45 protein-coding genes (1 of these 45 running past the window's edge) are annotated in these 57,671 nt (G+C 74.5%); 19 read left to right on the forward strand and 26 right to left on the reverse strand.

Annotated elements, in window-relative coordinates:
• Positions 1–62: 62 nt before the first annotated feature.
• The 10 genes from ACFUK0_RS12430 to ACFUK0_RS12475 form a co-directional block, all read right to left on the reverse strand.
• Positions 63–1,301 (reverse strand): MFS transporter, encoded by a 1,239-nt coding sequence (locus ACFUK0_RS12430; RefSeq protein WP_380249045.1) that lies wholly within the window; start codon positions 1,299–1,301, stop codon positions 63–65.
• A gap of 196 nt (positions 1,302–1,497) precedes the next feature.
• A complete protein-coding gene (locus ACFUK0_RS12435) occupies positions 1,498–3,777 on the reverse strand; it encodes a family 2 encapsulin nanocompartment cargo protein terpene cyclase (protein ID WP_380249047.1) in 2,280 nt (759 codons plus the stop codon).
• A gap of 147 nt (positions 3,778–3,924) precedes the next feature.
• Positions 3,925–5,073: an FAD-dependent monooxygenase gene (locus tag ACFUK0_RS12440; RefSeq protein WP_380249049.1), complete on the reverse strand. Its 1,149-nt coding sequence runs from the start codon at positions 5,071–5,073 to the stop codon at positions 3,925–3,927.
• Positions 5,074–5,098: 25 nt separating this feature from the next.
• Positions 5,099–5,689 (reverse strand): ATP/GTP-binding protein, encoded by a 591-nt coding sequence (locus ACFUK0_RS12445; protein ID WP_380249051.1) that lies wholly within the window; start codon positions 5,687–5,689, stop codon positions 5,099–5,101.
• A gap of 5 nt (positions 5,690–5,694) precedes the next feature.
• On the reverse strand, positions 5,695–6,126 hold the full coding sequence (locus ACFUK0_RS12450; protein WP_380249053.1) for a DUF742 domain-containing protein: 432 nt from the start codon (positions 6,124–6,126) through the stop codon (positions 5,695–5,697).
• Positions 6,123–6,560 carry a roadblock/LC7 domain-containing protein gene (locus ACFUK0_RS12455; protein ID WP_380249055.1) on the reverse strand — a complete coding sequence of 146 codons (438 nt, stop codon included), beginning with the start codon at positions 6,558–6,560 and terminating at the stop codon, positions 6,123–6,125. Before ACFUK0_RS12455 ends, ACFUK0_RS12450 begins: the two co-directional genes overlap by 4 nt.
• Positions 6,557–9,235, reverse strand: coding sequence for a nitrate- and nitrite sensing domain-containing protein (locus ACFUK0_RS12460; protein WP_380249057.1), 2,679 nt, complete (start codon positions 9,233–9,235; stop codon positions 6,557–6,559). The genes ACFUK0_RS12455 and ACFUK0_RS12460 overlap by 4 nt, the downstream gene beginning before the upstream one ends.
• 442 nt (positions 9,236–9,677) lie before the next feature.
• The gene (locus ACFUK0_RS12465; RefSeq protein WP_380249059.1) at positions 9,678–10,796 is read right to left on the reverse strand and encodes a PP2C family protein-serine/threonine phosphatase; all 1,119 of its coding nucleotides are present in this window, start codon (positions 10,794–10,796) and stop codon (positions 9,678–9,680) included.
• Positions 10,797–10,847: 51 nt separating this feature from the next.
• Positions 10,848–11,270: a MarR family winged helix-turn-helix transcriptional regulator gene (locus tag ACFUK0_RS12470; protein ID WP_380249061.1), complete on the reverse strand. Its 423-nt coding sequence runs from the start codon at positions 11,268–11,270 to the stop codon at positions 10,848–10,850.
• 93 nt (positions 11,271–11,363) lie between these two features.
• Positions 11,364–12,500, reverse strand: a complete 1,137-nt coding sequence (locus ACFUK0_RS12475; protein ID WP_380249063.1) for a M48 family metalloprotease — start codon at positions 12,498–12,500, stop codon at positions 11,364–11,366.
• A gap of 169 nt (positions 12,501–12,669) precedes the next feature.
• Here ACFUK0_RS12475 and ACFUK0_RS12480 point away from each other — a divergent pair, with 169 nt between their 5' ends.
• Entirely contained in the window at positions 12,670–13,830 is a 1,161-nt protein-coding gene (locus tag ACFUK0_RS12480) for a CapA family protein (protein WP_380249065.1), read from the forward strand.
• Positions 13,831–13,861: 31 nt separating this feature from the next.
• Here the strand turns inward: ACFUK0_RS12480 and ACFUK0_RS12485 are convergent, their stop codons facing one another.
• Entirely contained in the window at positions 13,862–14,533 is a 672-nt protein-coding gene (locus tag ACFUK0_RS12485) for a TetR/AcrR family transcriptional regulator (protein ID WP_380249161.1), read from the reverse strand.
• A gap of 122 nt (positions 14,534–14,655) precedes the next feature.
• Positions 14,656–15,879, reverse strand: a complete 1,224-nt coding sequence (locus ACFUK0_RS12490) for an MFS transporter (RefSeq protein WP_380249067.1) — start codon at positions 15,877–15,879, stop codon at positions 14,656–14,658.
• Positions 15,880–16,032: 153 nt separating this feature from the next.
• On the opposite strand from ACFUK0_RS12490, the gene ACFUK0_RS12495 reads away from it, so the two are divergent.
• From ACFUK0_RS12495 to ACFUK0_RS12520, 6 genes are all read left to right on the forward strand, one after another.
• Complete coding sequence (locus ACFUK0_RS12495; RefSeq protein WP_380249069.1) at positions 16,033–17,160, forward strand: PQQ-dependent sugar dehydrogenase; 1,128 nt, start codon at positions 16,033–16,035, stop codon at positions 17,158–17,160.
• 87 nt (positions 17,161–17,247) lie between these two features.
• Positions 17,248–18,108, forward strand: a complete 861-nt coding sequence (locus tag ACFUK0_RS12500) for a DUF4132 domain-containing protein (protein WP_380249071.1) — start codon at positions 17,248–17,250, stop codon at positions 18,106–18,108.
• On the forward strand, positions 18,105–23,138 hold the full coding sequence (locus ACFUK0_RS12505; protein ID WP_380249073.1) for a hypothetical protein: 5,034 nt from the start codon (positions 18,105–18,107) through the stop codon (positions 23,136–23,138). The genes ACFUK0_RS12500 and ACFUK0_RS12505 overlap by 4 nt, the downstream gene beginning before the upstream one ends.
• A complete protein-coding gene (locus ACFUK0_RS12510) occupies positions 23,135–24,274 on the forward strand; it encodes an AAA family ATPase (RefSeq protein WP_380249075.1) in 1,140 nt (379 codons plus the stop codon). Before ACFUK0_RS12505 ends, ACFUK0_RS12510 begins: the two co-directional genes overlap by 4 nt.
• A gap of 4 nt (positions 24,275–24,278) precedes the next feature.
• Positions 24,279–27,932, forward strand: a complete 3,654-nt coding sequence (locus tag ACFUK0_RS12515; protein ID WP_380249077.1) for a DUF5682 family protein — start codon at positions 24,279–24,281, stop codon at positions 27,930–27,932.
• Positions 27,929–29,812 carry a hypothetical protein gene (locus ACFUK0_RS12520; RefSeq protein WP_380249079.1) on the forward strand — a complete coding sequence of 628 codons (1,884 nt, stop codon included), beginning with the start codon at positions 27,929–27,931 and terminating at the stop codon, positions 29,810–29,812. The genes ACFUK0_RS12515 and ACFUK0_RS12520 overlap by 4 nt, the downstream gene beginning before the upstream one ends.
• Before the next feature lie 41 nt (positions 29,813–29,853).
• Here the strand turns inward: ACFUK0_RS12520 and ACFUK0_RS12525 are convergent, their stop codons facing one another.
• The gene (locus ACFUK0_RS12525) at positions 29,854–30,831 is read right to left on the reverse strand and encodes an NADP-dependent oxidoreductase (protein WP_380249081.1); all 978 of its coding nucleotides are present in this window, start codon (positions 30,829–30,831) and stop codon (positions 29,854–29,856) included.
• Positions 30,832–30,934: 103 nt separating this feature from the next.
• Here ACFUK0_RS12525 and ACFUK0_RS12530 point away from each other — a divergent pair, with 103 nt between their 5' ends.
• From ACFUK0_RS12530 to ACFUK0_RS12540, 3 genes are all read left to right on the forward strand, one after another.
• Positions 30,935–31,348: a winged helix-turn-helix transcriptional regulator gene (locus tag ACFUK0_RS12530; protein ID WP_380249083.1), complete on the forward strand. Its 414-nt coding sequence runs from the start codon at positions 30,935–30,937 to the stop codon at positions 31,346–31,348.
• Between the two features lie 173 nt (positions 31,349–31,521).
• On the forward strand, positions 31,522–33,072 hold the full coding sequence (locus ACFUK0_RS12535) for a lipase maturation factor family protein (RefSeq protein WP_380249085.1): 1,551 nt from the start codon (positions 31,522–31,524) through the stop codon (positions 33,070–33,072).
• A 219-nt stretch (positions 33,073–33,291) separates the two neighbouring features.
• Positions 33,292–35,034 carry a hypothetical protein gene (locus ACFUK0_RS12540; protein ID WP_380249087.1) on the forward strand — a complete coding sequence of 581 codons (1,743 nt, stop codon included), beginning with the start codon at positions 33,292–33,294 and terminating at the stop codon, positions 35,032–35,034.
• 93 nt (positions 35,035–35,127) lie between these two features.
• Here ACFUK0_RS12540 and ACFUK0_RS12545 read toward each other — a convergent pair whose 3' ends face one another.
• Together ACFUK0_RS12545 and ACFUK0_RS12550 are read right to left on the reverse strand one after the other, a co-directional pair.
• On the reverse strand, positions 35,128–36,147 hold the full coding sequence (locus tag ACFUK0_RS12545; RefSeq protein WP_380249089.1) for a transglycosylase SLT domain-containing protein: 1,020 nt from the start codon (positions 36,145–36,147) through the stop codon (positions 35,128–35,130).
• 75 nt (positions 36,148–36,222) lie between these two features.
• Positions 36,223–37,038, reverse strand: a complete 816-nt coding sequence (locus tag ACFUK0_RS12550) for a helical backbone metal receptor (RefSeq protein WP_380249091.1) — start codon at positions 37,036–37,038, stop codon at positions 36,223–36,225.
• Between the two features lie 157 nt (positions 37,039–37,195).
• On the opposite strand from ACFUK0_RS12550, the gene ACFUK0_RS12555 reads away from it, so the two are divergent.
• A complete protein-coding gene (locus tag ACFUK0_RS12555; RefSeq protein ID WP_380249093.1) occupies positions 37,196–38,491 on the forward strand; it encodes a cytochrome P450 in 1,296 nt (431 codons plus the stop codon).
• A gap of 6 nt (positions 38,492–38,497) precedes the next feature.
• Here ACFUK0_RS12555 and ACFUK0_RS12560 read toward each other — a convergent pair whose 3' ends face one another.
• On the reverse strand, positions 38,498–38,971 hold the full coding sequence (locus ACFUK0_RS12560; protein WP_380249095.1) for an Lrp/AsnC family transcriptional regulator: 474 nt from the start codon (positions 38,969–38,971) through the stop codon (positions 38,498–38,500).
• Between the two features lie 135 nt (positions 38,972–39,106).
• Between ACFUK0_RS12560 and ACFUK0_RS12565 the strand changes: the two genes are divergently transcribed.
• Positions 39,107–39,733 (forward strand): LysE family translocator, encoded by a 627-nt coding sequence (locus tag ACFUK0_RS12565; RefSeq protein ID WP_380249097.1) that lies wholly within the window; start codon positions 39,107–39,109, stop codon positions 39,731–39,733.
• A gap of 48 nt (positions 39,734–39,781) precedes the next feature.
• Here the strand turns inward: ACFUK0_RS12565 and ACFUK0_RS12570 are convergent, their stop codons facing one another.
• Positions 39,782–40,459, reverse strand: a complete 678-nt coding sequence (locus ACFUK0_RS12570) for an alpha-ketoglutarate-dependent dioxygenase AlkB family protein (RefSeq protein ID WP_380249099.1) — start codon at positions 40,457–40,459, stop codon at positions 39,782–39,784.
• 252 nt (positions 40,460–40,711) lie between these two features.
• Here ACFUK0_RS12570 and ACFUK0_RS12575 point away from each other — a divergent pair, with 252 nt between their 5' ends.
• Positions 40,712–42,562 (forward strand): NAD-binding protein, encoded by a 1,851-nt coding sequence (locus ACFUK0_RS12575; protein WP_380249101.1) that lies wholly within the window; start codon positions 40,712–40,714, stop codon positions 42,560–42,562.
• Positions 42,563–42,611: 49 nt separating this feature from the next.
• On the opposite strand, the gene ACFUK0_RS12580 is transcribed toward ACFUK0_RS12575, so the two are convergent.
• A complete protein-coding gene (locus tag ACFUK0_RS12580) occupies positions 42,612–43,415 on the reverse strand; it encodes an enoyl-CoA hydratase (protein WP_380249103.1) in 804 nt (267 codons plus the stop codon).
• Positions 43,416–43,542: 127 nt separating this feature from the next.
• Between ACFUK0_RS12580 and ACFUK0_RS12585 the strand changes: the two genes are divergently transcribed.
• Complete coding sequence (locus tag ACFUK0_RS12585) at positions 43,543–43,983, forward strand: hypothetical protein (protein ID WP_380249105.1); 441 nt, start codon at positions 43,543–43,545, stop codon at positions 43,981–43,983.
• A complete protein-coding gene (locus ACFUK0_RS12590; protein WP_380249107.1) occupies positions 43,923–44,201 on the forward strand; it encodes a zinc-binding dehydrogenase in 279 nt (92 codons plus the stop codon). Before ACFUK0_RS12585 ends, ACFUK0_RS12590 begins: the two co-directional genes overlap by 61 nt.
• Before the next feature lie 28 nt (positions 44,202–44,229).
• Here the strand turns inward: ACFUK0_RS12590 and ACFUK0_RS12595 are convergent, their stop codons facing one another.
• From ACFUK0_RS12595 to ACFUK0_RS12620, 6 genes are all read right to left on the reverse strand, one after another.
• Positions 44,230–45,264 carry an enoyl-CoA hydratase/isomerase family protein gene (locus ACFUK0_RS12595; RefSeq protein WP_380249109.1) on the reverse strand — a complete coding sequence of 345 codons (1,035 nt, stop codon included), beginning with the start codon at positions 45,262–45,264 and terminating at the stop codon, positions 44,230–44,232.
• 91 nt (positions 45,265–45,355) lie between these two features.
• A complete protein-coding gene (gene fahA / locus ACFUK0_RS12600; protein ID WP_380249111.1) occupies positions 45,356–46,570 on the reverse strand; it encodes a fumarylacetoacetase in 1,215 nt (404 codons plus the stop codon).
• Positions 46,567–47,478: a hypothetical protein gene (locus ACFUK0_RS12605; RefSeq protein ID WP_380249113.1), complete on the reverse strand. Its 912-nt coding sequence runs from the start codon at positions 47,476–47,478 to the stop codon at positions 46,567–46,569. Before ACFUK0_RS12605 ends, fahA begins: the two co-directional genes overlap by 4 nt.
• A complete protein-coding gene (locus tag ACFUK0_RS12610) occupies positions 47,475–48,674 on the reverse strand; it encodes a homogentisate 1,2-dioxygenase (RefSeq protein ID WP_380249115.1) in 1,200 nt (399 codons plus the stop codon). The genes ACFUK0_RS12605 and ACFUK0_RS12610 overlap by 4 nt, the downstream gene beginning before the upstream one ends.
• A gap of 71 nt (positions 48,675–48,745) precedes the next feature.
• A complete protein-coding gene (hppD, locus tag ACFUK0_RS12615) occupies positions 48,746–49,960 on the reverse strand; it encodes a 4-hydroxyphenylpyruvate dioxygenase (protein ID WP_380249117.1) in 1,215 nt (404 codons plus the stop codon).
• A gap of 175 nt (positions 49,961–50,135) precedes the next feature.
• Positions 50,136–51,491, reverse strand: coding sequence for a phosphoribosyltransferase family protein (locus tag ACFUK0_RS12620; RefSeq protein WP_380249119.1), 1,356 nt, complete (start codon positions 51,489–51,491; stop codon positions 50,136–50,138).
• Positions 51,492–51,871: 380 nt separating this feature from the next.
• Between ACFUK0_RS12620 and ACFUK0_RS12625 the strand changes: the two genes are divergently transcribed.
• Entirely contained in the window at positions 51,872–53,203 is a 1,332-nt protein-coding gene (locus ACFUK0_RS12625) for a M28 family metallopeptidase (protein ID WP_380249163.1), read from the forward strand.
• A 65-nt stretch (positions 53,204–53,268) separates the two neighbouring features.
• On the opposite strand, the gene ACFUK0_RS12630 is transcribed toward ACFUK0_RS12625, so the two are convergent.
• Positions 53,269–54,978 (reverse strand): acyl-CoA dehydrogenase, encoded by a 1,710-nt coding sequence (locus ACFUK0_RS12630; RefSeq protein ID WP_380249121.1) that lies wholly within the window; start codon positions 54,976–54,978, stop codon positions 53,269–53,271.
• A gap of 31 nt (positions 54,979–55,009) precedes the next feature.
• A complete protein-coding gene (locus tag ACFUK0_RS12635; RefSeq protein WP_380249123.1) occupies positions 55,010–55,552 on the reverse strand; it encodes a PadR family transcriptional regulator in 543 nt (180 codons plus the stop codon).
• Between the two features lie 113 nt (positions 55,553–55,665).
• Between ACFUK0_RS12635 and ACFUK0_RS12640 the strand changes: the two genes are divergently transcribed.
• From ACFUK0_RS12640 to ACFUK0_RS12650, 3 genes are all read left to right on the forward strand, one after another.
• Positions 55,666–56,037, forward strand: coding sequence for a VOC family protein (locus ACFUK0_RS12640; RefSeq protein ID WP_380249125.1), 372 nt, complete (start codon positions 55,666–55,668; stop codon positions 56,035–56,037).
• 44 nt (positions 56,038–56,081) lie between these two features.
• Positions 56,082–57,143, forward strand: a complete 1,062-nt coding sequence (locus ACFUK0_RS12645; protein ID WP_380249127.1) for a winged helix DNA-binding domain-containing protein — start codon at positions 56,082–56,084, stop codon at positions 57,141–57,143.
• 126 nt (positions 57,144–57,269) lie between these two features.
• A protein-coding gene (locus ACFUK0_RS12650; RefSeq protein WP_380249129.1) for an SPW repeat protein crosses the window boundary here: on the forward strand, positions 57,270–57,671 show its 5' portion. It continues 93 nt past the right edge of the window; 402 of the gene's 495 nt are visible here — the first part of the coding sequence; its start codon is at positions 57,270–57,272; its stop codon lies beyond the right edge, outside the window.

Raw genomic sequence — 57,671 nt, forward strand, 5'->3', positions numbered from 1 at the left:
CGTTGGGGGAGCCCGGCCGGCCCGCTGGGCGGTGCGGTGCGGTGCGGTGCGGTGCGGTGCGGTCAGGCTACGGGCGCCGCCGGGGCCGGACGGCGGCCGAACTGCAGGCCGGCCGCGACCAGCACGGTGGCCGCGCCGAGCAGGCCGACCGCGCCCGCCAGGCCGCCCACCGAGTGCGAGACCCCGAGCAGGACGAGCGGGCAGACGAACTCGCCGAGGAAGAAGGCGGTGTTCCACAGACCGGTGCCGCGGCCCCGGTCGGCGAAGTCCAGCAGGGCCATCGCGCGGGTCAGCAGGGTGGGCAGCAGCATGCCGCCGCCCAGGCAGTTGACGACGGCGCCGACGACGAGCAGCGGCGTGCTGTCCGCCAGCCACATCACCCCGAATCCGGCCGCGCAGAGCGCCAGGACGGCCGGCAGCAGCTGCTCGGCCCGGTCGGCGAGCCGGGTGAAGGCGATCGCGCCGACCACCGTGGCGGCGCTGGCGATCGCGGTGGACAGGCCGATGGTGGGGGTGTCGGTGACGCCGAGCGCGTCCAGCAGCTTCGACATCAGCACGGGCACGGTGTAGAAGACCACGGCGCCGAAGAAGGTGAGCGTGCAGGGCGCGGCCATCCGGCGCCAGGGGAAGGCGCTCTTCGCGGCCGCGGCCGGGGCGTGCTGCGGCGCGGTCTGCCGGGGGGCGGTCAGGACGGCCGCCATCAGCGGGGCGAGCAGCAGGCTCACCGCGTACGCCCAGAAGGGCGCGCGCCAGCCGGCCGAGCCGATGGCCCCGCCGATCGCGAAGAAGGCGGTGGCGGAGAGCGCGCTGCAGATGGCCTGCAGGGCGAGGTAGCGCTCGCGCTGCTTGCCGGAGTAGTAGTCGCCGATCAGGGTGGTGCAGCAGGTCATGATGACGGCTTCGACGACGCCGAGCACCGCCCGGCTGGCGACGATGGCGCCGAGGGAGTCCAGCCAGAGCGGGGCGGTGCCGATCGGCGCGTAGAGCACCGAGGCGCCGACCAGCAGGCGCTTGCGGCCGAACCGGTCGACCAGCGCGCCGGCGAAGGGCGCGAGCAGGGCGAGGGCCAGTGCGGGGATGCTGAGGGCGAGCAGGGCCAGCGCCTCGGCGCCGGCGGTGCTCCCGAAGTGGTCCTGCATCTTCGGGACGACGGGGGCGATCAGCACGGCCCCCAGGATCGGCAGACAGCTGCCGGCCATCAGGAGGGTGGCCTGGAAGCGGGGCGCGGGGGAAGTCGCCGAGGGGGCCGCGGGGGTGGGCGGGGCCGCGCGGTCGACCGGCGCGGTCGTGGGTGAGGACACGGTGTGAGTCTCCGTCAATGGGCGGTGATCGTAGCGAGATGTATACACATAACCCACTGGTCATACCAATGTGGTGTCAGGTGGTGAACAACCGGGACACGTTGGCCGGACTCCTGCCGGGCCTCACCGGACACCCACGGCGGCCGGTCGGAGCATCCGACCGGCCGCCGCACTCGCCACACCTCCCGGGAAGGGGCTACCGAAGTCGGCCCGCCAGGGCGGCGAACCGCGCCGCCGAGGTGCCCAGCCCCGTCGGGCCGCCGAACGACAGCTCCCCGGGCTCCGGCAGGCCCTGGTGGCCGAGCGCCGCCTCCTGGTAGCGGAAGCACTCCCGGTGCCAGTTGAGGATGCCGGCCAGCCAGTCCCGCAGCTCCTGCACGTACCCGTCCAGGATCGCCCTGGCCTCCGCACCGAGCTCGAAGTCGTCGTACAGCACCGGCAGTTCATGGGCGATGACATGCTGGAACTGCCGCATCCGGGAGTTCATCAGGTCGTCGACGATGCTCAGCGCGGTCGGGTAGTCGCAGTCGAAGAAGTTCTGCACCACGAGGACGGCGTTGTGCACCTCGCCCTCGTACTCGACCTCCTTCTGGTACGAGAAGACGTCGTTGATCAGGCAGGCGTAGTCCGCCGCGGAGTTCTCCAGCGAGCGCATCGGGCCGCTGCGGTAGATCTCCGGCGGCACCTGCCGGCCGTGTGCGAGCCGGCACAGACTCATCGTCAGGTCCGAGCCGAAGGTCATCCGCCGCATCTCGATGTAGTCCACCGGGTCCGGGATCCGGTTCTGCGCCTGGTTGGCCAGCTCCCAGAGCCAACTGGCCGTCATGTCCTCGACGGCGGTGCGGAAGCTCGCCCGCGCTTCGGGGGCCATCGGGCCGGCCGTCCTGGTCCACAGGTCCGCCAGGCCGCGTTCCAGCCCGGTCGCCGGTGCGGGGGCGGTGGCGCCGTCCAGCGGCATGAACAGCGAGAGCCGCTCGTTGCAGGCCCTGGCGCCCGCGAGGTCCCGGGTGCGGCCGTACACCACCGGGTAGTAGTCGTCGCCGTAGGTGCCCCAGGCCAGCCAGGCCGAGGTGAGGTCGAGCTCCTCCAGCGAGGCCTCCGGGTGGATGCCCGCCGAGCAGAGCGGCAGGTCGATGTCGGCGCACCGCTTCGCGTCCCAGACGTGCGAGCCGGGGATGCCGGGCTGCGGCTGGAGCATGCCCATCTCGCGGCACCAGTCGACGGTGTTGCGGCGCGAGGCGTCCAGGTGCGGGCTGAGCCGCAGCGGGAACGGCATCCGGAAATCGGGCAGCACGGACGGCCCGACCGGCTGGAACGGTACGTGCGAGAAGCTGCGCGCCCGGCCGGGGCCGATCATCGCGCCGAGCCTGCCGAGGTCCAGCGCGGACGTCCCGAGCGAGCCGGCGCCCCACGGCGACCAGGGGGCGGCCGCCGGGCCGGCGCCGCCGCCGTTCATGTACCGGCTGGAGCGCATGTGCCACTCGTGTCCGCCGGACTGCCAGTCCTGCAGCCCCTTGACGTAGGCCAGCACCTGGGCGCAGGCCTGCGGGTCCAGGCCGTGCTCGGCGAACAGCGGGGCCAGTTCGGTCAGCGTGGTGTTCTCGAACTGGTGCAGCCGCGAGGTCAGCAGGTCGTTGACGGCGTCGGCGGCCTCCTGGGTGGTGCAGCCGAGGAACCGCTCCAGGACGAGCACGCCGTTGCTCAGCTCGCCCTCCTCCTCGGTCTCCCGCTGGTAGGAGAACAGGTCGTTGCGCAGGTGGACGCCGTCCGAGAAGGTGTCCTTGAGGACCCGCATCGGCCGCGAGGCGGCGATCACGGCGGGGATCTCCGCGCCCACGGCGTGCTCGATCAGGCCGGCCGACCAGGGCGCGCCGCCGACCTTGCGGCGCATCTCGATGTACTCGACCGGGTTGGGCGTCCGGCCGGCGTTGATGTTGGAGAGCTCCCAGAGCGACTCGTTGAGCAGGTGCTCGGTGCTGACGGCGAAGCGGGCCCGCCAGTCGGCGGACATGCTCGGCACGGTGCGGGCCCAGAGGTCCGCCAGGCCGGCCTCGACCGGGTTGACCGGCTCGGGGATCTCGGCGTCGAGGTCCAGCGGCATGAAGGCCGGCAGCCGGTCCAGGTAGGCCTTGCCGCCCTCACGGTCCTGGGTTCGTTTGAAGATCTCCAGGAAGTGGTCGTCGAAGAAGAACACCCACACGTACCAGTCGGTCACCAGGGCGAGTTCGGCGGCCGAGGCGTCGGGGTGGGTGTAGGCGCAGAGCAGCGCGTAGTCGTGCGAGTCGAGGTCGTGCTCCTCCCAGATCCCGGAGCCCTCCACCATGCCCATCGAGCGGGCCCAGGCCTTGGTGTGCGTCCGGGCCTGTTCGAGGTGGGGGTTGAGCCGGGCTGGGTGCGGCAGGTAGAAGTCGGGCAGCTGGAAGGGCTGCGCCTTCTCGGAGGGGCTGGTGCCGGAGGGACTCGTGGCCTGGTTCATGGGGTGCCGTTTCTGATGCCGTGTCATCCGTTCGGCTCAGCATTACCCGGGCTCCCGGAGCCGTATCCGGTAACCAAAACAGTCATATGAGCGGATAACAGTGGGGCCCCGTCGGCAACGGGGCCCCACCAGGAACAACGGCTCCGATCAGTACGGGCGCACCAGGAAGTGGGCCGCGCCGGGGATGCCGACCTTCAGCAGCTCGTCCTCCTCGGGCGTGGTCGCGGTCCCGGTCTCCTGCTTCAGGATGGCCCGCGACAGGCTCTGCACCCACATCGCGCGCGGGCGCCGTCGGGCCTCCCAGGCGGCGAGGGCCCCGGCCGGGCCGCCGTCCGCGTCCAGGTCCGCCGCGTCCAGGCTCTCGGCCAGCACCAGCGCGTCCTCGACGGCCATCGCCGCGCCCTGGGCCAGGTGCGGCGTGCTCGCGTGCGCGGCGTCACCGGCCAGCACCACCCGGCCGACGTGCCAGGCGTCCTCGACGGTGACCTGGGAGATCCGCGAGTAGACCACCGCGGCCGGGTCGGTGACGTGGGTCAGCGCCTCGGCCACCGGGCCGGAGAAGGAGGCAAGCCGCTCGGCGAGCTGCTCGTGGGCCCGCGCCGGGTCCGGCCGGAAGTCCTCGGCCTCGGCGAACACCGCGCCCAGGTACATCAGTTCGTCGGTGATCGGGGTCAGCAGCGCCTTGGCGTTCTGGTTGCCCGCGCTCATCACCACACTCTGCACCGCGGGGTCGCGCGGCACGGTGACCCGCCAGTTCGCGAAGCCGGTGTACTCGGGCTCGAAGCGGTCCCCGTACAGGTGCTTGCGCAGCGGCGAGCCGATGCCGTCGAAGCCGACCACCAGGTCCCAGCGGCCGGTGCTGCCGTCGGAGAGGGTGACGTCCACGCCCTCGCCGTCGTCGGCCAGGGCGGTGATGGTGGTGGCGAAGCGGATCCGGGCGCCCGCCTCGGTCGCGGCCCGGCCGAGCACCTTGGCCAGCGCCGGCCGCGGGATGCCGTTGTTCGACGGCGCGTCGGCCATCCGGGGCTGCGGGATCTTGGCCAGGGTGGCGCCGGTGGGGTCGCAGATGGTGAGCACCTCCCACTCGAAGCCCGCCTCCAGGCACTGCTCCAGCACGCCGATCTCGCGCATCACGTGCAGTGCGTTCGAGGGCTGGATGATGCCGACGCCGAGGGCGTCCAGCTCGTCGCGCAGCTCGGCGACGTCGACCTGGTGGCCGCGCCGGGCCAGCGCGGTGGCCAGGGTCAGGCCGCCGATGCCGCCGCCGTGGATCAGGACGCGCAGGGGTGAGGACATGACGAGCTCTCCAAAAGGGGTTGGTTCAGCCGACCGGGGCGGCCAGCGGTGCGGGCATGGTCATCAGGTGGTCGACCAGGGCGAGCAGCAGGTCGCGGCAGAAGGCGCGCTCGCGCACGTCCCCCAGCAGCATCGGCACCTGCGGGTCGAGGTCGAGGGCGCCCCTGATCTCCTCCGCCGTACGGCTGTTGCGGCCGTGGAAACAGTTGATCGCGACCACGAAGGGGATGCCGCGGCTCTCGAAGAAGTCGATCGACGCGAAGCTGCTCTCGACCCGGCGGGTGTCGACGATGACGACGCCGCCGAGCGCGCCGTTGACCAGGTCGTTCCACATGAACCAGAAGCGTTCCTGGCCGGGCGTGCCGAAGAGGTACACCACCAGTTCGGGGCTGACCGTGATCCGGCCGAAGTCCAGGGCGACGGTGGTGGTGGTCTTGTTGTCGACGCCGCTCAGGTCGTCGACGCCGATGCTGGCCTTGGTCAGGTACTCCTCGGTGCGCAGCGGCGCGACCTCGCTGACGGACCCGACCAGGGTGGTCTTGCCGACGCCGAAGCCGCCCGCGATGAGGATCTTGACGGCGGCGGGGGCCGTCTGGCCGGTCGTTCCGAATGTCATGGTGTTCACAGTCTCCGGAGTCCTTCGCGAACGGCCCGCAGCAGGCCGAGGTCCACCCCGCCGCCGGCGACGGCCACCGAGAGCGGTGCCCGGGCCAGCAGCAGGCCCTGGGCGATCAGGTCGCCCAGCAGGATCTTGGTCACCGAGACCGGCAGGTTGAGGTCGGCGGCCACCTCGGCCACGGCGGCCGGGCGCCGGCAGCGGTCCAGGATGATCCGGTGTTCGGGCTGGAGCCCGCGCGGGGCCCGCGCGGTCCGGTCGGGACCGGCCCGGCCGAACTCGGCGCGCCGGCCGTCCTGGACGGTCGTCAGCACGGTGATGAGGGTGAGGTCGTCGCGCTCCGGGGCCGTCCGGCCCCGGGTGATCGTGTACGGGCGCACCATCGTGCCCGACATGTCGTCGTCGTCCTCCTCCTCGTCACTCCAGTGCGGCCTCACCCTCGTCCACCCCTGGCGCCGAACGCGTCGAAGTCACTGGAGCGGGTGGGGGTGGCGAGCTTCTGGCCGACCTGCTGGACGAGGGTGTGCATGGCCATCGACATCACCTCGGCGTCGACGTCCTGGGAGGCCAGCACCGCGAGGTGGGTGCCCTGTCCGGCCGCGATGATGAACAGCCAGAGGTCGGCGAGTTCGACGATCACCTGGTGCACCTGGCCGCCGTTGAACAACTGCCCGACGCCGCGGGCGAGGCTCTGCTGCCCGGTCGCGACGGCGGCCAGGCGCTCGGCGTCGGACCGGTCGATGCTCCGGGAGTGGCTGACGACCAGGCCGTCGTCGGAGAGCAGAACGGCGTGCCTGGTGCCGGCCACCGAGTCGACGAGTCCGTCCAGCAGCCAGTCCAGGTCCTGGTGGGTGGCGATGGTGCGCGTCATGTCCGGTCTTCCGTCCTAGGGGAGTGGGGATCCGCATGGGGCCCGTCCCAGGGGGAGGGGTCCTGCGCGGGCAGAGTGGGGTTCTGCAGGTGGCCGGTGTCCGGCTCACCGTGGCCGCGGGCGGCCCGGGACTGTCGCTGGAAGGCGCCGATGGCGGCTCCGGAGCGGCGCGGGGCCGGCCGGCGGAACAGGGCCTCGGTCTGCTGCTGGTCCTGCGCGGGCTGCTCCTGGCCGGGCGGCGGCAGTCGCAGTTCGGCGGCCAGGTTGGCCTGGCGGACGCGGCGCGGCAGCGGCTGGCCGTCGTCCACCAGGGCGTCGCCCGCCGGTGCGGCGCCGGGGCGGCCCTGGCCGTACGGGCCCTGGGCGGGGGACGCTCCCCAGGGCGGGCCGGAGGACGGCCGCTCGGACCGGACGGGGGCCTGCTCGGCGTAGGGCCCGGCCGACGGGTGCCGGCCGCCGCCCTGGTGGTCGAACGCCGGGCTTTCATGCCGCTCGTAGCCGCCGCCCTGGTAGCCGCCGGAGGCCTGCGGGGCCCCGGCGAACTGCGCGGCGGTGAACTCGGCGTCGGCGAACTCCGCCTCGGCGTAGGTGGGTTCGGCGAACCCGGGGGCCCGGTGGTCCGGTTCGGGGAACTCGGCGACCGGGTAGTCGGTGCCCGCGAAGGGGGCGCCGGCGTACTCGGGCAGTGCCACCACGTTCGCCACCGGCTCGGGCAGCGCGGCCGGCACGCCGGTCAGGGCGCGGCCCCGCGAGCGGGTGGGCAGCGGGATCGGCTCGACCGGTGCCACGGCGTCGTAGCCCGGATCCCCGTCGGCGACCAGCTCGGCGGGGACGAGCACGACGGCCCTGGTCCCGCCGAACGCGGACGGGCGGAACTCCACCTTCAGGCCGGCGTTGGCCGCCAGCCGGGCGATCACGTAGAAGCCCAGGCGGATGTCGTCGGCCTTGGCCAGCACGTCCATCCGGGGCGGGCGGCTCATCAGCTCGTTGGCCGCGGCGAACTGCTCCGGGTCCATGCCGAGGCCGCGGTCCTCGATCTCGATGGCCAGGCCCCGGCCGACGATGGCGGCCCGCACCTCGACCGGCGTGGGCGGCCGGGAGAAGGTGGCCGCGTTCTCCATCAGCTCGGCGAGCACGTGCGCGACCGGGCCGACCGCGCGCTCGGAGAGCCACGGGCTCCCCTCGACGTCCAGCATGATGCGCCGGTAGTCCTGCACCTCGCCCTGCGCGGAGCGCAGCACGTCGAGCAGCGGGACGGGCTTGCGCCAGCGGCGCTGCGGCTGGCCGCCGGCGAGGATCACCAGGTTCTCCTCGTACCGGCGCAGGCGGGCCGTGAGGTGGTCGAGGTCGAACAGCCCCTCCAGCACCTCCGGGTCCTCGTGGCGGCGCTCCAGCTCGTCCAGCTTCTTGAGCTGGAGGCCGATCAGCAGCTGGGTGCGGCGGGCGATGCGCTGCAGCAGCCGCTCGAAGCCCCGGTACTGGTCGGCCTGCCGGACGGCGGTCTCCAGCGCGCTGGTGCGGGCGAGGTTGAGCGCGTGGCCGAGCTGGCCCAGCTCGTCGCCGGAGCCGCCCTGCGGGTCACCGCCGATGGCCGCGGTCTCGGCCTCGACGTCGACCTGCTCGCCGCGGCCGAGGCGCTCCACCACCTCGGGCAGGGTGCGCTCCAACTCCTCGGCCTGGCCCTGCAGTGCGAGGATCCGCCGGCGCAGCGAGCGGGTGAGGCGCCAGGTGGTCAGGATGACCGCGACGACCGCGAAGAGGCCGATGGCGCTGGTCAGGGCGACCTTGATGAGCAGCGCGATGATGGTCGACTTGCCGACCTCCACCACGCCCGCCGTCCGGGTCTCCATCAGCCGCATGAGCTGCGGGTTGACCTGGTCGACGGCCTGGCGCCACTGGTCCTGGAGCTGCGGCAGCCTGACGTTGCCGGCGCCGTCGCTCGCGGTGGGGCGGGTCAGGGCCTGCTCGACGGTGGCCTTGGACTGCCAGGCGTCGCTGTTGATCACGGCCTGGTAGGCCGGTGCCTCGGCCGCCGGCAGGTAGGGGCCGACCTTGGTGCCGTAGAGGAACGCCTGGTTGCCGATGGACTGTTGGACCAGCTGGAGGTCCTGCATGCTCAGCTTGCCGCTGGGCCAGCCGCGGGCGAGCACGGCGTCCTCGCGGGCGAGCATCTCCTTCGCCCAGAACGCGTCGACCAGGACGCGGGAGATGTACGTCATCTCGCCGTTGTCCACGTGGCTGAGCGCGGTGAACAGCGTGAGGTCCACCGAGATGAGGTCGGTGTAGTAGGTGTACACGGCCTGCTGGTCGGCCGCACCGCGGTCCACGGCGGAGCGCTGCTCGGGCAGCTGCGTCATCGCCTGGCGGGCCTGGAAGACCGCGGTGCGCACCTCGGCGGGAGCGTCGGCGGCGACGTCCTCGGACAGGACCTGGAAGGTCCGCACGGCTTCGTCGGTCTTCTGCCGCTGGGCGCGCAGGGCGGTGGCCGCGGCGGCCGGGTTGGCGAGCGCCTCGGCGCTGAGCCGGCGCTCCTCCTGCAGGTTGTAGTAGACGATGTTGGACGGCTGGCCGGCCTTCTGGGCCAGCAACCCCTGGCCCGCCTGCTTCTGGAAGTCGAAGACGGTCTGGCCGCTGGTCACCGCCCAGAGTGCGGCGAGCGCGATGCCCGGTACCACTGCGAGGACGAGGAGCGCCGTTCGCAGGGACAGGCGTGGGGCCTTCTGACTGGATCTGCCGCTTCTGGGACGCGGCGGCTTGGCGGCCGCCCCCTGACCAGGTGAAGCGGTCCGCCGGTACGCACGCGCGCGCAGAGCATTCTCCTCGGGGGTGCCGGCGGCCCGTCGGGGCCGGCCGTCTGGAGTATGACTTTTGACGGGTCGATACTAGTCATACTGTGTTACAGGAGTGAAAGCGCGCCCGCCCTATGGACGCTGAGGGAAGAACGTTCCTGGTGGTGTCCACGGTTCGTGCACGCCTTCCGGCCGGTCCGCCGCGGCTTGTCACGGCCCGTGGACACGGCCGTGACGCCGCACGAGGTGTGGAGGCGTCAGTTTTCAGCCGGTGAACGGAATTGGACCCCTGGGTGGACGTCGGGTGCCGCGCCCGGCCGGGCGGACCTCACCCCGCCGACGGGCCGGCCAGGCGTTCCACCGCCACCATCGCCGCGTCGTCGTCCAGCCGGCCGCCGGCATGGGCGAGCAGGTCACGGCGCAGGTGCTGGAGCAGCGCGGCCGGCGGCTCGCCCGTCCACGCGGTGATCCGCTCGGCGAGCGGATAGAACTCGCGGCGCCCGTCCCGGGCCTCGATCACGCCGTCGGTGTAGACCAGCAGCCGGTCGCCCGGCAGGAACGGAAAGGTCTCCACCCGGTACTCGGCCGGCACCAGGTCGCCGAGGCCCAGCGGCGGCGCCGGCTGCCGGGCGGCCAGCGCGGTCACGGTGCCCTCGTGCAGCAGCAGGGGCGGCGGATGGCCGCAGTCGACCATGCTGACGACCGCGCCCTCGTCCGGGACGTCGAGGATGACCGCGGTGATGAAGGACTCGCCCGGGTCGTCCCCCTCGGTGGGCTGGGCGAGGTCCCAGCAGACGCTGCCGTCCAGGTAACGGGCCAGCTCGGGCAGGGTGGCGTGCAGATGGGCCGCCGCCCGGAACGCACCGAGCAGCAGCGCGGCGTCGCCCAGCGAGGCCAGCCCCTTGCCCCGGACGTCGCCGACCAGCAGCCGCGTCCCGGTGGCCGTCCGGGCGAGTGCGTAGAGGTCGCCGCCGACCTGGGCCTCCGCCTCGGCCGCCAGGTAGCTGGAGGCGAGCCGCAGCGGTCCGCTCCGGGCGGGCAGCGGGCGCAGCAGTACACGCTGGGCGGCCTCGGACACCGAGCGGACCTGCTCCAGCTCCTGCTCGTGCCGGTCGCGCAGCGCGCGCAGGCCGACCACGAGGGCCGAGACCAGGGTGAGGGCGGCGATCTGCGCGAGATGGTTGGGCGTGGTGAGCCCGTCGCGGAGCAGGCCGATCACCACCTGCGCGCCGATGGCGAGCAGTCCGACGACGGCGGTCGCCCGGGCGTGCGCGAAGGAGGCCGTGACGGCCGGCGCCACGATCAGCAGCGGCCCGAGGTGGATCTGCGGCGGAGCGAGGACGTCGACGACGGTGATGGCCACGATCAGCAGCAGCGGGACCAGGTGCAGTGCGCGGCCGGGCCGCCACCACCCGCGTAGGCCCGGAGGGCTCTGCTGAAGGGGCACCCCTCCTCTGTACACCGCGTCCGGGCGCCGCGCCACGCAGGTGCGCCCGGGTCAGTCCGCCGCGCCGTACCGGGCCAGGTAGCCGGCGAACCGCTCTACGTCCTGGTCGTCCCAATCGGTGAAGCGGTCGGCGAAGGACCGGCGCCGCTGTTCGGCGGCCTCGTGCAGCAGGGCCAGGCCGGCGTCGGTCGGGCGCAGGATCTGGCCGCGCTGGTCCTCGGGGTCGGTCTCGCGGACGAGCAGGCCGAGCTTCTCCAGCGCGCCGACCTGACGGCTCACCGTGGACTTGTCGAGCATGAAGTAGGAGGCGACGTCGGCGGCCCGGCAGCCGCCCCGCTCGTTCATCAGGTCCAGGATGCTGTACGTGACGAGGGAGAGGTCGGGGTGCAGCTGGGAGGCCTTGTGCCGGGCCCGGCGGGCGAAAGCGGTCAGCTCGCGCTGGATCGTGTCGATCGACGTCTCTCGGCCGGACATGGCCACCTCCTCGGGGAATCCGTTGCACAGTACAACGTGGGTGGGGGTTCTGCCTGCTCACAGGCCTGTGGCGGCGGGTGCGCGGCCGGTTCCTCAGGTCGCCGGCCGCCAGGCGCGGGCCGCGGCGATCCGGCGGACGGCGCTCGGGTGGGTGGCGAACAGCAGCTCCAGCACCCTCGGCGGGTCGACGTCCGACACGTTCGCCACCGCCAGCCTGCGCTGCATGGCGATGAACTGCTCCGCGTCCCCGGTGAGCTCCAGCGCATGGCGGTCCGCCCGCGCCTCGACCCGGCGGCTGACCGCACACTGCGGCGGGCCCGCCAGCGCACCGGTCAGCGCCGCGCAGGCCGCCAGCAGCGGCAGCGAGCGCGGATCCGCCATGGACTGCGCACCGGCCGCCGACAGCAGCGGGCCCCAGCCGGTGAGCAGGCCCAGCAGGCCCACCGCCCCGGCCGCGCCCACCGCCCCGAGCGCCGTCCCGGTCGCCACGTCCCGGTTCCTGACGTGGCCGAGCTCGTGCGCCACCACCAGCTCCACCTCGCGCGGCTCGGCCGTGCTCAGCAGCGTGTCGTACGCGACGATCCGGCGGGTGGCGCCCAGGCCCGAGACGTAGGCGTTGAGCGCGGTCGTCCGCCGGGAGGCGTCCGCCACCAGGACGTCCCGCACGGCCACGCCGTCCCGCTCCGCGAGCGCCAGCAGCGCCGAGCGCAGCGGCCCCGCCGGCATCGGCGTGAACCGGTTGAAGACCGGCTCCACCACCAGCGGGTACAGGAAGGACAGCGCGACGGTCAGCACCGCGGCCCCGGCCGCCGCCGGCAGCCACCAGCCGTCCGGCGACCGGTCGGTCAACGCGTACAGCCCCAGCACCACCGGCAGGGCCAGGGCCAGGGTGAGCGCCAGCGAGCGCAGCGCGTCCGCCACCCAGCCGCCCCAGCCCTGGGTGACCAGCCCGTACCCGTGGCGCAGCACCCTGATCCGCGCCGAGAACGGCAGCCTGACGGCCTCGCCGAGCAGCACCAAGGCGGCCGTGCCGGCCAGTACCTCGGCCGTCCGCCCGCCGCCGAACAGCCCGCCCGCCGCCGTCACCAGCCCCGCGCCGGCGGGGGTGAACCCGAGCAGCAGGGACAGTCCGAGCCCCGCCAGCCGCCCGCCCAGTGCCCACGGGGACTGCGCCCGGCGCAGCGCCCGGCCCCTGGCCCGCTCGGCCGGGGTGAAGTCCTCCGCGCTCATCGCGCTCCCCTGTCCCCTTGGTCGTGGCGGCACCCGCCGGTCACCAGGATCCCACCGGGCCGCCCCCGGCCGTATCCCGCCGACCGGCGGGTGTGGAGACGGTGAGGAGGGCGGACGGCCGGGTGGCGTATTCTGTGCGCGCTCTTGTCAATCTCGGGGGGACTCCCACATGCGCCGCGTCGCGCCCGTGCTCGCTCTGCTGCTCACCGTCGCCCCGGTGGCGGCCTGCGGCCCCGACGACCCGCCCCGGGGCAGGAACACCGGCCGGGGTGCGCAGCCGGCCCCGACCGCGGCCTCCAGCGCGGCGGCCTCCCCGACGGCCGCGCCGCGCCCCGACGGCGCCGTCACGGTGGCCTTCGCCGGCGACGTCCACTTCGAGGGCCGGACCGAGGGCAGGCTCGCCGTCACCCCGCCCGAGCAGGCGCTCGGCCCGATCTCCGCGGCGCTCTCCGACGCCGACCTCGCCGTGCTCAACCTGGAGACCGCGATCACCGGCCGCGGCGCCCCCGAGCCGAAGACCTACACCTTCCGCACCTCGCCCAAGGCCCTGGACGTCCTCAAGGACTCCGGCGTGGACGTCGTCTCGCTGGCCAACAACCACGCGGTGGACTTCGGTGCGGACGGCCTGACGGACACCCTCGCCGCGAAGGCCGCCTCTCCCGTCCCGGTGGTCGGCCTCGGCCGCAACGCCAAGGAGGCGTACGCCCCGTTCGTGACGACCGTGCGCGGTGTGAAGCTCGCGGTGCTGGCGGCAAGCCAGGTCGAGGACCTCACCAACCAGAAGTGGCGGGCCGGCGCCACCAAGCCGGGCATCGCCTCGGCGCTGGATGTCCCGGCGCTGCTGAAAGCCGTCCAGGACGCCAAGAAGCAGGCGCCGGTAGTGATCGTCTACCTGCACTGGGGCGACGAGGGCAAGGCCTGCCCGACGGCGGCGCAGACCACCCTGGCGAAGAAGCTGGCCACCGCCGGCGTGACCGCCGTTGTCGGCACCCACGCCCACACCATGGTCGGCTCCGGCATGCTCGGCAAGACCTACGTCGGCTACGGCTTCGGCAACTTCCTCTGGTACGGGACGTCCAACTACCCGTTCTCCAACGAGACCGGCGTCACCACGCTCACCCTGACCGCCGGCGGCAAGGTCACCGGCGAGGAGTTCACCCCGGCGCTGGTCGACGACCAGGGAGTGCCGCAGCCGCAGACCGGCGCCGCCGCCGAGGCCGCCCTCAAGCGCCGCGACGGCCTGCGGGGCTGCGCCGGCCTCGCGCCCGCGCCGGCCGCCGCCTCGTCCGCCGCCGTCCCGTCCGCCGCGGCGTCCACGACGGCGGGCTGAGCAGCCGGACCGCCGGGCCCGCGCGGGCCGGTCAGACGCCGGGCGTCGAACGGGCCAGGGCCAGGGCGAGTTGCTCGTCGAGCGCGGCGTCGACCAGGGCGGGGTCGATCGGCCCGCGCGCCAGCAGGGCGCGGTAGTAGAGCGGGGCGAGCAGGGCGTCGAGCAGGGCCGACGCCTCGGCGGCCCCGGCCCCGGCCCCGTCCTGACCCCCGGCCCCGGGCACCAGGCCGGCCAGGCACTGGCGGACCCGCTCGGTGTCGCGCGCGGTCAGCTCGCCGAGGAAGCCGGTGTGCAGCAGGTCGAAGGTGCGCCGGTCGAGCTGGGCGTGGCCGAGCAGGGCCTGCAGCACCCGGCCGGCCGGCGCCGTGCCGAGGAAGAGGGCGAAGCGGTGCAGGTAACCGCGCAGCTCCGCGACCGTGTACGAGGCGCCCGGTGCGGGCTCCGGCCAGGCGAGCGCGTCCTCCGCGTCCAGGACGAGGTTGTCGTACAGGATGTCGACCTTGGACTTCCACCAGCGGTAGATCGTCTGCTTGGCGACCCCGGCCCGCGCGGCGATCCCCTCGATGGTGAGGCCGTCGAAACCGCGTTCCACCAGCAGGTCGTCGGCGGCGTTCAGGACCGCCAGGCGAGCGTTCTCGTTGCGGCGCTTCGCCGGAGCGGGCTGCTCTGCGACTGTCGGGCCGACCGGCCGGGTGGCGGCGATGGCGCTGGCGTCCTTCCGTGCTGCTGCGGGCTGGTGGTGCTGCGGCCGGTCTCGGCCGGATCTTCATCCTCTCACGGCGGGTCGGACCGGCCCCGGGCCGGGCGGGGCCCCACCGGGCGCGCTCATCGACCGCCCGGCGTGCCGCGGCGCAGGGTGAGCGCGACGGCCAGGGCGAGTGCGGCGACCAGGGCGCTGAACGTCACCCCGGCCGTCCGCAGGCCGCTGAGCTGGATCAGCACACCGACCCCGATCACCGGGACGGAGAGCATCGCGTAGAGGATCGCGAAGAAGGTGGAGACCACCTCGCCCCGGCGCTGCGGAGGCGTACCCGCGTTGATCACGCCGAGACCGTTGCCGACGGCGATGCCGGTGGCCAGGCCGTTCGCGGCGGCGCCCGCGAGCAGCGCGGCCAGGCTCTCGCCGAGCAGGGCGACGGCGACGAGCGTCGCCGCCAGCACCAGGCCCGCGCAGGCGACGGGCAGCGCCCTGGCCGAGGGCAGCGTCCGGGCGGCGAACTGGCCGAGAGCGGTACAGGCGAAGGCGAGGAAGACCACCAGGCCGGTCAGCGCCGGATCCTCGAAGTGCAGCACCCGGGCCAGGAAGAGGCCGGTGACGGCGGTCAGGACACCGAGGACCGCGAAGCCGGACCCGGCCGTCAGGGCGGCCCGCAGAAAGGCCGGCCGGATCGCCGACGGCACCCGCAGCGCCTGCGGCCGCAGCCGGAACCCGGCCGGCGCCGGGCCGGTCTCCGGCAGCAGGGTCAGCCCCGCCGCCGCGATGGCCACCAGGCCCAGGGTGACCAGCCAGGGCAGCCGCAGCGGAGCGCCCGCCCACTGGGCGAGCAGGCCGGACATCAGGGTGCCGCAGGCCAGCCCGCCCATGTTCGCCGCGATGGCGAGGCTCTGGGCGCGCGCCTTCCGCTCGGGGGCCGCCAGGTCGAGCAGGGCGGCGGTGGCACTGCCGGTGATCAGGGCGGCGGACAGGCCGGACAGTACCCGGGCGGTGAGCATCCAGGCCAGCCCGTCGGCGGCCAGGAACAGGCCGGCGCCCCCGGCGGCGAGCAGCAGGGCGAGCGCGATCACCGGCCGGCGGCCGATCTCGTCGGAGAGCCGGCCGAGGACCAGCAGGCCGGCGACCACCCCGAGGGCGTAGACCGCGAAGACCACCGTGACCATCAGTGCCGAGAAGCCGAAGTCGTGCTGGTAGAGGGGGTACAGCGGGGTGGGGACGGTGGTGCCCACCATGGTCGCCCAGAAGGCGTAGGCGACCAGGGCCGAGGCGGTGCCCGGCGAGCGGGCCGGGCGTGATGATGTCCCCGGCGTGCGGGCGGGGGCGGGCGTGGTCATACGTGGCACTCCTCGGACTGGACGCGACGTTGCGTCCCGAACGTAACAGTGGACGCAACGTTGCGTCCAGCTTCACCCGTCCGCCTTCCGGTGCCGCCGGTCTGTGGTGTGCTGGAAGCCGGAAGGCCCGCCGCACACCATCGGAGGCACGCCGTGCACCGCCGTCCCGTCGCCGCCGCCCTGCTGGTTCTCGCCCTCGGCCCGGTGGCGGCCGGCTGTTCCTCCTCCACCACCACCGCCTCCACCCCTTCGACCTCCGCCCCGGGTGCGGTCGCGGTGCGCGCCACCGTCGCCGACGGCCTCGACACCCCCTGGGGAGTCGCCGTCCTGCCCGGCGGCGACCTGCTCGCCGGCTCGCGCGACACCGGCCGGATCACCCGGATCGCCGCCGACGGCGGGGCGAAGACCGACCTCGGCGCCGTACCCGGCGTGGCCCCCGCCGGAGAGGGCGGACTGCTCGGCCTCGCCCTCTCGCCGGGATTCGCCACCGACCACCTCGTGTACGCCTACCTCACGGCCGCCGACGACAACCGGATCGTCCGCCTGCCGTACGACCCGCAAGCGCCGGCCGGGGGCCAACTCGGAACTCCGCAAACGGTTCTGACGGGCATTCCGAAGGGCTCCAACCACAACGGCGGGCGGATCGCCTTCGGCCCCGACGGCATGCTCTACGCGGGCACCGGCGAGAGCGGGCGCACCGCCCTCGCCCAGGACCTCGGCTCGCTCGGCGGCAAGATCCTGCGGATGACCCCGGACGGCGCGCCGGCCCCCGGCAACCCCTTCCCCGGATCGGTCGTCCTCTCCTACGGCCACCGCAACGTCCAGGGGCTCGCCTGGGACGCCCAAGGGCGGCTCTGGGCTTCGGAGTTCGGCCAGAACACCTGGGACGAACTCAACCTCGTCCAACCCGGCGGCAACTACGGCTGGCCCGCCGTCGAGGGCATCGCCCACCGGGTCGGCTACCTCGACCCCGCCGCGACCTGGCACACCGCCGAGGCCTCCCCGAGCGGCATCGCCTTCGCCGACGGCTCCATCTGGATGGCCGCCCTGCGCGGCACCCGGCTCTGGCAGATCCCGGTCGGCGCGACCGGCGCCGCCGGCCCGCCGCAGGCCCACCTCGACGGCACCTACGGGCGGCTGCGCACCGTCGTCACCGACCACGACGGCACCCTGCTGCTCAGCACCAGCAACACCGACGGCCGGGGCGAGCCCCGCCCCGGCGACGACCGGATCCTGCGGCTCGCCGTCGGCGGCGCTGAGAGCCCGTCACCCTCCGGCTGACCAGGCAGGGGCCCGCCCGCCCGGGTTGTCAGTGCGGCCCGTTACGTTCCTCCCATCGCAGACCGATCAGCTGGGAGGAGCGCGGCCGTGGCATGGGTTCAAGCGGGGGTGGGCGGCTATGAAGTCGCGCTGGACGACGACGGGAAGGTGATCTGCCGCAACGCGGCGGGGCGCCTGCTGAAGACCGTCCCGGCGAAACTGGCCGACGACCCGGCGGTCGCCGGGCTCCACCGGCTCACCGAGTGGCTGAGCGCGCACCGCCGACGCTGCCTGGAGGACGTCGAGCGGTGGATGGTCCGCTCGCTGCCGGTGCCCGCCGCCGTCATCACCGCGGTCTGGGCCGACGAGGCCTGGCAGGACGTCCTGCGCGACCTGGTGGTCACGGGGGAGGACGGCGCCGTCGCCGGGTTCCTGCGCGGCGCCGACGCCGAGCGCGGCCTCGGCCTGGTCGACCTGGACGGCGACACCGTCCGCCTCACCGCCGCGGCGGTCCGCATCCCGCACCCGGTCCTCCTCGAAGACCTCGACGAGCTGCGGGAGTTCGCCGTCGAGCTCGGCGTCTCCCAGCAGGTCCAGCAGCTCTACCGCGAGGTGTGGCACCGCCCGGCCGGCCAGGACGCCACCGCCACCGACGTCGACACCTACGCCGGCGGACGCTACAAGGCGCTGCGCGAGCTGCTCGGCCGCTGCGCCCGGCTCGGCTACCGGGTGCGCGGCGGCTACGCCGTCGTCCCGGTCGTCGAGGCCGGCGTCACGGTGGAGGCCAGGCTCTGGGTCGGCGACTACTACGAGTACGACGAGTGCGAGACCGGCTCACTCAGCTGGACCGGCCCCGACGGCAAGGTGCTTGCCGTCGGCGAGGTCGGGCCGGTGGCGTGGTCCGAGGGCATGCGGATGGCAGCCGGGCTGTACGCCGGGCGCACGACCGAAGAGGAGGAGTCGGCATGAGCACCGACCACAACGAGAAGCTGCTCGACGCCGGAGCGGTGCTCCCGGCCGGCACCCTGGCCGGCGCGGGCCGGCCCGACAGCGCGGCGGACGTCCTCACCGCCCGCAGCTACGCGCACGCCGCCCTCGGCGAGCGGCGCGTCGTCCGGCTCGTCCCCGGCGCGCTCGGCCCCGCCGAGGACCTCGCCGCCGAGTTCCTGGGCCTCGCCCCCGCGGCCGATCCCGTCGAGGTCGGCCAGGTCCGCCAGGAGGCCCTGGGCTTCCCCGCCTGGGCCCTGGTGCACGACCCGGCCAACGGCCACCACGCGCTCGCCCTGGTCAAGGAGATGGAGCGGCTCGCCCGGCAGGTCAAGTCCAAGCCCGGCAACGCCAAGGACGGCTTCGAGGCGCTGGCCGTCCGGCTCGGCCGCGCCGTCCCGCAGTTCCTGCCGACGTACTGCGAGGAGGTCGGCCGGATCTTCCTGGAGCACGGCAACCAGACCTACGCCGGCACCTTCTTCGGCAAGGCCCGCGAGGCCGAGCGCACCCACGGCCTGGAGATCGACGAGGAGCGGCTGCGCGCCGTCTTCCTGGAGTTCGCGCTGGCCGGCGCCCTCACCGTCAAGGCCCTGCGCCAGTACGTCAAGGAACTGGCCGCCCGGCTCGACCCGCTGACCGCCTGGCAGCGCTTCCGCCAGCTCTGCGCGGAGCGCTCGGCCGCCGGCATGGCCCCGTACGCCGGCGTCGCCGAGGACGCCCGCGCGCTGATCAGGGCGGCCGGCCTGGACCGCGCCGAGCACGAGCAGGCGCTGCTCGCCGAACTGCTCGCCTCACCGGCCGTCGGCCGCGCCCCCGGCGCGTTCTGGAAGTCCTGGCACGGTGCGCTGATCGAGCTCGCCCGGCGCGACGAAGCCGTCCGCGCCCGGCTGCTGGAGATCCTGCCCACCTCCGACGACAAGGGCGACGGCGACCGCGCCTGGCTCGCCGTCCTCGCCGAGAGCGGCGCCGAGCTGCTGCTCACCGGCCCCCGGCCCGACGGCGCCGAGCCGGCCGCCGCCTGGCTGCGCCGCTGGTCCGCCCACCTCGGGCGCGGCTGGCGCAGCCGCCCCGCCTGCGACGCCACCACCGCCCTCGCCGGCCGGATGGCCGAGCGGCTGCGCGCCGACGACGTGCCCGTCGACATCCTCTCCGACAACCGCCGCCGCAGTGCGACCGAACTCAACCTGCTGGACCTCCTGCTGGCCGAACGGGTGCCCGTCGCCGACCCGCCCGAGAGCCTCACCCTCGACCTGCCCACCTGGATGAAGAGCGGCGGCCCCGGCCGCCGCGACCTCGCCGCCGTCGCCGCCGACCCCCGGCTGCGCCCGCTGCTCAAGGCCGCCACCCCGCGCGTGTGGACACCGGCCGAGGACACCGAGGCCGGCCGGATCCTCGCCGGCGCGCCCGTCCTGCGCGAGCTGTTCACCGAATGGGCCGACGACCGCGCCGACGAACTCCTCGCCGCCCGCGGCCTGGCCGGCGCCCACAACCTGCTCCAGGCCCTGCGCCCGCACCGCACCGCCGTGATGGCCGCCAACCCGCGCGCCGCCGAGCGGATCGCCGGGCTCGACGTCGCCGCCCTGCTCGGCCGCGCCCTGCGGGCCGGCATCGCCGACGAACTCGGCTGGCCCGCGCTCGACGAGGGCCTGCGCCGGCTCGGCGTCGAGGAGAGCGCCACCCCCGGCGTGCCCAGGGGCAAGGCCGCCCCCGACGACCTGCTGATCGAGGACGCCTGGCCCGGCCTGATCCTGCACCGCGGGAACAAGGCCGTCGTCGTCGGCCCGCAGGGCATCCTGCTGGAGCACGACCTGCGCGTCCCCGACAAGCTCGACCACTGGCAGCGGGTGCGGCTGCGCCACGTCGACGGCGAACTGCTGGTCGTCTGGTACCACGACGGCAAGCAGCGCGCCTACTGGTCAAGCCGGCCCGCCGAGGTCTTCCACCTCGAAGGCGAATGGATCTCCGGCTACTACAGCAGCAACGGCGACGTCGCCCCCGCCTCCGTCCCGCTGCCCGGCGGCGGCCGGGCCACCGGCGCCCGCGCCCTGCACCCGGGCGACACCCGACTCCCGGTCGAGCGACGGGTGTTCAGCGACGGCACCGGGTACTGGACGGTCCGGCACAGCGCGGGACGCGCCGTCCTCACCGAGTACGACCCGGCTGGCGGCGCCACCGGCCGGGACTCCGTCCCGCCGCTGTTCGCGGCCTCCGAGGCCGCCGGCGAACTCCAGCCCGGCCGCTCCCGGCTGCTGCCGCTCCAGCCCGGACTGGAGGCCACCCCGCTCGGCACCGACGGCCGCGTCCTCGGCGGCTGGGTCCGCAGCACGGCCGGCACGGTCACCACCACCGGCCCCGACGGCCGCACCGCCGGCCTGGCCCGCCCGGGCCAGGAGATCAGCAGGCACCCCGTCGGCCGGCTGGAACTGCCCGCCGACGGCACGCCGCTGCTCGTCCAGGAGCCGAACGGCGACCTCTCACTCAGCCTTCCCGCCGCCGCCGGCACCCCGGCGGACATGCTCGGCGAACTCAAGCCGTGCCGCCCCGGTGGCCCGGCCGCCGCCGGCACCGCCCTCGTCCCGCCGCAGGACCACTGGCACGCGCTGCGCCCCCGGGACGAACAGGCCTCCAAGGTGCTGCGCACCGTCACCGACGCCCAGGCCGCCGAACTCATCGACGCCGCCTGGCCGGTGGACGCCGAGCCGCCCGTCGAGGCCGACCGGCGCTGGCTCACCGCGCAGGGCGTGCGACGCCTGCTCGCCACCAGCAAGGAGGCCAAGGCGCCCATACCCGTCCCGGCCGTCACCACCGCGGTGCTGCCCGAGATCGGCCACCCGCTGATCGCGGCCGGCGTGGCCGGCCTCGCCCGGACGGCCGCCGACCTCCTCGACCGGGCCGCCCGCTTCGTCCCGCAGCCCGAGGCCGACCCGGCCACCCGGCCCGGGCGCGCGCCCGCCACCGCCCCGTACCGCCCGCAGCACGGCCGCGACCACGAACTGCGCGACGCCGTCGGCGCCGTCCTGCCCGGCGCCGCGGGTCTCGGCAACTCCTGGGAGAGCACGGACTCCTGGCACCTGCTGGCCAACCTGCGGACGGTCGCCGCCCTGCTCGCCGCCCCGCCGGCGGCCGGCCCGGGCGACACCTGGACCACCGACCCCGAGCCGCTGCCCCTGCACGGCGACACCCACTACGGCTGGGTCCACCTCCTCGGCCGCCTCGGCCCGCTCGCCCTCGGCGCGGCCGGCCCCCTCGCCGCACCGCAGACCCGCGCCACCCTCGCCCTGCTGCTCGACGAGCTGAACGGCCTCGCCGCCCTGGCGGGCACCGTACGCGAGGTCGTCCTCACCGAGGCCCTCGACCCCGCCCGTAAGCGGGACGAGCACGCCAAGCGGGCCGGGCAGGTGCTGCGGCTCGGCGGCCGCAGCGTGGTCGTCCTGACCCGCACCCGGATCGTCGACGAACAGGTGCACTGGCTCGCCCTGGACCACGACCCGGCCGCCGCCTTCGGGCCGGTCGCCGGCTTCGGCATCCACCACGAACGGCGGATCGAGGAGCGGCTGCCGGCCGGCTGGACGAGCCGGTACACCCCGCTGCTGCGCGAACACGGCGCCTACCCCTGGCAGCCCGAGGCGGCCGCCGCCCTCGGCGAGGCCACCGGCATCGGCTCGACCCGCGCCGCCCTGCTGCTCAGCGCGCCGCCCGGGCTCTTCCGCTACGGCTCCTTCCTGGACGCCGCCGGGCTCAAGGAGTTCGGCCTGAAGCCGGCCGAGGCCGGTGCGGCCCGGGACTGGCTGCGGTCCATCGCCAACGAGGACGTGCTCGCGCTCTGGCGGGCACTGCTGCCGGCCGACCCCGCGGACCTCTGGGCCCACGGCCCGGCGGCCGGCGCCGGCGCCGAACTGTGGCTGGCCAGGATCGGACGGATCGTCACCCTGCCGGAGGCCGCGCAGGCCACCGTCAACGGCGTCGGCATCCAGCACGTCGAGGCGGTGCTCAACCCGGCCCGCACCGGCTGGCTCACCCGCACCACCCGGCAGCGGGTGCGCACCGTCGAGGGCAGCACCGAGAAGCAGCTCACCGCCGACGACCCGAGCGCCGTCCCCGGTGCCTACGACCTCCCCGGCGCGGTCAACGCGCTGCGCTGGCTCGCCTACCACCTGCCGTACGGGGACGCGCTCCGCCCGCTGCTCCCGCCCGCCCTGGCGGCGCTCCGCACCCGCCTCGCCGACCCCGGCCTGCTGCTGTACCACGGCTCCTACACCGTCAGGAGCGAGCCGCTCGGCCCGATCCTGCGCGCCCGCGCCGGCCTGCCCGAGCAGGGCGGCGCCGACGGCGACGGCCTGGTGCCCTGCGGGGACGCGCTGGTCCTCGCCCCCGAACGCGAGCAGGAGGCCGCGTTCCTCCGCCCGGCCGAGCTGACCGGCGCGGACGACCCGCTGCTCGACCTGCTCGCCGACCTCTCCAACGGCCCCTGGTCGCGCGGTGGCGTGCCCGCCCTGCGGGCCGTCCTCGGCGACGATCTGCGGCGACTGGCCACCGACGAAGGCCCCGGGGGGCCCGGCTGGGCCCAGGACCCGCAGCTCAGCGTGCCCGCCCTGGTCACCGAGGTCGCCCGGGCCCACGACCTCGGCGAGGACGCCGCCGCGCTCTACCTGCAACTCCTCGCCCTGCCGGACCCGACCGACCGCAACGTCGCCCGCTGGACGGGCTGGAAGCCCGCCCGGCTGAAGCAGGCCCGCACCGAACTCGCCGCCACCGCCCTGGTGCTGGAGGCCAAGCGGGCCAGGGCCGGCCGCAGCCTGTTCCTGCCCGGCGGCTGGCAGGAGGCGAAGTCCCCCGGCCTGCCCGTGGAGACCTGGAAGGCCGGCCTGTACGAGCTTGCCACCCACCACGCGATCCTGCCGCACCTGCCCGCGCCCGAACTCTTCGCCCGTGCCTGGCAGCGCGTCGGCGAGGGCGACGGCCCCGGCTACGAAGAACTCCGCACCGGCAAGACCAGGAAGGCCCGTCGATGAGCACCGCCACCCACACTTCCCCGCGCCAGATCACCCTGCCCGAGGAGAAGTACGCCGCCGAGCTGGAGTTCCTCGCCGCCCACGACGGCGGCCCCCGCCCGCCCGGCTGGCGGCTCACCCCGCGCGCCGTCGTCACCTTCGTGATGGGCAGCGACGGCGAGAAGCTCAAGGCCGGGCGCCGCAGCCTGGCGATCGAGCAGAAGTTCGTCGGCGACCGCTCGCTCGTCGAGCGCTGCGTCGTCACCCTCGCCGGGGAGCGCGGCCTGCTGCTCGTCGGCGAGCCCGGCACCGCCAAGTCGATGCTCTCCGAACTGCTCGCCGCCGCCGTCTGCGGCACCAGCGCGCTGACCGTCCAGGGCACCGCGGGCACCACCGAGGACCAGCTCAAGTACGGCTGGAACTACGCCCTGCTGCTCGCCAAGGGCCCCAGCCGCGAGGCCCTGGTGCCGTCGCCCGTGCTCACCGCCATGACCGGCGGCGCGGTCGCCCGGGTGGAGGAGGTCACCCGCTGCCTGCCCGAGGTGCAGGACGCCCTGGTCTCGCTGCTCTCCGAGCGCCGGATCGCCGTCCCCGAGCTGGCCGGCACCCCGGACGGGCAACTGCACGCCGCCCCCGGCTTCACCCTGATCGCCACCGCCAACCTGCGGGACAAGGGCGTCTCCGAGATGTCCGCCGCGCTCAAGCGCCGGTTCAACTTCGAGACGGTCGGCCCGATCGGCAGCCTTGCGGCGGAGGTCGACCTGGTGCGCCGCCAGTCCACCGCCGCCGTGGCCCGGGCCGGTGCCGCCTACGCGGTGGACGACGCCGTGCTGGAGGCCCTGGTCACCGCCTTCCGCGACCTGCGCACCGGCCGCTCCACCGAGGGCTGGGACGTCGAGCGCCCGTCCACCGTGATGAGCACCGCCGAGGCCGTCTCGGTGGCCACCGCGCTGGGCGTCGCCGCCGCCTACCTGCCCGGCGACGGCGACCTGCTCGCCGGGCTGCCCGGCCAGCTGATCGGCGTGGTCCGCAAGGACGACCCCGCGGACGCCGCCCGCCTGCTCGGCTACTGGGACGGCCCCGTCCGACGCCGGGCCGAGCAGGGCGCCGCCACCTGGCGCACCCTGTGGGACCTGCGCCCCGCACTGGAGGGCTGACCGGATGGGCACCGCAGCAATCACCACCGAGGAAGTGACCGGCTCGCGGCACGGCGTCGCCGCCGAGGCCGACCGGCTGGCCGCCGCCGGCACCGACCGCCCCGGCCCCTACCTGATCGGCGTCCGGCACCACGCGCCGTCGATCGCCGCCGCGGTGCCCGCCCTGCTCGACGCGGTGAAACCGGAGGTGCTGCTCGTCGAGCTGCCCGCCGAGTTCCAGCCCTGGCTGGCCTGGCTCGCCGACGAGGGCACCCGTGCGCCCGTCGCCCTGGCCGCCGCACCGGCGGCGGCCGGTGACGGCGGCGGCGCGGGCCCCGCGTTCTACCCGTTCGCCGACTTCTCGCCCGAGCTGGCCGCCCTGCGCTGGGCGGCCCGCAACGGCGTCGAGGCCGTCGCCTGCGACCTCCCGCTCGCCCGGCGCGGCGAGCACGGCCGGGCCGGCGCCGCCACCGGGCGGCCCGGCGTGGCCGACACGCTGCGCGCCCGGCTCACCGGCCGCGAGGACGAGGACCTCTGGGACCGGCTGGTCGAGACCGCCGCACCCGGATCAACCCCCGAAGCCGTCCGGCGCGCCGCCCTGCTGGTCGGCTGGGCCCTGCGCCGCGACGCCGCCGAAGGCTCCGGCGTGGACCCGTACGACCTGCGCCGGGAGGCCTGGATGCGGGCCCGGATCGCCGAGGCCGCCACCGGCGGGCGCCGGGTGGCCGCCGTGATCGGTGCCTTCCACGCCCCCGCCCTGCTCGACCACGTCCCGGCCCCGGCCGACCCGCCGGACGAGCCCGGCGGAGCGGCGCCGGAGGAGGACGGCGGGCACGTCGTCTCACTGATCCCCTACACCTACCCGCTGCTCGACGCCCGCTCCGGCTACCCGGCGGGCATCCGCGACCCCGAGTGGCAGCACACCGTCCTCGAAACCGGCGGCGACCCGGCCCGCCTCGCCGACGCCCTGATCCGCACCGCCGTCCGGATCTGCGAGGCCCTGCGCGCCCAGGACCACCCCGCCGGCCCCGCCGACGCCCGCGAGATCGTCCGCCTGGCCGGCGACCTCGCCCGGCTGCGCGGCCTGCCCGGCCCCGGCCGCGGCGAACTCGTCGAGGCCGTCCAGAGCGTCCTCGCCCAGGGCGAGCCGCTCGGCCGCGGCCGGGCCGTCGCCCGCGCCCTGGAACAGGTCCTCGTCGGCACCCGCACCGGCCGCGCCACCCCCGCCGCCCCGCGCAGCGGGCTCGGCCCCGCCGTCGAGGCCCTGCTCGCCGGCCTCGGCCTGCCCGGCCCCGCCGACAGCGCCGAGCCCGCCCCGCGCGAGCTGCGCCTCGACCCGCTGCGCTCCACCCTCGACCGCCGCCGCGAACTCCTGCTGCGCCGGCTGGAGGCCTGCGGCGTCCCCTACGGCGAGAGCGTCGCCACCGCCGGAGCCGGCGGGACGCAGGCCCTCGGCACCCGCTGGCGCGTGCAGTGGACCCCGGCCGTCGCCGCCCTGCTCACCGTCGCCGGGATGCGCGGCGTCACCCCCGCCCAGGCCGCCGAGGGCGCGCTCCGCGAACGGCTGCGCCGGGAGGGCCAGGGGGACGGGACGACCGCCCGCCAGGCCGTCCAGGGCCTCGCCGACGCGGCCGGCTGCGCCCTGCACGCGCTGACCGACACCCGGCTGGCACAGCTCGCCGAACTGCTGCCCGCCGCCGCCACCCTGCCCGAACTCCTCGACGCCCTCGGTCTGCTGGACCGCCTCGCGGCCGGGCACGTCGCGGGCCTCGAACCCAGCACGGAGCGGACGGAGGCGATCGCGGCCACCGCCGAACTGCTGACCGTCGCCGCCGTCCGCCAGCTGGAGGGGCTCGGCGGCTCCGACGACCCGGCCGACGCCCGCGCCCTGCTCGAACTGGCCCGCCGCGCCGACGACTCCGGCGGCATCCGGCTCGGCCACACGCTGGCCCGGCTCGCCGCGGAAGGCACCCCGCTGGTCAGGGGAGCCGCCGGAGCCGTCCGCGTCCTGCTCGGCCAGGACACCCCGGCCGCCTTCGGCGACCGCGCGGCATCCTGGCTGGACGGCGCCACCGGCCCCGAGAGCAGGCGCGCCCTGTCCCGCGCCCTCACCGGCCTGCTGAGCGCCGCCGAAGGGCTGCTCGCCACCGCACCCGCCGTCCTCGAACCGCTGCTGGAACGCGTCACCGCCCTGCCCGACACCGCCTTCCTCGACCGCCTGCCCGCCCTGCGCGGCGGCTTCGACACCCTCAGCCCCGCCGCCCGGGACCGCCTGCTCGCGCTCGTCGAGGAACGCCTCGGCACCCGCGTCGACACCCTGCCCGAAGCCCTCGACCCGGCACTGCTCGCCGCCTGGACCCGGGCCGACCTGGCCGCCCGCGAAGCCCTGCGACAGCGCGGCCTGCTCCTCGCCCCGGGCCCCCCGGCCGCCGGACCGGACGCCGGACCGGACGCCCCCGGCGCCGTTCCCGCAGCCCCCGCCGCCGCTGCCGTGCCCGCACCCCCGCCCGTGCCCGCACCCCCGCCCGTGCCCGCACCCCCGCCCGTGTCCGCACCCGCACCCGCGTCCGACTCTGCCCTGTCAGCGGCCGACCGCTGGCGGCTGCTGCTCGGCCGCCCCGGCAGCGGCGGCCTGAGCGGCCGCTCCGCGCGGCTGGCCACCGCCCTCGACGAGCTGTACGGCACCGGCCGCGGCGAGGGCTCCGGCCCCGGCACCGGCGGCCGGGGCGCCGGGCGCGAAGCCCCCTACCCGGGCGTGCGCGAGTGGTCGGACGAACTGGCCGTGCTGTTCGGCCCCGGCATCCGCGAGGAGGTGCTGGCCGCCGCCGTCGAACACGGGCGCAGCGACGCCCTGGACGCGATCGACCCCGGCGCCGTCCGCCCGTCCGTCGACCTGTTGCGCACCGTCCTCGACCACGCCGGCGGCCTGCCCGAGGCCCGGCTCGCCGCCCTGCGCCCGCTGGTGAAACGCCTGGTCGAGGAGCTGACCCGCCAGCTGGCCACCAAACTGCGCCCGGCCCTCACCGGGATCAGCACGCCCCGCCCGAGCAGCCGCCCCGGCGGCGGACTCGACCTGCACCGCACCATCCGCGCCAACCTCGCCACCGCCCGCCCCGGCCCGGACGGCGGCACGCTGATCGTCCCCGAGCGGCCGGTGTTCCGGACCCGGGCCCGCAAGGCCGCCGACTGGCGGCTGATCCTGGTCGTCGACGTCTCCGGCTCGATGGAGGCCTCCACCGTCTGGGCCGCACTGACCGCCTCGATCCTGGCCGGGGTGCCCTCGCTCAGCACCCACTTCGTCGCCTTCTCGACCGAGATCGTCGACCTGACCGACCGGGTGGACGACCCGCTCGGACTGCTGCTGGAGGTCCGCGTCGGCGGCGGCACGCACATCGCGGCCGGCCTGCGCTACGCGCAGTCGCTGGTGACCGTGCCGTCCCGCACGCTCGTCGCCGTGATCAGCGACTTCGAGGAGGGCTACCCGCTCGGCGGCCTGCTGGCGCAGACCCGGGCGCTGGCCGGCTCCGGCTGCCACCTGCTCGGCTGCGCGGCACTCGACGACGCCGGGCAGGCCCGCTACTCGAAGGCGGTGGCCGGCCAACTGGTCGCCGCCGGTATGCCCGTGGCGGCCCTGAGCCCGCTGGAGCTGGCCCGCTGGGTCGGGGAGAAGGTCCGATGACGGAGCACCAGGCACCGGCCCTGCCCGCGGTACGGCCGGAGGTCGTCGCGGAGGTGGTGGCCGCACTGTCGCCGCGCCTGCAGAAGCGCCTCGACGGCGCCGCCGCCAAGCTGGCGGGCCGTCCGCTGAACAGCGACGGCGACGACTGGACGATCGAGGTCGACGAGGACGTCCGGCTCACCCTGCACGCCCCCGGCGGCGTCGTCCGCACGGCCGCCGGGATCGTCTGCGGCTGCCTGCTGGCCCCCGCCTGCCTGCACCGCGCGGCGGCCGCCACCGCGATGCCGCTCGACACCGGCGCAATGGCCGAATCCGCGGCCGAATCCGCGGCCGGGTCCGTGTCCGGGCCCGAGGCGCAGCCCGCGCCGGAGCCGGCCGGGGTGGCCGTCACCCCGCTGAGCGCCGACGAGCGCGCCGCCGCCGAGCGGCTGCACCACTGCGCGTCCGCCGTGCTGGCGGCCGGCGTCGGCGGGGCGGGCGCCGTCCTCCAGGCGGAGCTGCTGCGCGCCGCGCACCAGGCCCGGCTCAGCGGCCTGCACCGGCCCGCCGCCGGCGCCGTCGCCGTGGTCACCCGGCTGCGCGCCGCGCGCTCCGGCGAGCCCGACCACCGTCTCGCCGAGCTGGCCGCGGCGCTGCGCGACCTGCTCGCCCTCGTCACCGCCCTGTGCGTCCCGGCCACGGCCGACCACGCCCTCGGCGAGCTGCGCGGCACCGCCCGCCAGACGTACGAGGACGTCGGCGGACTGCGCCTGTACGGGCTGTTCGCCGAACCGGTGCTGACCGCGACCCATGCGGGCGTCCTCACCTGGGCCGTGGACGCCACCGGCCGGCTCAGCACCGTCGCGGAGATCACCCCGCACACCGACCCGGCCACCGCGGCCCCGCAGTCCCTCGCCGCCGCCAACCGCGCGGTGCGGCTCGGCGACACGATGCTCAGCCACCGCGAGCTGACCCGGGCCGGCCTCTCCGTCCAGGGCGCGACCCGCTCCGCCGGCGGGCGGCTCGGCGCGGGGGCGAAGGTCCACGCCGTCCGGGCCGCCGGAGCCTCCTGGACGGCGGAGCCCGCCGCACGGCTCTGGGCGGAGCCCGTCGCCGGGCAGGTCGCCCGTGCGCTGGCCTGGGCCGAGCTGCCGTACGACAGCCGCCCGGCGGGAGGCGACCTGCTGTTCCTGGACGTCACCCTGCTCGGGGCCGGCTGGCCCGAGGACGCGGCCGCCCCGCAGGTGCGGGCCGACTGCGACGGCCTGCCGCTCGCCCTGCTGCCCGCCCACGACCACCCGGACCTCGCGCACCGCGCCAACCTCGCGCTGCTCGCCGGGCACCCCGGCCTGCGGCTGCGGGTGATCGGCCGGCTGGACCGCTCCTCCCGCGCGCGGCTGCGCCTGCTGGCCGTCGGCACCGCCACCGACGAGCCCTCGGCCACGCTGGCCCTGGCGGCCGACCGGGCCGGCCGGGTCAGCCTCGGCCTGGAACGCCTGCAACGGGCCGACCTGCCCCCGGCGTCCCTCGTTTCCGACCCCGGGCCTGCGCCGGCCGAAGCCCCCGCCTTCGATCCCCCCGCCTTCGAAGCCCCTGTGCACCTGCTCACCCGCCGGGTCGAACAGGCCGTCACCGGCGGCCGCCGCGCCCTCGCCCTCACCACGCCGGACGCCGCCGCGCAGGACCGCCGCCGACTGGCCGCCGCGGGTCTCGCCACCGCGGCCCTGCTGCTGGCCGGACTGCGGGCGACGGCCACCGACCAGCAGCGGGACGTCTTCGGGCGGGTCCTCGCCGACGACCACCGGGCCTTCACGGACGCCTGGCTGGCCGCCGCCTGCTACGGGGAGGAGCTGGCCGCCGCGCTGTGCACCGCCGCCTGGTCGCGGCCGGACACCGGCTGACCGGGCCGACCGGGTCCGTCGCGCCCCCGGCGGGGCCGGCGTCACGGGACGAGCACGAGCTTTCCCGTGACGCCGCCCTCCGCCGCCGTCCGGTGCGCCTGAGCGGCGTCCGCCAGCGGCAGGGTCAGCCCGACGTTCACCCGCAGCAGCCCGGCCTCGACCAGTCCGCGCAGCGCCGCCAGGTCCGGTTCGGACGGGCGCACCGACATCACCTCGAACCGGACACCCAGCTGCTGCGCCTCCTCCGGCGTCAGCCCGGGGTTGTGGCCCATCGCGCTGACGATCAGTCCGCCGGGCCGCAGCACGGCCGCCGACCGGCGAGCGTACTCGCCGCCGACCAGGTCGAACACCACGTCCACGTCCCGGACGGCGGTGTCGAAGGCGGTCAGGGTGTGGTCGATCAGCTCGTCCGCGCCCAGCGCCTTCAGGAGGGCGTGCTTCTCGCCGCGCGCCGTCCCGATGACGTACGCGCCGCGGGCCTTCGCGATCTGGACGGCCAGGTGGCCGACACCGCCCGACGCCGCGTGGACCAGCACCCGCCGGCCCGGCCCGACCTGCGCGATGCCCACCAGCGCCTGGTAGGCGGTCAGCCCGGACAGCGGGAGCGCCCCGGCCTCGGTCACCGGCAGCACCCCGGGCCGGAGCTCGAACTGCGCGGCGGGCGCGGCCAGGTACTCCGCGTAGGCGTTGCCGGCCTGCGGGAAGCCGGGCATTCCGAACACCTCGTCCCCGGCCGCGAACCTGGTGACGCCGGCGCCGACCTCCTCGACCGTGCCGGCCGCGTCCCACCCGAGCGAGAACGGCGGCTCGCCCAGCAGCGGGAAGTGCCCGGCCCGGACGGCCAGGTCGACCGGGTTCAGGCCGGCCGCCCGCACCCTGACCAGGATCTCGCCCGGGCCGGGCACCGGCCGGGCGGTGACCGTCCGCTCCAGCACCTCGGGGCCGCCGAGGGCCCGCTGCGTGATCGCGTACATCTGCTGCTCCGACGCCCGATCCTGCTTCTGGTCCTGCTTCGACATGGGACGACTCCTCCTGCTGGGGGTGGTGACCGGCTGTGGTCACCATCCTCCGGGAGGCGGTATCCCTTGTGAAGAAGGCACCTTGAAGGTATATAGGTACCTTATGGATACTGCTTCTGAGCTGGCCGGACTCCGAGTCGCCGACGTCTACCTGCGCGACTGCGCGTCACGCTCCGTACTGCAGCTGCTCGCCAACAAGTGGACCTTCCTGGTGCTCGGAGCCCTCGGCGACGGCCCGCTGCGCTTCGGCGTGCTGCTCCGGCGGGCGGACGGCATCACCCAGAAGAGCCTCACCCAGACCGTGCGCGGCCTCGAACGCGACGGCCTGCTCTCCCGGACGGTCTACCCGACCATCCCGCCACGCGTCGAGTACGCCCTCACCGACCTCGGACGCAGCGTCAGCGGCCTGATCGGGCAGATCCACCTCTGGGCGGAGGAGAACCTTCCGACGGTCGTCGCGGCCCGGGAGGAGTACGACGAGCAGGCGGCCCAGGCGCCCCAGCCGGTCGGCGGCTGACCGCGAGCGCCGCGAGCGACGCGACCGGGTGGCCCGGCGCCCCTGATCCGGCGTCACCGGGGCCTATCGGGTGAACCGGCGGTGACCAGGTGCGGCCCGCGCCCGGCGGCCGCCCGGCCGGGTGGTACGGATGGGGCCGGAGGAAGCCCACCGTCCCCCAGGAGTGGCCCGGCATGCAGTGGTTCGCGGCGCCCGAGTACTGGCTGGGCAGGCTGCTCGTCCAGCGGATGGTGGCCGCCGTCTACCTGATCGGCTTCCTCGCCGCCGCCCGCCAGTTCCGCGCCCTCATCGGCGAGCACGGGATGCTGCCCGTCCCGAGATTCGTCGCCCAGGTGCCGTTCCGCCAGGCCCCCGGCCTGTTCCAGCTCCGCTACTCGGACCGCCTGTTCGCCGCCGTGGCCTGGACGGGCTGCGCCCTCGCCGCCGCCGTGCTGGCCGGGGTCGGCGACCTCGTGCCGCTGTGGGCGGCGCTGCTCCTCTGGGCGGCCCTCTGGGTGCTCTACCTGTCGATCGTCAACGTGGGCCAGACCTGGTACTCCTTCGGATGGGAGTCCCTGCTGCTGGAGGCCGGCTTCCTGGTGGCCTTCCTCGGCAACGACGACGTGGCGCCGCCCGTCCTCACCCTGTGGCTGCTGCGCTGGCTGGTGTTCCGGGTCGAGTTCGGCGCGGGGCTGATCAAACTGCGCGGCGACAGCTGCTGGCGCGACCTGACCTGCCTGCGCTACCACCACGAGACCCAGCCGATGCCCGGCCCGCTGAGCTGGTTCTTCCACCACCTGCCCGCCCCGCTGCACCGCGTCGAGGCGGCGGCCAACCACGTGACCCAACTCCTGGTACCGGTCTGTCTCCTCCTGCCCCAGCCGGCCGCCGTCGCGGCGGCCGGCGTGATCGTGGTCACCCAGCTCTGGCTGGTGGCATCCGGCAACTTCGCCTGGCTGAACTGGCTCACCATCGCCCTCGCCCTGTCCGCCCTGGACGCCGGCCGCCTCCCCGGCCCCTGGCCGCACACCCGCCCGTACGGGAGCACGCCCGGCTGGTTCGAGGCCCTGGTGATCGCCGTGACGGGACTTGTCGTGGTGCTCAGCTACTGGCCGGTGCGCAACATGGTGTCGCGCCGCCAGGTGATGAACCGCTCGTTCAACCGCATCCACCTGGTCAACACCTACGGCGCCTTCGGCAGCGTCAACCGGATCCGTCAGGAGGTCACCGTCGAGGGCACCGACGAGCCCGACGTCACCCCGCACACCGTCTGGAAGGAGTACGGATTCCGGGGCAAGCCCGGTGACGTGCGGCGGCTGCCGCGCCAGTTCGCCCCGTACCACCTGCGGCTCGACTGGCTGATGTGGTTCGCGGGCATCTCGCCCGAGTACGCCCGGCCGTGGTTCCTGCCGTTCGTCGCCCGGCTGCTGGCGAACGACCCGGACACGCTCCGGCTGCTGCGCACCAACCCCTTCCCGGACGCGCCGCCCACCCACGTCCGGGCCGTGCTGCACCTCTACCGGTTCACCGACCGGCGGGAACGACGGGAGACCGGGGCCTGGTGGCACCGTACGGAGCTCCGTGAGTACCTCGCGCCGACGAACCGCGACGACCTCCGGTGGATCGGCCACCGCCCGCCCCCGGGCCCCGCCGCACGCCCGCGCCGGGTGCGCCGGGTACCGCTCGGCCCGCTCGGCCCGCTCGGAGGACGAGGGCGGCCGTCGGCGGGCCGGCCGCCCCGGTGAGCTGACAAAGGGGCCGGTAGAGGGGTCTCGCGCGCCACTTCGACGCGGTCGGGCGGTGGGTGCGTGCAAGCCTCGAACGGGCACCCGTATTCTGGGCGTCCACACCGTCTGCCCGCCGCGGCCAACGCCCGACCCGCCGCAGCCGCGCACCGGTCGGCCGGCTCCTCCGCCGGCCCGCCAGTCCCCGCCGTAGTCGCCCTGCCAGGAACCGGACTTCACATGACAGTGCTTCACTCGACCAACGCCGACGTAGCCGACGTATCGAACCTGGACGAGGCCCCCGCCCAGGACGGCACCACCGAAACCGACCCCAGGGCGGACCTCGGCAGGTACGCCGAGCTCGGCGCCTTCACCCTCACCGCCGACACCCACGCCTGGTACGGCGCCGTCGACACCGTCGCCACCCCCGAGGACGCCCGCGCCGCCTCGACCGTCCTCGCGGAGCTGCGCGGCCGCGACCTCCAGCAGACCTGGCAGGCGGTCACCGACCTGGCCGGCGAAGCCGGTGTCGACGAGCCGGGCACCGTCGCCCGGGCAGCCCTCCTCGTCGAGCTGCTCCAGCGCGTGCACCGCACCTACGCCACCCTCGACGGCGCCGCCTACGACGCCGACCTCGACGCGCTCGCCGCCGCCACCGCCGGTGGCGCCTGGCGCAAGGAGCGCGGCGTCAAGCTCTCCTGGATCCGCGCCATGGGCCTGCGCAAGCAGGCCCAGACCCTCGCCGTCGCCCGCCGGCTGCGCCGCGACGAGCTGCACGAGGCGCTGGCCGCGGCCGAGGTCGAGCGCCGCACCTGGGCCGTCTTCGCGCCCGAGGGCACCCGCCCCGTCCCGCCCGCCGACGGCGAACTCGTCGACGCCACGGCCCAGGCCGTCGAGGCCATCAACGCCGGACTCGTCGAACTCGCTCGCCTGCTGCCCGGCCGCGACCTGGAGGCGCTGACCTTCCAGGAGCTCACCGACCTCGTCGAGCGCCTCGCCGACGACGAGGGCACCCTCTACCGACTGCCCACCCTGCGCACCCTGCGGGCAGGCCTGGAGGAGGCCGGCCTCACCGAGCTGCTCACCGAACTCGCCGACGCCCGCGCCGACCGCCGCGCAGCCGAAGCCGCCTACCAGCGCCACACCGGCGGCGCCGACGCGGCCCGCCAGGCGCTCGCCGGCGGCCAGCGCGACGGCCAGACCGAGGTGCAGACCGAGGCGCAGACCGAGGCGCAGACCGAGGTGCAGGACGACCAGCAGGTGGTCGAGCAGGCCGTCGAGCAGGACGTGACCGAGGACGTGGTCGAGGACATCACCGCGGCCGACGAGACGACCGTCGTCGAGACGGCGGCCGTGGAGGCCGAGGCCGTCGTCAGCATCCCGGCGCCCGTCACCGAGGACGAGAACCTGGCGGCTGCGGAGACTGCCGTCGAGCTCGAAGCCGAGGTTCCTGCCGAGCCCGAGGCCGAGACTGCCGTAGCCGAAGCCGAGCCTGTCGAGGCCGTAGCCGTAGCCGAAGCCGTCGCGCCGGTTGTCGAGCCGGAGCCCGTGGCCGCTGTCGAGCCCGAGGTTGTCGAGCCCGAGGCTGTTGTGGTCGAGGTTGCTGCGGTCGTCGAGCCCGCCGTCGTCGAGCCGGAGCCCGTGGCCGTCGTCGAGCCCGAGGTCGCTGCGGTCGTCGAGGTCGTCGAGCCTGCCGTCGTCGTGCCCGAGGTCGTTGCGGTCGAGGAGAAGGCAGCGCCTGCCCCGGTGGCCGCTGCGGCGCGCTCGCGGCGTCCGAAGAAGCCGGACTTCACGCCCGGCAAGCCCGTCGCCGCCTACAGCGCCGAGGAGCTGCTCGCCGTCGTCCGGTGGATCGACGCCGACTCGGTGAAGCGTACGGACGAGGAGCTTCTCCGTGCGGCGATGAAGGAGTTCGGCTTCGGCCGCCTCGGTCCCCGCATCAAGGAGGCCCTGGGCACCGCGATCGCGCAGGCGCGCGGCTGACCCGACCGCACACTCCGACGCGGCACCCTGCCGCACCCACGCGAAGAACCCGGCGGACACGTCCGCCGGGTTCTTCGCGTGCGGTGGGCTCCGTCAGCCGGCGTTCCAGGGGGCCCTGGAGATCAGGGCCTTCACGTTGGCGACGTAGCCGGGGTTCGGGATCTCCAGGCTGCCGGTCACCAGGTTGGTGGCCGGGTCGGTGACGGTGTTGTAGTGCACGTTGCCGGCCCCGGCGTTGTAGGCGGCGATCACCAGGTCGAGCAGTGGGGTCTTGCCGGCGGCATCGGGCCCCAGGTCGTACTTGCCGCCGAAGCTGGAGTCGCCGTAGTACGCGACCAGCCAGTCGAGCAGCTGGGTGCCGAGCTGGACGTTGCCGTCGAGCGTGTCGGGGTCGGACTTGGCGGAGAACTTGCCGTTCATCCAGGTGACGGTGGCCGGCATGACCTGCATGGTGCCGATGCCGCCGTCGCAGGCGAGGATGCCGGACTGCCAGCCGCTCTCCTGCCAGGCGATCGCCTTGACCAGGCTCGCGGGCAGCGGCGGCATCCTGTCCGTCCCGCCGTTGGACAGGAAGAGCACCCGGGACTGGCCCGCCGCCGCGGTCAGGGCGGCGCCGACCACGCTCTTCTCCTCGTTCGGGTGCGGGTAGCTCGGCTTGCAGCTGCTCTCCAGCGGCGGCGTGTGCGGCGTGGCGGGCGCGGGCGGCGGCGGGGCGACCGGGCCGGGCTTGGGTACCGGAACGGGCGCGGGGGCGGCGACCGGGGCCGCCGCGACGGGGGCGGCGACCGGCGGCTGGGCGGCCGGGGCCTGCGTCGTCGCCTTGGCGGTGGCGGACTTCGTCGGTGCGGCGGTGCTCTTCCTGGGCGACGGGCTCGCCGACGCGTGCGCCGAGGCGCTGGGCGAGGCACTCGCCGTCGGGCTCGGGCTGGGGCTCTCCGTCGGTACGGCCGGCGGTGCGGCGGTCGCCGTCGCCGAGGTGGTGACCGCCGCGGCGACCGGTTGACCACCGGCGTTGTCGTCCGCCGGCTTCTTGCCGCAGGACGTGAGCACTGCCGTCGACAGTGTCACCGCTGTGACCAGTACGACGGCCCGTTGCGCTGCCTTCACCCGCATCTGCAAATCCCCCCGTTGACGAACCATTGTCCGAAGAAGTGGTCATCCTACGACGCGGGGTCCGGCTGTTCGTGGTCAGGTGCCCGGCTCGCAGTGCCGGGCCCGCCGGGCGAGTTGGGCGCCCAGCAGGGCCGGCGCCTCGGCGAGTGACGGGCCGTACCAGGTCAGGTGCCGGCCGCTGACCAGGGCCACGGGCACACCGGGGAAGGCCTCCGGTCCGTCCTCGGCGGTGAAGCGGTACGGCTCGTCCGGCAGGACGACCAACTCGGGCCCGGACGCGTTCAGTTCGCCGATCGCCAGGGCCGGGTACCGCTCCGGGTGCGCGGCGTGCAGCGGTGGTGCGCCGAGCCTGCGCAGCAGGTCGCCGGCGAAGGTGTCCCGGCCGAGCACCATCCACGGGCGGCGCCAGACCGGTACCACCGCGCGCAGGGGCTGCCCCGGGGGCCGGACGCCGCGCCAGGCGGCCTCGGCCTCGTCCAGCCAGCCCGGCCGGGCCAGTCCGCACGCGCCGGTGAGCATCCGGTCCAGTGACGTCAACGCCTGTTCCAAGGTGCGGATTTCGGTGACCCAGACCGGCACGCCGGCCGCCCGCAGGGCGTCCAGGTCGGACAGCCGGTTCTCCTCCTCGTTGGCGAGCACGAGGTCGGGCGCCAGGGCGACGATCCGCCGGACGTCCGGGTTCTTGGTGCCGCCGACCCGCGCGACCGCCAGGCCGGCCGGGTGCGTGCACCAGTCGGTGGCGCCGACCAGCAGCCCGGGCGCCGTCACCGCCACCGCCTCGGTCAGCGAAGGGACGAGCGACACCACCCGCCGCACCGCGCCGATCCGCACACTCCGTCCGAGGTCGTCCGGGAGCGTGCGGGGGGCGTGCGGAGTGCGGGGCTGGGCCATCCGGTCAAGATAGCGGGGCACCGGACATCAGGCGGCGGAAACCGGGTCATTGAAATGCAGACAAGTAAGTTTGTATGGAAATAACCATGGTTTGACACTGTGCCGGTCGGTGCCCGCTAAATGTGGGCACCGACCGGCACAGGGAGACGACACCACCATGAGCGCAGTGACGGGCAGCACCCCCGCACAGGCGGACCCGACCAGGACCGGCACCGAATCCATCGACCTCGCCGACCCGGAATTCTGGAAACTCCCCGCCTCCGCCCGCGCGGCCGCCTTCGCCGAACTCCGTAAACTCCCCGCACCCCGTTACTTCACCGAAAAACCCGCCGCCGGCCGCCGCCCCGAGAAGGGCTTCCACGCCCTCGTCCGGCACGCCGACGTGGTCGAGGCCAGCCGCACCCCGAGCGTCTTCATCAGCGGCCCCGGCGTCACCACGCCCGAACCCGCCCGCTGGGTCCGGGCCCTGTTCGGCGACTCCATGGTCAACCTGGACGACCCCCGGCACGCCCAGCTGCGACGGATCATCTCCCGCGCCTTCACCCCGCGCCTGCTCGCCCGCGCCGAGGACGACATCCGCCGGGTCGCCGCCGCCCTGGTCGACGACGTGGCCGCCCGGCGCCCGGACGACTTCGTCACCGCCGTCGCCGCCGAACTCCCCTTCCAGGTCATCTGCAACATGATGGGTATCCCCGAGGAGCCCCGCCGCAGCATCCTCGACCAGGTCAACCACGCCTCCGAGCACACCGGCGTCGACCGCCCGCTGCGCAGCCGGATCCGCATCCCCGGGCGCGGACTGCGCGCCCTCGCCAGGATGCAGGGCATGGTCGCCGACCTCGGCCGCGACCGCCGCAGCCACCCCGCCGACGACCTGATCTCCGCCCTGGTCACCGCCGACGTCGACGGCAGGCACCTGACCGGCCGCGAACTCGGGGCCTTCTTCTCCCTCCTGCTGGTGGCCGGCGTCGAGACCACCCGCAACGCCCTGACCCACGGGCTGAAGCTGCTCAGCGACCACCCCGACCAGCGCGACCTGCTGCTCTCCGACCTCGACCGGTACCTCGGCGGCGCCGTCGACGAGATCATCCGACACTCCACCCCGATCATCCAGTTCCGCCGCACCCTCGCCGCCGACCACGACCTGAACGGGACCAGGCTCGCCGAGGGGGACAAGGTCGTCCTGTTCTTCGGCTCCGCCAACCGCGACGAGGCCGTCTTCGCCGACCCGGACGCCTTCGACATCACCCGCACCCCCAACCCGCACCTCGGCTTCGGCGGCGGCGGCCCGCACTACTGCCTCGGCGCCCACCTGGCCCGCCAGGAGATGAAGGTGCTCTACCGGGAGCTCTTCACCCGGCTCCCCGGCCTGCGCTCGGTCGGCGAGGCGGAGCTGATCCCGTCCAACTTCGACAACCGGGTGAAGTCGCTGCGCTTCACCTTCGATCCGTCCTGACCGCTGTCACTGCTGAGTACGGGCCGCCCCGGTGGGGATGCCCCGGTCGGCCTTGACCTGCTTCATGGTCAGGTGCGAGTTGACCTGGGCGATGCCGGGCAGGCCGGAGAGCACGTCGGTGATGAAGCGCTCGTACGCGGCGATGTCGGCGACGGCGATCCGCAGCAGGTAGTCGGGGTCGCCGAACAGCCGGTGGGCCTCGACGACCTCGGGCAGGGCGGCCACCCGCTGCTCGAACTCGGCGACGGTGGCGCGGTCCTCGTGCCGCATCACGATGGTCACGAAGGGCTGGAAGCCGACCCCGAGGGCGGCGCCGTCGAGCAGGGCCCGGTAGCCGCGGATCACGCCGTCCTGCTCCAGCTGGCGCACCCGGCGCAGGCAGGGGGAGGGAGTGAGGTCGACGCGGGCGGCGAGTTCGGCGTTGGTCAGGCGGCCGTCCTGCTGGAGCTCGTGGAGGATTCTGCGGTCGATTCGGTCCATGGCGCAATATTGTGCCATTGCGGGTGCCGGGCGGGCACGAACTTGCCATCGGCTGCCAAGCCCTCCCCACTAGCGTCGGAGGCCGGAACCACCGGGGGCGAAACGAGCGCCGGGGACGCACGAGACGGGCCACCCATGGACACCCACGCACTGCTGCTCTTCCTCGGCGTCGACCTCCTGCTGGTCTGCACCCCGGGCCCCGACTGGCTGTACATCGCCGCCCGGGGGCTCGGCCAGGGCCGCCGGGCCGCACTCACCGCCGTCGGCGGCGTCTGCGCCGGCTACGCCGTCCACACCCTGCTCTCCAGCGCCGGACTCGCCGCCGCCCTGCGCGCCGTTCCCGCCGCCCTGCCCGTGCTGCGGATCGTCGGCGCCGGGTACCTGCTGGTGCTCGCCGTCAGCATGCTGCTCACCCTGCGCCGTGACGGCTCCGCCCTCGCCGCTGCCGCCCGGCCGCAGCCGACCGCCACCGTGCTGCGCCAGAGCATGCTGACGGCGCTGCTCAACCCCAAGGGGCTGCTGCTGTACCTGTCCCTGGTGCCGCAGTTCGTCGACCCGCTGTCCGGCGTCCCGGTCGGGGGCCAGGTGCTCGCGCTCGGTTCGCTCAACGTGCTGGCCTGCGCGGTCGTGTACGGCGCGGTCGCGCTCGCCGCCGGGCGGCTCGGCGGGCGGCTGGGCGGCACGCCGACGGCCGCGCGGCGGATGACGCTCGTCTCGGCGGTGCTGCTGATGCTGGTCGCGGGCGTGACGGCGACGGCCTGACGCAACGCTCGGCCGGTGAGTTGCCGGGCAGCTCAGCAGCTCAGACACTCAGTCGGTCAACCCGGTGACCCGCATGGTGATGTTGAGCCGCCCCCGGGCCAGGCCGGTCGCGGGGTCGCAGGTGCCGGGGCGGATCTTCGGAACGCCGTGGTACACGAACCGGGACGGGCCGCCGAAGACGAACAGGTCGCCCGAGGCCAACTCGACGTCCGTCCACGGCCTGGTGCGGTTCTCGGTGTTGCCGAACCGGAAGACGCAGGTGTCGCCGATGCTCAGCGACACCACCGGCGCGCCGGACTTCTCGTCCTTGTCCTGGTGCATCCCGAGCTTGGCCTCGCCGTCGTAGAAGTTGATCAGCGCGGTGTCCGGCGTGTAGTCGTCGCCCGCGGCCGGGTCCTGGTACGCCTCGACGAGCGCGCGCCGGCCCAGCTCCACCATCCAGTCGGGGAACTCCGCGACGGCGGCCCCGTTCACGTCCTCCGCGATGCGGGTGTAGCGGTAGGGCCGCCAGTGCCAGCCGACGCAGACCGTCTGCACCGACATCACGCCACCGCGCGGCAGCCGGGTGTACCGGATCGGCACCGGCCCCACGGCCCAGGCGCGGCACGCCTCGACCAGCCGCCGCTGCTCGTCCAGGCCGAGCCAGCCCGGTACGTGGACGGCGCCGGGCGCGATCTCGGTCCGGGGCCCCGGGCCCTGCTCGAAGAAGGAGAACTGCGCGTCCACCTCGCGGCCGTCCTGTTCTGTCGTGCCCGTCGTGCTGGTCGTACCTGCCGTACGAGTCCTGTGTACGAGGATGCTCCCGCCCTGGTCGGAGGTCCAGGGCAGTCCTACTCTGCGGCGCCCGCGGGGGGAATGTCCGGCGGAATTCGGACATCGTGCTCGCGGGGCGGGGCGGGCGGCTGTGCAGAAGGCCCTTGCCCCTCGGACACCCCGCCGTCACCCACAACCAGCGCTTGGTCAGTAGGATCTGACGATATGACTCATGAAGGGTTGGGGGCCCCTCCGGTCGAGCAGCTCCGACACCACTACATCGTGTGCGGCGGCAACGCCCTGGCCCACCGGCTCGTCCTGGAGCTCGTCGAGCACTACGACGTCCCGGTCATCGCCCTGGTACCCGACCGCACCCGGGACCACGCCCCGCGGATCGAGCAGATACCCGGCGTCGCGGCCGTCGTCGAGTACAGCAGCATCACCGAGGAGGCGCTGCGCGCGGTCCGGACCGGGAGCGCACGCGCGATCGCGCTCGTCGACGGCAGCGACCAGGAGAACATCCACGCCGCGCTCAGCGCCCAGGGCCACAACCCGGACATCCGCATCGTGCTGCGGATGTTCAACCAGCGCCTCGGCGAGAACATCGAGGGCCTGCTCCGCAACGGCGCCGCCCTCTCCGGCTCCGCCACCGCCGCGCCCGCCTTCGCCAACGCCGCCCTCGCCCGGCCCAACTCCGTCCGGGTCGGCGACCGCTTCCTGCACGTCGCCTACGACGAGGACATCGACTCCGGACAGGTCTGCGTCGTCGCCGACCAGATCGACCGGCAGGATCTCAGCCGGCTGCGCCTGCTGCCCGACCTCGCCACTCCCGCCGCCGGGTTCATCGAACTGGCCCGGCGGTTCGGCGACGACGGCCCGGTCCGACCGGGTTCCGGCGCGGCCGGCCCGCCCGTCACCGGGCAGGCACCCGGCGAGGAGGGGACGGAGGGGCAGGAGGGGCAGGGCGACGAGCAGACCGACGGGATCGCGGCCCTGCAGGCCCTGCCGAACCGCCCGCCCGTCCGGATCCCCTGGGCCCGCCGGCTGCGCTGGCGGCTGCTCGACACGCTCCGCTACGTCACCAGCGCCCGGCTGCGCGTGGTGCTCCTCACCGCGCTCGCCGCCGTGCTGCTCTCCTTCGGCGTGCTCTGGTACCTCAACCGCGACTTCGGCTGGACGCTCTACCTGGCCCTGCTCGACCTCGCGGGCGCCGCCCAGCCCGACCAGCCGGGCGCCGGCGGTGGCAGTACCGGCGGGACGTGGCAGCGGGTCGCCCAGGTGGTCATCACCTTCTGCGGCATCACCTTCGCCCCGGTGGCCACCGCGATCATGGTGGAGGTGCTCGCCTCCGGCCGTCGCGGCCAGGCCCGCAGCCCCGGGGCCGGCACCCGTGACCACGTCATCGTCGTCGGCCTCGGCAACGTCGGCACCCGGGTGGCGGCCCTGGTCCACGAACTCGGTGTGCCCGTGGTCTGCATCGAGAACGACCCGCAGGCGCGCGGCATCGCCGCCGTCCGCGCCCTGGGGATTCCGGTGGTGGTCGGCGACGCACCCCTGGAGGCCCAACTGCGCCGGGCCCGCGTCCACCGGAGCCGGGCCGTCGTCGCCGTCACCACCAACGACGCGGCCAACCTGGAGGCGGCTCTGGAGGCCCGCGCCGTCCAGCCCGAAGTCCGCGTGGTGGTGCGCCTGTTCGACGACAACTTCGCGCACCACGTGTACGCCACCCTGGACAACGCGGCGTCCCGCTCGGTGTCCTACCTCTCGGCGCCCGCCTTCGCCGCCGCCCTGATGGGCCGTGAGGTGCTCGGCACCCTGTCGGTGTTCCGCCACGTGCTGCTGATCGCCGAACTGCGGGCCGACGAGGGCACCGGCCTGGTCGGCATGAACCAGCACGACATCGAGGACCCGGGCGGCGTCCGGGTGATCGCCGTACGGCTCGCCCGCCGCCCCGAGGACCACCTGTGGAACTTCGCCGACCGCACCCGCCGGCTGCTGCCCGGCGACCGGGTCGTCGTCGCCGCCACCCGCAGCGGCCTGGCCCGCCTCAACACCCCGGTGGACAACGAGGGCTGACCCGGGCCGTCCGGGGCGCCGGCAGGCCCCGGACGGCCGAGCCGGCCGGTCAGCCGTGCTTGAAGTCGGGTGCCCGCTTCTCGGCGAAGGCGGCCATCCCCTCCTTCTGGTCACCGGTCGCGAACACGGCGTGGAACAGCCGGCGCTCGAACCGCACACCCTCGGCCAGCGTCGTCTCGAACGCCCGGTTGACGCTCTCCTTCATCATGATCGCGGCCGGCAGCGACATCGCCGCGACGGCCTCCGCCGTGGCCAGGGCCTCCGCCAGCAGCTCCGCCGCCGGGACGATCCGGGCCACCAGTCCGGCCCGCTCGGCCTCCTCGGCTCCCATCATCCGCCCGGTCAGGCACAGGTCCATCGCCTTGGCCTTGCCGATCGCCCGGGTGAGGCGCTGCGAGCCGCCGATACCGGGGATGACGCCGAGCTTGATCTCCGGCTGCCCGAACTTCGCGGTGTCCGCCGCCAGCAGGATGTCGCACAGCATCGCCAGCTCGCAGCCGCCGCCCAGCGCGAACCCGGCCACCGCCGCCACGATCGGCTTGCGCAACTGCCCCAGGCGGTCCCACGGCCCGAGCCAGTCGTCGAGGTAGACGTCCGGGAACCGGTTGGCCTGCATCTCCTTGATGTCCGCGCCCGCCGCGAACGCCTTCTCCGACCCGGTGACGACCAGACAGCCGATCTCCGGGTCCCGGTCGAAGGTGGTGGCGGCCGCCACCACCTCGTTCATCAGCTGCGTGTTCAGCGCGTTCAGCGCCTTCGGACGGTTGAGGGTGATCAGGCCGACCCGGCCCTTGCGCTCGACGAGAATCGTCTCGTAGAGCGTGTCGTACCCGGTCGACGTGTCGTCGGTCATCGCCATTGACTCCCATTCGCTGCACGGCGGCACGAGGCCGCTCCCTGACCACCCCACGATCTCCGACCCGCCCCGCCCCGCGCCAGTCTTGACATGCGAGACGACGATCACCCGCCGGCCTGCCCGGATGCGGTCGGACGCGGCGGCGGCGTTCGTCCTCGTCCAGAGCTTCGCCGTGTTCGTCCTGATCGCCACCGTGGACCGGCCGGCCGTGTCCGCCCGCAACGCCGCACGTGGAGCGCTCGTCGCCCGGGTGGGCGGCGACCGGCCGGCCCTGTTCGGGGCGAGACTGCGCAACTTCAACAACCTCGGCGTCATCCTGGGCACCCTCGGCGCCGCCTTCGCCCTCCAGGCCGGCAGCCGGGCGGCCCACACCGTGCTCGTCCTTGCCAACGCGGCGAGCTTCGTGCTCTGCGCGCTGCTGCACCTGCGCGTCCCCGACCACGAAGTCCTGCCCAGGCCCGTGCGGCAGCGCCGTTGGACCGCCTCGCGGCGCACGGCCGGCTGGTGGCCTACGGCGGCCTCGGCGCCCACGAGCCGGTGGTCGCCGACGCCGACGACCTCCTGATGCGGGGCAGGTCGTTGCTGACCTACAACAGCAACCTGCTCGCCCGGACCCACCCCGAACGGCTCGCCGACAGTGCCCGCCGCGCCCTCGACCTGCTCGCCGCCGGCCGGGTGCGGGTGGACGTCACCGCCGAATACGACCTCTCGGAGGCCGCCGTCGCCGTCCAGCGCCCCGCCGAGGGAGCCACCCGGGGCAAGAGCGTGCTCCCCCTGGCCTGAGCGGCCGGTACGGCCGGCGCCGCACCCGTCAGGCGAGGCCGAGTTCGTCGGCGCCCCGGGCGGCGAACCAGCGGGCGACGTCGGCCTCGGACACCTCGGCCAGGGTGGCGGGGGACCAGCGCGGGTCGCGGTCCTTGTCGACGACCTGGGCCCGGATGCCCTCGACCAGGTCGTGGGAGTCCAGGGCGGCGCAGGAGATGCGGTACTCCTGGTCGAGGACGGCCTCCAGGGAGTCGAGCCGGCGGGCGCGGCGGAGCGCCGCCAGGGTGACCTTCAGAGCGGTCGGCGACTTGGCGAGGATCTGTTCGGCGGCCTCCTTGGCCTCCGGGACGCTGCTGGACAGAAGCCGGTCGACGATCTCCTCGACCGTGCCGGCGGCGTAGCAGGTGTCGATCCACTCGCGCTGCCGGGCGAGTGCCCCGGTGGGCGCCGGGGCCGCGAACTCCGAGAGGGCCTCGCCCGGGTCCACGGCCGCCAGGGCGGCGGTGAACCCCGCCAGCCGTTCGCCCGGGACGAAGTGGTCGGCGAAGCCGCAGAGCAGCGCGTCGCCGGCGTCCATCGAGGCGGCGGTCAGGGCGAGGTGGGTGCCGAGCCCGCCCGGCGCGAGGGCCAGCAGGCGGCTGCCGCCGACGTCCGGGACGAGCCCGATCCTGGTCTCGGGCATGGCGACCGCGGAGCGCTCGGTGACGATCCGCACGCTGCCGTGCGCGGCGAGGCCGACGCCGCCTCCCATGGTGATGCCGTCCATCAGGGCGACGTACGGCTTCGGGTAGCGGGCGATCAGCGCGTTCAGCGCGTACTCGTCCCGGAAGAACGCCCGGGCGCCCGCGCCGCCCGCCTTGGCGTCGTCGTGGATCGCCCGGACGTCGGCGCCGGCGCAGAGGCCGCGCCCGCCCGCGCCGCTCAGCACCACGGTGCGGACGCCGTCGTCCGCCGCCCACGCGTCGAGCGCCGTGCGGACGGCGGTGAGCATGCCGTGGGTGAGCGAGTTGAGCGCGCGCGGCCGGTCCAGGACGATGCGGCCGGCCCGGCCGTCCCTGTGCAGCTGTACCTCTGTGGTCATCGGGCCGCTCCTGTCCCCTCGGTGCCGATCGCCGTGCTCCGGATCCTCCGGATCTTCCCGACACCGTACCCGGGGCCGCCGGGCGGCCCGGTCAGGGCAGGATGCGGCCGGTCACCTCGCCGAAGCCGATCCGGGTGCCGTCCGGGCCGGGAGCGGTGGCGGTGATGGTGACCTCGTCGTCGTTCTCCAGGTAGGCCCGGGTGGTGCCGTCGGGGAGCTTGAGGGGCTCCTCGCCGTTCCAGGTGAGCTCGATCAGCGAGCCGCGGGTCTGCGGGTCGGGGCCGCTGACGGTGCCGGAGGCGTAGAGGTCGCCCGTTCGCAGCGAGGCGCCGTTGGCGGTCATCTGGGCGAGCTGCTGGGCGGCCGTCCAGTACATGGTGGCGAACGGCGGGTGTGAGACGGGGTGGCCGTTGAGCCGGATCTCCAGGGCGATGTCCAGGCCCCAGGGGTCGCCGGCCCGGTCGTCGAGGTAGGGCAGCGGCTCGGTGTCGCGGGCGGGCGGGGCGACCCGGGCGTGCTCCAGGGCCTCCAGCGGGACGACCCACGGGGAGACCGAGGTCGCGAAGGACTTGCCGAGGAAGGGGCCGAGCGGCACGTACTCCCAGGCCTGGATGTCGCGCGCGGACCAGTCGTTGACCAGGCAGACGCCGAAGACGTGCTCGCGGAAGCCGTCGAGCGGCACCGGAGTGCCGAGGGCGGACGGCGTGCCGACGACGAAGCCGACCTCCGCCTCGATGTCCAGGCGCCGGGTCGGTCCGAAGCCGGGCGCGGCGTCGGCGGGTGCCTTGCGCTGCCCGTGCGGGCGTACGACGGGGGTGCCGGAGACGACGACGGTGCCGGCCCGGCCGTGGTAACCGATCGGCAGGTGCTTCCAGTTGGGCGTGAGCGGCTCGGCGCCGGGGCGGAAGATCCGGCCGACGTTCACCGCGTGGTGCTCGGAGGAGTAGAAGTCGACGTAGTCGGCGACCTCGAACGGCAGGTGCAGGACGGCGTCGGCGAGCGGCACCAGCAGCGGGCCCAGCGCGCTGCGGTAGGCCTCGTCGGTGAGCCAGGCCGTCAGTCCCGCGCGTACCTCGGCCCAGGTCGGACGCCCGGCCGCCAGCAGGGGGTTGAGCGTGTCGGCGTCGAGCAGCACCGAGGGGGCGCCGGCGGCGCGGGCGGCTGCGCCCGCGTCCAGCACGAACTCGCCGATCCGGACGCCGATCCGCCGGCCGGGCCGGTCGGCGGTGCTGAAGACCCCGTACGGGAGGTTGTGCACGCCGAACGGCGAGTCCTGTGCGATGGCGAGCCAGGTGGCGGCGGTCAACGGTCCTCCAGGTGCGGGAGCGGTGGTCCTGGCGTCAGCAGGCCGAGGCCGGCCAGGTCGTCCAGGGGTTCGGCGATGCTGCAGGTGCCGAACGAGGTGAAGGACGCCCTGGCGGCCGAGATCTGATCCCCGGTCAGCCGGGCGGCCGCGTTCGCGAGGATATCGCCCGAGCGCTCCCGCAGCGCGTCCGCCGTGCCCCGGCGGTCGCCGTCGCGGGCGGCTAGTGCGGCCAGCAGGACGTTCAGGAAGCCGTGGTGCTCGAAGCCGGTGAGCCGGTCCGTGTGGCGGACGGCGTGGTGCAGGCCGGCCGTGCACTTGTACGGGACGGCGCGTTCGGCGCAGGCCATCAGCGCCCCGGCCAGCTCGTACACGCCGGGGAAGGCCTCGGCGTTGAGCCCGCCGGTGCGGAACTTGGCGCGGTAGGGCGTCCCGGCGAGCACGTCCAGGGCGTCCTCGACGCGGCTGTCGCGCGGGAGTTCGAGGTAGGCGGTGGTGCCGGGGGGCAGCAGTTCGTCCAGCGCGGCGACGCTCCGGCGGACGTCGGCCGCGACCAGTTCGACGGTCGCGAGGCGGTACGGCGCGGCGGCCTTCAGGGCTTCGGCCAGGTTCGGGCTGCCCCCCGGCAGCACGAGCCCGACCCGCAGCGGGCCGGCCCCGGACGGTCCGGCCAGCGGCCCGTCCAGCAGCCCGGCCAGCGCGCCCAGCCGGCCCGCTCCGCAGAGGAGCGGGCCGACCGACTCGGCGTACCAGGAGGCGCGGTGGGCCCGGTGCGCGGGCACCGCCTCGACGAGCGGCAGGTCGCCGGGCGGGAACACCGCCGCGTCGTCGAACAGCGCCCGGAACAGCGGCGGGACCTGCGGCGGGGCCGGGTCGGCAGCCGGCCGGACGGCCGGACGGGTGCTGCTCACCGGCCCGGCCCCCGCCCGGACCACGTCCAGGCGTAGCCCGGGTCCTCGCACTCCCGGCCGCCCTCACCGAGCTCCAGCGGGCGGAAGGTGTCGACCATGACGGCGAGTTCGTCGAAGAACTCGGCGCCGATGCTGCGCTCGTACGCGCCGGGCTGCGGCCCGTGGGTGTGGCCGCCGGGGTGCAGCGAGATGGAGCCCTGGGCGATGCCGGAGCCCTTGCGGGCGGCGTAGTCGCCGCCGCAGTAGAACATCACCTCGTCGCTGTCGACGTTGGAGTGGTAGTACGGCACCGGGATCGACAGCGGGTGGTAGTCCACCTTGCGGGGCACGAAGTTGCAGATCACGAAGCCGTTGCCCTCGAACACCTGGTGGGCGGGCGGTGGTTGGTGGATCCGGCCGGTGATCGGTTCGAAGTCCCGGATGTTGAAGACGTACGGGTACAGGCAGCCGTCCCACCCGACCACGTCGAACGGGTGCTGCGGGACGGTGTACCGGGTGCCCGAAACCCCTCCCGGCCCACGGTGCTTGACCAGCACGTCGACATCCTGGCCGTCGGCCAGCAGCGGCGCCGCCGGGCCGCGCAGGTCCCGCTCGCAGTACGGTGCGTGCTCCAGCAGCTGCCCGTACTTGGAGAGGTAGCGCTTGACCGGGGTGATGTGGCTGTTCGCCTCGATGCAGTACGCCCGCAGCGGCTCGTCGCCCGTCGGGACCCAGCGGTGGGTGGTGGCCCGGGGGATGAGGACGTAGTCGCCCGGGCCGGCCTCCAGTGCGCCGAAGACCGTCTCCACCACGGCCGTGCCGGACTCCACGTACACGCACTCGTCGCCGAGCCCGTTGCGGTAGAGCTCGCTCGGGGCGCCGGCGGCGACGTAGCCGATCCGGACGTCGCCGTTGCCGAGCACCAGCCGGCGGCCGGTGACGGCGTCGGCGGACTTCCACTCCTGGCCGGCGAACAGCTCGTGCAGCCTGAGGTGGCGGGGGAGCAGCGGGTGGTTGGGCACGGTGGCCTGGTCCGGCAGCTCCCACGGCACGGCGTCGACGATGGCCGACGGGATGCCCCGGTGGTAGAGCAGCGAGGAGTCGGAGGAGAAGCCCTCCTCACCCATCAGCTCCTCGTAGTACAGGCCGCCCTCGGGGGTTCGGTGCTGGGTGTGCCGCTTGGGCGGGATGCTGCCCAGCTGCCGGTAGTGCGCCATCGTCCGCTCTCCCTTGAGCCGATGCCGGTGTCTCGATGCCGGCGTCTCGTTGCCGGTGCCCGTCGGGCCGGTCAGAGGTTGCCGCGACGGTCCTGCTCGCGCTCCAGGGACTCGAAGAGCGCCTTGAAGTTGCCCTTCCCGAAGCCGAGCGAGCCATGCCGCTCGATGAACTCGAAGAACACCGTCGGCCGGTCGCCCTGCGGCTTGGTGAAGATCTGCAGCAGGTAGCCGTCCTCGTCACGATCGACCAGGACGCCGCGCTTCTTGAGCTCCTCGACCGGCACCCGGACGTGCCCGATCCGGGCCCGCAGCTCCGGGTCGTCGTAGTACGAGTCAGGGGTGGCGAGGAACTCGACGCCGCGCGCCCGCAGGATGTCCACGGTGGCGAGGATGTCGTTGGTGGCGAGCGCCAGGTGCTGGCAGCCGGGGCCGCCGTAGAACTCCAGGTACTCGTCGATCTGCGACTTCTTCTTGGCGACGGCCGGCTCGTTCAGCGGGAACTTCACCCGGTGGTTGCCGCTCGCGACGACCTTGGACATCAGTGCGGAGTACTCGGTGGCGATGTCGTCCCCGACGAACTCGGCCATGTTCACGAAGCCCATGACCTGGTTGTAGAAGCGCACCCACTCGTCCATCCGGCCGAGCTCCACGTTGCCGACCGCGTGGTCCAGCGCCTGGAACAGCCGCCTGGGCGCACCCTCGGGCCGCCGCACCCGGCTCTCGGCGACCACGTAGCCGGGCAGGTAGGGGCCGTGGTAGCGGGAGCGGTCGATCAGGGTGTGCCGGGTCTCGCCGTAGGTGGCTATGGCGGCGCGGCGCACGGTGCCGTGCTCGTCGGAGACGTCGTTCGGCTCCTCCAGCACGGTGGCGCCCTGGGCGCGGGCGTGGGCGATGCACTTGTCGACGTCCGGCACCTCCAGGGCCAGGTCGACGACGCCGTCGCCGTGCCGGCGGTGGTGGTCCAGCAGCGCACTGTCGGGGGCGACCCCGCCCTTGATCACGAAGCGGCAGGAGCCGGAGCGCAGCACGAACGCCTTGCGGTCGCGGCGGCCGTTCTCGGGCCCGGAGTAGGCGACCAGCTCCATGCCGAAGACGGCCTGGTAGAAATGGGCCGTCTGGGTGGCGTTGCCGGTCACGAAGACGATGGCGTCCTGGGCGATGACCGGGAACGGGTCCGTGGCGGGGTCGTGTTCGACGAGGCCGACCAGGCGCCGCAGCTGCTCGGCGTCGAGGCCGGCCTCGCGCTCCTCGGGGGTCAGCTCAAGGGCGTGCGACTGCGTGGTCATGGGGTCTCCTCCACGGTGAGGCCTCCGCGCCGCAGGGGTGGGCGGAGCGGTTGATCGCCGAGCTTGCTCCTAGCGGGCCGGTTGGGCAACAGGTCGCGATTCCACTGCTCAATGTGTACAAGCTGAGCAGGAAATCGCTTCCGGTGCTGCACAGATTGCATGGCTCCGGGGCGGGTCAGGGTCCGTCCGCCTCCCGATCCGGGGCCGCCAGGTGGCGGAGGAACCAGTCCCGGGCCAGGCCCGCGACTGCTTCCAGGGTGCCCGGCTCCTCGAACAGGTGCGTCGCGTGCGGCACGACGGCCAGCTCGCTCACGCCGGGCAGCCGCTCCCGGGCCCGTCGGTTGAGGTCGATCACCACCGCGTCCCGGCCGCCGACGATCAGCAGGGTCGGCGCCGCCACCCGGGCGAGCCAGGAGCCCGCCAGGTCCGGCCGCCCGCCGCGCGAGACGACGGCCCGGACCTGGGCCCCGGGCTGCGCGGCCGTCCAGAGCGCGGCGGCGGCGCCCGTACTCGCGCCGAACAGGCCGAGCGGCAGGCCGCGCACGTCGGGCTCGCCGGCCAGCCGGCCGGTGACGGCAGCGAGCCGGGTGCCGAGCAGCCCGACGTCGAACACCTTGTGCCGGTCCGCCGCCTCCTCCTCGGTGAGCAGGTCGAAGAGCAGGGTGGCCAGGCCCGCGCCGCCCAGGAACTCCGCGACGAACCGGTTGCGCGGGCTGCGCCGGCTGCTGCCGCTGCCGTGCGCGAACACCACCAGGCCGGTGGCGGCGCGGGGCACGGCGAGCCGGCCGCCGAGCCGCACTGCCCCGGCCGGCAGGGTGATCTCGCGGTCCACCGGGCGGTGCGAACTGTGGGGGCCGGTGAAGCGGGCCAGGCAGTGCAGCACCTCGGCGTCGGTGGTCTGCGTGAAGTCGTCGTAGAACTCGCCGATCGCGTAGAACGGGGACGGAGTGCCGACGCAGACCAGCTCGTCGGCGACGCCGGCCAGCCGGTGCGTCCAGTCGGGGGGTGCCACCGGCACCGCGAGCACCACCCGCGCCGCGCCCCTGGCCCGGACGATGCCGCAGGCGGCCCGGGCGGTCGACCCGGTGGCGATGCCGTCGTCGACCACCACGACGGTGCGTCCGCGCAGGTCGAGCGGCGCCCGGCCGCCCCGGTAGCGGGTGGCCCGGCGGTGCAGTTCGGCGCGTTCCGCCCGCTCCACCTCGGCGAGCCGGCCGGGGGTGACCGCGGCCATCCGGACCACTTGGTCGTTGATCACCCGCGCGCCGTCCTCGCCGATCGCGCCCATGCCCAGTTCGGGCTGCGACGGGACGCCCAGCTTGCGGATCACGCAGATGTCCAGCGGCGCGCCGATCGCGTCCGCCACCTCGGCGGCCACCGGGAGGCCGCCCCGGGGGAGGGCGACCACCACGGTGTCCGGGCCGCGCAGGTGGGCCAGGCGGGCGGCGAGCCGGTGCCCGGCGTCGGTCCGGTCGGTGAAGTGCGTACCGGCCGAGGGTGCACCCATGAAGTCTCTGGCGGTGAATTGCATGACCACTGCCTCCACCGTCCACGGTACGTCCGCGGGGGCGCGGATCGCGGTGCCGCCCGGTGATCGTCCGGTGATCGTTCCGGGCCGGGACCGGGCCGGAACCGGGGCCGGACCGGAGCGGGCCCGGGCTGCCGGGGCCGGTGCGGCGGGGGTGTGGCCGGGCCGCGACCGCAGTGGCCGCTCCCCGCCGCAGGCCCACGGGCCCGGGGTCCGGGCGGCTACTGCCCCTTGACGAATGCTTTGCGTGGCCCAATCATCATGGTCGCGTCAACTTTGCGGCGGGCCAACCGACTTCGTCCGCAGGTGACGACGCGCGTTCCGTTCTGCCCCACCAGAATCTGGAGCCTCCATTGAGCCAGCGCATCACGCGGCGATCCCGCCTGCGCCGAACCACCCTCGCAGGCGGGACGGTCGTCACGCTCGCCGCCACCCTGCTCGCACCCGCGGCCCTCTTCGCGCCCGCCGCCCAGGCCCGGCCCGCCGCCGCACCGCCGGCCGCGCAGGCACTGGCCGCCGCGCCCGACATCCCGGTCGCCAACGTCAAGGCGCACCTGGCCAAACTGCAGTCGATAGCCACCGCCAACGGCGGCAACCGGGCCCACGGCAAGGCCGGCTACAAGGCTTCGATCGACTACGTGAAGGGCCAGTTGGACGCGGCCGGCTTCACCACCGCGCTGCAGTCCTACACCTACGGCGGTGCCACCGGCTGGAACCTGATCGCCGACTGGCCGGGCGGGGACGCCTCGCACGTCGTGATGGTCGGCGCGCACCTCGACTCGGTCACGGCCGGTCCGGGCATCAACGACGACGGCTCCGGCTCGGCCGGCATCCTGGAGGCCGCGCTCGCCGTCTCCCGGGCCGCCCTGCAGCCCGCGAAGCACCTGCGCTTCGGCTGGTGGGGCACCGAGGAGGCCGGCATGGTCGGCTCCAAGAACTACGTCAACAGCCTCTCCAGCGCCGATCGTTCGAAGATCGAGTCCTACCTCAACTTCGACATGATCGGCTCGCCGAACCCGGGCTACTTCGTCTACGACGACGACACCGCGCTGGACCAGCTGTTCCAGGGCTACTTCTCCGGCCTGGGCGTCGCCACCGAGCCCGAGACCGAGGGCGACGGACGCTCCGACCACTCGCCGTTCAAGAACGCCGGAATCCGGGTCGGCGGCCTGTTCAGCGGCGCCGACTACATCAAGACGGCCGCCCAGGCGGCGAAGTGGGGCGGCACCTCCGGCCAGGCCTTCGACCGCTGCTACCACGCCTCCTGCGACACCTCGGCCAACATCAACGACACCGCGCTGGACCGGATGAGCGACGCCATCGCGTACGCGCTCTGGACGCTCGGCACCGGCACCACCACCCCGCCGGCCGGCACCGTCTTCGAGAACACGACGGACGTGGCCATCCCGGACAACGGCGCGGCCGTGACCTCCTCGGTCGCTGTCACCGGCGTGAGCGGCAACGCCCCCGCCGCGCTCAAGGTCGGGGTGGACATCAAGCACACCTGGCGCGGCGACCTGGTGATCGACCTGGTCGCGCCGGACGGCAGCACCTACCGGCTGAAGTCCAGCGCCAACGACTCCGCGCCGAACGTGCTGACCACCTACACGGTGAACGCCTCGGCCGAACTCGCGGCCGGCACCTGGAAGCTGAAGGTCCAGGACGTCGGCCCGCAGGACACCGGCTACATCGACAGCTGGAAGCTCACCTTCTGATCCCACCCCCCGAGCCCCGGGTGGTGGTGCCGAGGAGCAGTGCGGCACCACCACCCGGCCAGGCGTCAGCCCTGCATCTCGTAGGCCCCGGCCAGGCCCTCGACCTGGGCCCACACCCGGGCCGCCCGCCCGGCGTCGGCCACCGGCCGGCGGACGTGCGCGAGCGCCCAGGCGGCCTGCGCCTCGCTCGCGCCGGACTTGCCGTGCATCTCGGTGGCGTGGGTCGAGAAGTCCCGCACCAGCACGTCGAAGATCTCGTCCAGCAGGTCGCCGTCCAGACCGGTCAGCCCGGCCTGCTCCAGCACCAGGTGGCCGTAGACGACGAGCGCGAACAGCTGGCCCAGCGAGAGCAGGAAGTCCAGGTCCTGCTGCTGCTCCGGGCTCGGCGCGTGGGCGGCGAGCAGCGCGCAGAGGCCTTCGGCCTGCTCGCGGAACCGGGCCACGTTCGGGACGTGCGCGTGCGCGTCGTAGGCCGTCCGCCAGTCGTGGAAGCGGATCGCGCCGAGGCCGCGGGCCGGGCCCTGCCGGAACAGGAACGCGTCGTCGGCACCGTCCAGGCGGGTCGGCACCGGGGCGTACTCGGCCGGGGCGAAGAGGTAGTTGCCCATGAACTTGAGGATCAGGGCCAGGTTGACGTGGACCGTGCCCTCCAGCTTCGGCAGGCCGCGGATGTCCTTCGCGGCCTTGTCGAAGTAGGTGTCCGCCTCGAAGCCCTTGGCCGCGATGACGTCCCACATCAGGTCGATGACCTTCTCGCCCTCGGTGGTGACCTTCATCTTGGTCATCGGGTTGAAGAGCAGGTAGCGGCGGTCCTCCGGCGAGGCTGAGCGGAAGTAGTCGGCGGCCCGGGCGCTGAACAGCTTCATCGCTGTGAGCCGGGCGTACGCGTCGGCCAACTCCCGGCGCACGTGCGGGAAGTCGGTGACCTTCTTGCCGTACAGCACCCGGTTGTGGGCGTGCGTGACGGCCTCGTACATCGCGTGCTCGCAGATGCCGACGGACGCGGTGCAGAGGTTGAACTTGCCGACGTTGACGGTGTTCAGCGCGGCGTCGAAGGCGGCCTTGCCGGTGTGCAGGACGTCCTCGGCGCGCACCGGGTACTCGTCGAGGCGGAACTCGCTGACGTACATCTGCGCGTTCACCACGTTCTTCACCAGGTGGTACGCCTCGTGCCGGCTGTCGGCGGCGAAGAAGACGTAGCCCTCGGGCCCGTCGACGTCCGAGCGGCGGCCGAACACCGAGACCAGGCCGGCCACGTTGCCGTTGCCGATGTAGTACTTGGAGCCGCTCGCGGTGAAGCCGCCCGCGCCGTCCGGGGTGAGGATCATGTCGGTGGAGTAGATGTCGGCGCCGTGGGTGCGCTCGGACAGCCCGAAGGCCATCACGTGACCCTCCGTCAGCAGCTTCGCGGCGCGGGCCCGGACGGCCTCGTTCTCGCTCTGCCAGACCGGCCCGAGGCCGAGGATGGTGACCTGCCAGGTGTACCAGTAGCCGAGCCCGTAGAAGCCCAGGATCTCGTTGAGTTCGGCGATCCGGGCGGTGTCCCAGCGCTTGGAGGCGTCGCCGCCGGCCTCGCCGGCCGGGGTCAGGAAGGCCGCGAACAGGCCCTCCTTGGCGGCGAACTCGAGGAAGTCGCCGTACCAGGAGCGGTCGATGTACGAGTCGATCAGGGCCTTCTTGCCGCGCGACTCGAACCAGTCGACGGTGGCACGCAGCAGCCGGCGGGTCGGCTCGTCGAACTGCACGGGGTCGTAGGTACGCGGGTTGAACAGCATGGTGTCGTCCCTGAGGGTTGAGGTCCGGTGGTCAGTTGCCGAGGCGGTGCAGGGTGGCGAGCACGTCGTCCAGCCAGGCGAGGGTCATCCGCTCGTACTCGATGCCGCCGCGCAGCACCACGTGCTGCAGCTGCTGCTGGGCGTCGAGGGCGGCCGGGTCGGGGAAGTCGCGCTGCTCGCCGGTGAGATAGCGCGCCAGCAGGGCGGCGTGCAGGCCGCGGTGCCGTTCGACCTCGGCGACCAGCGCGGACGGGTCGTCGAAGGCGGCCGCGCGGATCTTGACGGCGAGCTCGTGCCGGACGGTCTCCGGTTCGACGGGCTCGCGCAGCCAGCCGGCCAGCACGTCGCGGCCGGGCCCGGCCGCCGAGTAGACCTTCTTGTCCGGCCGGCCGTCCTGGGCGACCTCCTCGGCGTCGATCCAGCCGTCGGCCTCCATCCGCCGCAGCACGCGGTAGATCTGCTGGTGGGTGGCCGTCCAGAACCGTCCGATCGAGCGGTCGAACCGCCGGGCCAGCTCGTAGCCGGACCCGGGCTTCTCCAACAGCGAGACGAGGATCGCGTGCTCCAGTGCCATGCCCGCATCCTGCTATGCAACGAGTTGCATAGGCAATCCCGCTCCACCCGGTTGAGACACAGCTCACGCGGGACACTGGAGGGTGCGAGACCGACGACCCGGAGGGAGCCGCCATGTTCGGCAGCAGCAAGGCCTACAGCTGTTTCGCGGTGGACGACATCAAGAAGGCGAGGGAGTTCTACGGCGGCCCACTGGGCCTGGAGGTGTCCGAGGAGCACGGGCTGCTCTTCCTCCACCTCGCCGGCGGGGCGCGCGTCCTCGTCTATCCGAAGGAGGACCACGTACCGGCCGGTTTCACCGTCCTCAACTTCCCCGTCGAGGACATCGACACGGCCGTCGGGCAGCTCGCCGGGCTGGGTGTGACCTTCGAGCGCTACCCGGGCATCGAGGCCGACGAGAAGGGCGTCTCCCGTGGCTGGGGGCCGGCCATCGCCTGGTTCAAGGACCCGGCGGGGAACATCCTGGCGGTGCTGCAGGACATGTAGGCCCGGTGCCGTCCGGCGGCCCCGGCCGCGGGCAGAATGGGCCGGTGACGATCGACGACGCCCGCCTGCTGCGCTGGCGGATGCACGCCCAACTGGCGCCGGCGGAGCCCGCCACCGTGGCGGACGCGGCCGGCCGGGCGGCCGGGATCCAGGCGCAGGACGCACCGGCGGCCCGGCTCGGGCTGCGGGCCCGCGGAGTGCGCACGCCCCGGCAGGTCCAGGCGGCCCTGGAGACGGGCGAGGTGGTCTCCAGCTGGCTGATGCGCGGCACCCTGCACCTCGTGCCGGCGGACGACCTGCCGTGGCTGCTGGGGATCTTCGGGGCGCGGAACGTGGCCGCCGGTGCCGGGCGCCGGCGGCAGCTGGGGCTCACCGAGGAGGTCTGCGCGCAGGCGCTGGCGGTCATCCCCGAGGTGCTGCGGGCCCCGCTGGGGCGGGCCGAGCTGATCGCCGCCCTGATCGGCCGGGGTGTGGCGGTCGACCCGGCCGGGCAGGCGCCCCACCATCTGGTGGGCTACGCGGCGGCCCGCGGACTGATCCGCCGGGGCGCGGAGGTGGCGCCCCGCGAGCCCGGCTACGTCCTGCTCGACGGTCCGCCGCCCGAGCCGGCGGGTGACACGGAGCGCGCCGCGCTGGCCGCGCGCTACCTCGCGGCCTTCGGCCCGGCGGGCCCGGCGGACTTCGCCGCGTGGTCCGGCCTGCCGTTGGCCGTCTGCCGCCGGGCCCTGGCCGATGCCGGCCTGCCGGAGGTGGCGCCCGGCCTGTTCGCCGACCCCGGCACCGAGCCCCCGCCCGGCCCGGTGCACGTCCGGCTGCTGGGCGCGTACGACAACTACCTGCTCGGCTACCGCGACCGTGCGGCGATGCTGGACCCGGCGTTCGCCGGGCGGATCAACGCCGGCGGCGGAGTGATCCACCCGGCGCTGGTCGCCGACGGGCGGGTGCTGGGCCGGTGGCGCGTCGAGCGGGCCCGGGGCGCCGCGACACTGGCGGTGGAGCCGTTCGGCCCGCTGGCGCGGTCGGTCCGGGGTGCGGTGGCGGCCGAGACCGAGGCCGTCGGGCGGTTCCTGGGGGAGGAGCTGGAACTCCGGGTGGCCGGGCCGTGACGGCGGGGCACCGTGACGTCCGGCGGGCTCCGATCGTTCCCCAAAACGGGGCAGAATGTTAGAAAAGGGTCAAACTGGGTAGTGAGCTTGCGCCTTCCATGTTCCGCAACCAAGGAGGTGGTATCGGTGTCTACCCAGATTCCGATGGGCATGGAGCATCACCCGGACATCGTCGAACTCCGGGAGCACTACGAGCGGGTCACCGCGACCCCGACGGCGCAGGGCGTCGAGGCGCTGGCCGTGCTGGCCGGTCTCTTCCTGGCCATCTCGCCATGGGTCGTGGGCTTCACCAACTTCAGCACACTGACCGTCAACAACCTGGTCCTCGGTCTCGCCTTCGCCGCGCTGATGGGCGGCTACGGCACCGCGTACGAGCGCACCCACGCCCGTGCCTGGGCGGCCACGCTGATCGGTGTCTGGTGCATGATCGCGCCCTGGGTGGTCTCCGGGAACGTGGACATCCGGCGGACGATCACGACGAACCTGATCACCGGCGGCATCATGCTGCTGCTCGGCCTGGCCGCCATC

Origin of the sequence: Kitasatospora sp. NPDC057223 (assembly GCF_042669755.1) — a bacterium.
In the GTDB taxonomy this organism is placed as follows: Bacteria; Actinomycetota; Actinomycetes; order Streptomycetales; family Streptomycetaceae; genus Kitasatospora.

What these genes read in the sequence shown, in the direction of transcription:
- ACFUK0_RS12535 (WP_380249085.1), top strand. Translation starts at nt 31,522, where the DNA reads ATGCAGTGGTTCGCGGCGCCCGAGTACTGGCTGGGCAGGCTGCTCGTC.
- ACFUK0_RS12640 (WP_380249125.1), top strand. Translation starts at nt 55,666, where the DNA reads ATGTTCGGCAGCAGCAAGGCCTACAGCTGTTTCGCGGTGGACGACATC.
- ACFUK0_RS12565 (WP_380249097.1), top strand. Translation starts at nt 39,107, where the DNA reads ATGGACACCCACGCACTGCTGCTCTTCCTCGGCGTCGACCTCCTGCTG.
- ACFUK0_RS12595 (WP_380249109.1), bottom strand. Translation starts at nt 45,264, where the DNA reads ATGACCACAGAGGTACAGCTGCACAGGGACGGCCGGGCCGGCCGCATC.
- ACFUK0_RS12515 (WP_380249077.1), top strand. Translation starts at nt 24,279, where the DNA reads ATGGGCACCGCAGCAATCACCACCGAGGAAGTGACCGGCTCGCGGCAC.
- ACFUK0_RS12510 (WP_380249075.1), top strand. Translation starts at nt 23,135, where the DNA reads ATGAGCACCGCCACCCACACTTCCCCGCGCCAGATCACCCTGCCCGAG.
- ACFUK0_RS12610 (WP_380249115.1), bottom strand. Translation starts at nt 48,674, where the DNA reads ATGGCGCACTACCGGCAGCTGGGCAGCATCCCGCCCAAGCGGCACACC.
- ACFUK0_RS12530 (WP_380249083.1), top strand. Translation starts at nt 30,935, where the DNA reads ATGGATACTGCTTCTGAGCTGGCCGGACTCCGAGTCGCCGACGTCTAC.
- ACFUK0_RS12435 (WP_380249047.1), bottom strand. Translation starts at nt 3,777, where the DNA reads ATGAACCAGGCCACGAGTCCCTCCGGCACCAGCCCCTCCGAGAAGGCG.
- ACFUK0_RS12520 (WP_380249079.1), top strand. Translation starts at nt 27,929, where the DNA reads ATGACGGAGCACCAGGCACCGGCCCTGCCCGCGGTACGGCCGGAGGTC.
- ACFUK0_RS12560 (WP_380249095.1), bottom strand. Translation starts at nt 38,971, where the DNA reads ATGGACCGAATCGACCGCAGAATCCTCCACGAGCTCCAGCAGGACGGC.
- ACFUK0_RS12635 (WP_380249123.1), bottom strand. Translation starts at nt 55,552, where the DNA reads ATGGCACTGGAGCACGCGATCCTCGTCTCGCTGTTGGAGAAGCCCGGG.
- ACFUK0_RS12575 (WP_380249101.1), top strand. Translation starts at nt 40,712, where the DNA reads ATGACTCATGAAGGGTTGGGGGCCCCTCCGGTCGAGCAGCTCCGACAC.
- ACFUK0_RS12540 (WP_380249087.1), top strand. Translation starts at nt 33,292, where the DNA reads ATGACAGTGCTTCACTCGACCAACGCCGACGTAGCCGACGTATCGAAC.
- ACFUK0_RS12475 (WP_380249063.1), bottom strand. Translation starts at nt 12,500, where the DNA reads ATGAGCGCGGAGGACTTCACCCCGGCCGAGCGGGCCAGGGGCCGGGCG.
- ACFUK0_RS12525 (WP_380249081.1), bottom strand. Translation starts at nt 30,831, where the DNA reads ATGTCGAAGCAGGACCAGAAGCAGGATCGGGCGTCGGAGCAGCAGATG.
- ACFUK0_RS12440 (WP_380249049.1), bottom strand. Translation starts at nt 5,073, where the DNA reads ATGTCCTCACCCCTGCGCGTCCTGATCCACGGCGGCGGCATCGGCGGC.
- ACFUK0_RS12505 (WP_380249073.1), top strand. Translation starts at nt 18,105, where the DNA reads ATGAGCACCGACCACAACGAGAAGCTGCTCGACGCCGGAGCGGTGCTC.
- ACFUK0_RS12480 (WP_380249065.1), top strand. Translation starts at nt 12,670, where the DNA reads ATGCGCCGCGTCGCGCCCGTGCTCGCTCTGCTGCTCACCGTCGCCCCG.
- ACFUK0_RS12545 (WP_380249089.1), bottom strand. Translation starts at nt 36,147, where the DNA reads ATGCGGGTGAAGGCAGCGCAACGGGCCGTCGTACTGGTCACAGCGGTG.
- ACFUK0_RS12445 (WP_380249051.1), bottom strand. Translation starts at nt 5,689, where the DNA reads ATGACATTCGGAACGACCGGCCAGACGGCCCCCGCCGCCGTCAAGATC.
- ACFUK0_RS12630 (WP_380249121.1), bottom strand. Translation starts at nt 54,978, where the DNA reads ATGCTGTTCAACCCGCGTACCTACGACCCCGTGCAGTTCGACGAGCCG.
- ACFUK0_RS12580 (WP_380249103.1), bottom strand. Translation starts at nt 43,415, where the DNA reads ATGACCGACGACACGTCGACCGGGTACGACACGCTCTACGAGACGATT.
- ACFUK0_RS12490 (WP_380249067.1), bottom strand. Translation starts at nt 15,879, where the DNA reads ATGACCACGCCCGCCCCCGCCCGCACGCCGGGGACATCATCACGCCCG.
- ACFUK0_RS12585 (WP_380249105.1), top strand. Translation starts at nt 43,543, where the DNA reads ATGCGGTCGGACGCGGCGGCGGCGTTCGTCCTCGTCCAGAGCTTCGCC.
- hppD (WP_380249117.1), bottom strand. Translation starts at nt 49,960, where the DNA reads ATGACCACGCAGTCGCACGCCCTTGAGCTGACCCCCGAGGAGCGCGAG.
- ACFUK0_RS12470 (WP_380249061.1), bottom strand. Translation starts at nt 11,270, where the DNA reads ATGTCCGGCCGAGAGACGTCGATCGACACGATCCAGCGCGAGCTGACC.
- ACFUK0_RS12555 (WP_380249093.1), top strand. Translation starts at nt 37,196, where the DNA reads ATGAGCGCAGTGACGGGCAGCACCCCCGCACAGGCGGACCCGACCAGG.
- ACFUK0_RS12620 (WP_380249119.1), bottom strand. Translation starts at nt 51,491, where the DNA reads ATGCAATTCACCGCCAGAGACTTCATGGGTGCACCCTCGGCCGGTACG.
- ACFUK0_RS12455 (WP_380249055.1), bottom strand. Translation starts at nt 6,560, where the DNA reads ATGACGCGCACCATCGCCACCCACCAGGACCTGGACTGGCTGCTGGAC.
- ACFUK0_RS12550 (WP_380249091.1), bottom strand. Translation starts at nt 37,038, where the DNA reads ATGGCCCAGCCCCGCACTCCGCACGCCCCCCGCACGCTCCCGGACGAC.